The 57,671-nt window shown below is 62.7% G+C and carries 48 protein-coding genes and 2 tRNA genes (1 of these 50 running past the window's edge); 18 read left to right on the forward strand and 32 right to left on the reverse strand.

The window, feature by feature from the left end; translation table 11 throughout:
• Positions 1–59 precede the first annotated feature (59 nt).
• The 4 genes from prfA (at position 60) to A9976_RS13110 (ending at position 4,010) form a co-directional block, all read left to right on the forward strand.
• Complete coding sequence (prfA, locus tag A9976_RS13095; protein WP_183019371.1) at positions 60–1,142, forward strand: peptide chain release factor 1; 1,083 nt, start codon at positions 60–62, stop codon at positions 1,140–1,142.
• A 9-nt stretch (positions 1,143–1,151) separates the two neighbouring features.
• Positions 1,152–2,009, forward strand: coding sequence for a peptide chain release factor N(5)-glutamine methyltransferase (gene prmC, locus A9976_RS13100; protein WP_183019372.1), 858 nt, complete (start codon positions 1,152–1,154; stop codon positions 2,007–2,009).
• Between the two features lie 116 nt (positions 2,010–2,125).
• Positions 2,126–2,449, forward strand: coding sequence for a Grx4 family monothiol glutaredoxin (grxD, locus tag A9976_RS13105; protein WP_012207276.1), 324 nt, complete (start codon positions 2,126–2,128; stop codon positions 2,447–2,449).
• 187 nt (positions 2,450–2,636) lie between these two features.
• A complete protein-coding gene (locus tag A9976_RS13110) occupies positions 2,637–4,010 on the forward strand; it encodes a hemolysin family protein (protein ID WP_034396907.1) in 1,374 nt (457 codons plus the stop codon).
• Between the two features lie 54 nt (positions 4,011–4,064).
• On the opposite strand, the gene A9976_RS13115 is transcribed toward A9976_RS13110, so the two are convergent.
• Positions 4,065–4,718: a lytic transglycosylase domain-containing protein gene (locus A9976_RS13115; protein ID WP_183019373.1), complete on the reverse strand. Its 654-nt coding sequence runs from the start codon at positions 4,716–4,718 to the stop codon at positions 4,065–4,067.
• Entirely contained in the window at positions 4,715–6,460 is a 1,746-nt protein-coding gene (locus A9976_RS13120; RefSeq protein ID WP_183019374.1) for a proline--tRNA ligase, read from the reverse strand. Before A9976_RS13120 ends, A9976_RS13115 begins: the two co-directional genes overlap by 4 nt.
• Before the next feature lie 93 nt (positions 6,461–6,553).
• Here A9976_RS13120 and A9976_RS13125 point away from each other — a divergent pair, with 93 nt between their 5' ends.
• Positions 6,554–7,243, forward strand: coding sequence for an RNA pyrophosphohydrolase (locus A9976_RS13125; RefSeq protein WP_183019375.1), 690 nt, complete (start codon positions 6,554–6,556; stop codon positions 7,241–7,243).
• 66 nt (positions 7,244–7,309) lie between these two features.
• On the opposite strand, the gene proB is transcribed toward A9976_RS13125, so the two are convergent.
• The 4 genes from proB to rplU all read right to left on the reverse strand — a co-directional run bounded on the left by proB (position 7,310) and on the right by rplU (position 10,391).
• The gene (gene proB / locus A9976_RS13130) at positions 7,310–8,458 is read right to left on the reverse strand and encodes a glutamate 5-kinase (RefSeq protein ID WP_183019376.1); all 1,149 of its coding nucleotides are present in this window, start codon (positions 8,456–8,458) and stop codon (positions 7,310–7,312) included.
• Positions 8,459–8,541: 83 nt separating this feature from the next.
• Complete coding sequence (gene cgtA, locus A9976_RS13135) at positions 8,542–9,657, reverse strand: Obg family GTPase CgtA (protein WP_183019377.1); 1,116 nt, start codon at positions 9,655–9,657, stop codon at positions 8,542–8,544.
• Positions 9,658–9,806: 149 nt separating this feature from the next.
• The gene (rpmA, locus tag A9976_RS13140) at positions 9,807–10,064 is read right to left on the reverse strand and encodes a 50S ribosomal protein L27 (RefSeq protein WP_012207283.1); all 258 of its coding nucleotides are present in this window, start codon (positions 10,062–10,064) and stop codon (positions 9,807–9,809) included.
• Positions 10,065–10,079: 15 nt separating this feature from the next.
• The gene (rplU, locus tag A9976_RS13145) at positions 10,080–10,391 is read right to left on the reverse strand and encodes a 50S ribosomal protein L21 (protein ID WP_012207284.1); all 312 of its coding nucleotides are present in this window, start codon (positions 10,389–10,391) and stop codon (positions 10,080–10,082) included.
• Between the two features lie 230 nt (positions 10,392–10,621).
• Here rplU and A9976_RS13150 point away from each other — a divergent pair, with 230 nt between their 5' ends.
• The 8 genes from A9976_RS13150 to A9976_RS13185 all read left to right on the forward strand — a co-directional run bounded on the left by A9976_RS13150 (position 10,622) and on the right by A9976_RS13185 (position 17,427).
• Entirely contained in the window at positions 10,622–11,551 is a 930-nt protein-coding gene (locus A9976_RS13150) for a polyprenyl synthetase family protein (protein ID WP_034396917.1), read from the forward strand.
• 33 nt (positions 11,552–11,584) lie between these two features.
• Positions 11,585–11,661: transfer RNA gene (locus A9976_RS13155), tRNA-Pro, on the forward strand.
• Positions 11,662–11,792: 131 nt separating this feature from the next.
• Positions 11,793–13,535 (forward strand): type IV-A pilus assembly ATPase PilB, encoded by a 1,743-nt coding sequence (pilB, locus tag A9976_RS13160; RefSeq protein ID WP_183019688.1) that lies wholly within the window; start codon positions 11,793–11,795, stop codon positions 13,533–13,535.
• 38 nt (positions 13,536–13,573) lie between these two features.
• A complete protein-coding gene (locus tag A9976_RS13165; protein ID WP_183019378.1) occupies positions 13,574–14,791 on the forward strand; it encodes a type II secretion system F family protein in 1,218 nt (405 codons plus the stop codon).
• Positions 14,791–15,675: an A24 family peptidase gene (locus tag A9976_RS13170; protein ID WP_183019379.1), complete on the forward strand. Its 885-nt coding sequence runs from the start codon at positions 14,791–14,793 to the stop codon at positions 15,673–15,675. Before A9976_RS13165 ends, A9976_RS13170 begins: the two co-directional genes overlap by 1 nt.
• 14 nt (positions 15,676–15,689) lie before the next feature.
• Positions 15,690–16,334 (forward strand): dephospho-CoA kinase, encoded by a 645-nt coding sequence (coaE, locus tag A9976_RS13175; RefSeq protein ID WP_183019380.1) that lies wholly within the window; start codon positions 15,690–15,692, stop codon positions 16,332–16,334.
• A gap of 89 nt (positions 16,335–16,423) precedes the next feature.
• Entirely contained in the window at positions 16,424–17,179 is a 756-nt protein-coding gene (gene zapD, locus A9976_RS13180) for a cell division protein ZapD (RefSeq protein WP_183019381.1), read from the forward strand.
• A gap of 17 nt (positions 17,180–17,196) precedes the next feature.
• Positions 17,197–17,427 carry a DNA gyrase inhibitor YacG gene (locus tag A9976_RS13185; RefSeq protein WP_259649202.1) on the forward strand — a complete coding sequence of 77 codons (231 nt, stop codon included), beginning with the start codon at positions 17,197–17,199 and terminating at the stop codon, positions 17,425–17,427.
• Positions 17,428–17,437: 10 nt separating this feature from the next.
• On the opposite strand, the gene A9976_RS13190 is transcribed toward A9976_RS13185, so the two are convergent.
• The 4 genes from A9976_RS13190 to secA all read right to left on the reverse strand — a co-directional run bounded on the left by A9976_RS13190 (position 17,438) and on the right by secA (position 23,420).
• Positions 17,438–17,956: a (deoxy)nucleoside triphosphate pyrophosphohydrolase gene (locus tag A9976_RS13190; protein ID WP_183019382.1), complete on the reverse strand. Its 519-nt coding sequence runs from the start codon at positions 17,954–17,956 to the stop codon at positions 17,438–17,440.
• Positions 17,957–18,006: 50 nt separating this feature from the next.
• Positions 18,007–18,963: an ATP-binding protein gene (locus A9976_RS13195; RefSeq protein ID WP_012207293.1), complete on the reverse strand. Its 957-nt coding sequence runs from the start codon at positions 18,961–18,963 to the stop codon at positions 18,007–18,009.
• Between the two features lie 165 nt (positions 18,964–19,128).
• On the reverse strand, positions 19,129–20,361 hold the full coding sequence (argJ, locus tag A9976_RS13200; RefSeq protein WP_183019383.1) for a bifunctional glutamate N-acetyltransferase/amino-acid acetyltransferase ArgJ: 1,233 nt from the start codon (positions 20,359–20,361) through the stop codon (positions 19,129–19,131).
• A 311-nt stretch (positions 20,362–20,672) separates the two neighbouring features.
• Positions 20,673–23,420, reverse strand: coding sequence for a preprotein translocase subunit SecA (secA, locus tag A9976_RS13205; RefSeq protein WP_183019384.1), 2,748 nt, complete (start codon positions 23,418–23,420; stop codon positions 20,673–20,675).
• Between the two features lie 311 nt (positions 23,421–23,731).
• On the opposite strand from secA, the gene A9976_RS13210 reads away from it, so the two are divergent.
• Positions 23,732–24,037, forward strand: a complete 306-nt coding sequence (locus tag A9976_RS13210; protein WP_034396930.1) for a hypothetical protein — start codon at positions 23,732–23,734, stop codon at positions 24,035–24,037.
• Positions 24,038–24,106: 69 nt separating this feature from the next.
• Here the strand turns inward: A9976_RS13210 and A9976_RS13215 are convergent.
• From A9976_RS13215 to petA, 6 genes are all read right to left on the reverse strand, one after another.
• A tRNA-Thr gene (locus A9976_RS13215) sits at positions 24,107–24,182 on the reverse strand.
• Positions 24,183–24,280: 98 nt separating this feature from the next.
• Positions 24,281–24,811 carry a ClpXP protease specificity-enhancing factor gene (locus A9976_RS13220; RefSeq protein ID WP_043822309.1) on the reverse strand — a complete coding sequence of 177 codons (531 nt, stop codon included), beginning with the start codon at positions 24,809–24,811 and terminating at the stop codon, positions 24,281–24,283.
• 101 nt (positions 24,812–24,912) lie between these two features.
• Positions 24,913–25,524: a glutathione S-transferase N-terminal domain-containing protein gene (locus tag A9976_RS13225; protein WP_012207298.1), complete on the reverse strand. Its 612-nt coding sequence runs from the start codon at positions 25,522–25,524 to the stop codon at positions 24,913–24,915.
• Between the two features lie 103 nt (positions 25,525–25,627).
• A complete protein-coding gene (locus A9976_RS13230) occupies positions 25,628–26,383 on the reverse strand; it encodes a cytochrome c1 (RefSeq protein ID WP_183019385.1) in 756 nt (251 codons plus the stop codon).
• Positions 26,384–26,400: 17 nt separating this feature from the next.
• Positions 26,401–27,816 (reverse strand): cytochrome bc complex cytochrome b subunit, encoded by a 1,416-nt coding sequence (locus A9976_RS13235; protein WP_183019386.1) that lies wholly within the window; start codon positions 27,814–27,816, stop codon positions 26,401–26,403.
• Between the two features lie 14 nt (positions 27,817–27,830).
• Entirely contained in the window at positions 27,831–28,427 is a 597-nt protein-coding gene (gene petA / locus A9976_RS13240; protein ID WP_097201459.1) for a ubiquinol-cytochrome c reductase iron-sulfur subunit, read from the reverse strand.
• A gap of 149 nt (positions 28,428–28,576) precedes the next feature.
• Here petA and mscL point away from each other — a divergent pair, with 149 nt between their 5' ends.
• Positions 28,577–29,005: a large conductance mechanosensitive channel protein MscL gene (gene mscL, locus A9976_RS13245; protein WP_012207302.1), complete on the forward strand. Its 429-nt coding sequence runs from the start codon at positions 28,577–28,579 to the stop codon at positions 29,003–29,005.
• A gap of 92 nt (positions 29,006–29,097) precedes the next feature.
• Here mscL and pdxA read toward each other — a convergent pair whose 3' ends face one another.
• The 8 genes from pdxA to A9976_RS31735 all read right to left on the reverse strand — a co-directional run bounded on the left by pdxA (position 29,098) and on the right by A9976_RS31735 (position 43,134).
• The gene (gene pdxA / locus A9976_RS13250) at positions 29,098–30,159 is read right to left on the reverse strand and encodes a 4-hydroxythreonine-4-phosphate dehydrogenase PdxA (RefSeq protein ID WP_183019387.1); all 1,062 of its coding nucleotides are present in this window, start codon (positions 30,157–30,159) and stop codon (positions 29,098–29,100) included.
• Positions 30,160–30,260: 101 nt separating this feature from the next.
• Positions 30,261–31,013 (reverse strand): Nif3-like dinuclear metal center hexameric protein, encoded by a 753-nt coding sequence (locus tag A9976_RS13255; protein ID WP_183019388.1) that lies wholly within the window; start codon positions 31,011–31,013, stop codon positions 30,261–30,263.
• 74 nt (positions 31,014–31,087) lie between these two features.
• Positions 31,088–32,413 carry an MFS transporter gene (locus A9976_RS13260; protein ID WP_183019389.1) on the reverse strand — a complete coding sequence of 442 codons (1,326 nt, stop codon included), beginning with the start codon at positions 32,411–32,413 and terminating at the stop codon, positions 31,088–31,090.
• 813 nt (positions 32,414–33,226) lie between these two features.
• Positions 33,227–33,700: a hypothetical protein gene (locus A9976_RS13265; RefSeq protein ID WP_183019390.1), complete on the reverse strand. Its 474-nt coding sequence runs from the start codon at positions 33,698–33,700 to the stop codon at positions 33,227–33,229.
• The gene (locus A9976_RS13270) at positions 33,697–35,112 is read right to left on the reverse strand and encodes an RHS repeat domain-containing protein (protein ID WP_183019391.1); all 1,416 of its coding nucleotides are present in this window, start codon (positions 35,110–35,112) and stop codon (positions 33,697–33,699) included. Before A9976_RS13270 ends, A9976_RS13265 begins: the two co-directional genes overlap by 4 nt.
• Positions 35,113–35,500: 388 nt before the next feature.
• Complete coding sequence (locus A9976_RS13275) at positions 35,501–35,959, reverse strand: ankyrin repeat domain-containing protein (protein WP_183019392.1); 459 nt, start codon at positions 35,957–35,959, stop codon at positions 35,501–35,503.
• A gap of 66 nt (positions 35,960–36,025) precedes the next feature.
• Positions 36,026–40,237: an RHS repeat protein gene (locus tag A9976_RS13280; protein ID WP_183019393.1), complete on the reverse strand. Its 4,212-nt coding sequence runs from the start codon at positions 40,235–40,237 to the stop codon at positions 36,026–36,028.
• 107 nt (positions 40,238–40,344) lie between these two features.
• Positions 40,345–43,134, reverse strand: a complete 2,790-nt coding sequence (locus A9976_RS31735; RefSeq protein WP_183019394.1) for an Ig-like domain-containing protein — start codon at positions 43,132–43,134, stop codon at positions 40,345–40,347.
• Between the two features lie 264 nt (positions 43,135–43,398).
• Between A9976_RS31735 and A9976_RS13290 the strand changes: the two genes are divergently transcribed.
• On the forward strand, positions 43,399–43,653 hold the full coding sequence (locus tag A9976_RS13290; RefSeq protein WP_183019395.1) for a hypothetical protein: 255 nt from the start codon (positions 43,399–43,401) through the stop codon (positions 43,651–43,653).
• A 1,221-nt stretch (positions 43,654–44,874) separates the two neighbouring features.
• On the opposite strand, the gene A9976_RS13295 is transcribed toward A9976_RS13290, so the two are convergent.
• Together A9976_RS13295 and A9976_RS13300 are read right to left on the reverse strand one after the other, a co-directional pair.
• Positions 44,875–45,558 carry a hypothetical protein gene (locus tag A9976_RS13295; protein WP_183019396.1) on the reverse strand — a complete coding sequence of 228 codons (684 nt, stop codon included), beginning with the start codon at positions 45,556–45,558 and terminating at the stop codon, positions 44,875–44,877.
• Between the two features lie 263 nt (positions 45,559–45,821).
• On the reverse strand, positions 45,822–50,276 hold the full coding sequence (locus tag A9976_RS13300; RefSeq protein WP_183019397.1) for an IPTL-CTERM sorting domain-containing protein: 4,455 nt from the start codon (positions 50,274–50,276) through the stop codon (positions 45,822–45,824).
• A 376-nt stretch (positions 50,277–50,652) separates the two neighbouring features.
• Between A9976_RS13300 and A9976_RS13305 the strand changes: the two genes are divergently transcribed.
• Positions 50,653–51,804, forward strand: coding sequence for a S1C family serine protease (locus A9976_RS13305; protein WP_183019398.1), 1,152 nt, complete (start codon positions 50,653–50,655; stop codon positions 51,802–51,804).
• 70 nt (positions 51,805–51,874) lie between these two features.
• Here A9976_RS13305 and A9976_RS13310 read toward each other — a convergent pair whose 3' ends face one another.
• On the reverse strand, positions 51,875–52,777 hold the full coding sequence (locus A9976_RS13310; protein ID WP_183019399.1) for a D-hexose-6-phosphate mutarotase: 903 nt from the start codon (positions 52,775–52,777) through the stop codon (positions 51,875–51,877).
• Between the two features lie 84 nt (positions 52,778–52,861).
• Between A9976_RS13310 and A9976_RS13315 the strand changes: the two genes are divergently transcribed.
• Positions 52,862–54,043 carry a spherulation-specific family 4 protein gene (locus A9976_RS13315; RefSeq protein ID WP_183019690.1) on the forward strand — a complete coding sequence of 394 codons (1,182 nt, stop codon included), beginning with the start codon at positions 52,862–52,864 and terminating at the stop codon, positions 54,041–54,043.
• Positions 54,044–54,127: 84 nt separating this feature from the next.
• On the opposite strand, the gene hisA is transcribed toward A9976_RS13315, so the two are convergent.
• The 5 genes from hisA to A9976_RS13340 form a co-directional block, all read right to left on the reverse strand.
• Complete coding sequence (gene hisA / locus A9976_RS13320) at positions 54,128–54,868, reverse strand: 1-(5-phosphoribosyl)-5-[(5-phosphoribosylamino)methylideneamino]imidazole-4-carboxamide isomerase (protein WP_183019400.1); 741 nt, start codon at positions 54,866–54,868, stop codon at positions 54,128–54,130.
• 61 nt (positions 54,869–54,929) lie between these two features.
• Positions 54,930–55,598, reverse strand: coding sequence for an imidazole glycerol phosphate synthase subunit HisH (gene hisH, locus A9976_RS13325; protein WP_183019401.1), 669 nt, complete (start codon positions 55,596–55,598; stop codon positions 54,930–54,932).
• An 81-nt stretch (positions 55,599–55,679) separates the two neighbouring features.
• Positions 55,680–56,285 carry an imidazoleglycerol-phosphate dehydratase HisB gene (gene hisB / locus A9976_RS13330; protein WP_183019402.1) on the reverse strand — a complete coding sequence of 202 codons (606 nt, stop codon included), beginning with the start codon at positions 56,283–56,285 and terminating at the stop codon, positions 55,680–55,682.
• Positions 56,282–57,406 (reverse strand): histidinol-phosphate transaminase, encoded by a 1,125-nt coding sequence (hisC, locus tag A9976_RS13335; protein WP_183019403.1) that lies wholly within the window; start codon positions 57,404–57,406, stop codon positions 56,282–56,284. Before hisC ends, hisB begins: the two co-directional genes overlap by 4 nt.
• Positions 57,407–57,459: 53 nt before the next feature.
• Positions 57,460–57,671, reverse strand: the final stretch of a protein-coding gene (locus tag A9976_RS13340; protein ID WP_047217097.1) for a PIN domain-containing protein. Its footprint extends 226 nt past the window's final position; 212 of the gene's 438 nt are visible here — the last part of the coding sequence; its start codon lies off the right edge, out of view; its stop codon occupies positions 57,460–57,462.

Here is a 57,671-nt window from a genome sequence, read left to right on the forward strand (position 1 = left end):
CCCCCCCGTTTCCCGCCGCAGTGCTGCCCAAGCAGCCCTTCGCACCACCGCCTCACACCATGCAAGACTTTCTGCGCCAACAACTGGAGCGCTACGCCCAGCGCCTTGAAGAACTCAACTTCCTGCTTTCGCGCGAAGACATCATGGGCGACATGAAGCAGTACCGCGCCATCTCGCGCGAGCACGCGGACGTCACCGCCATTGCAGGCCGCTATGCGCGCCACCGCCAGCGCGAGGCCGATCTGGCCGCCGCGCGGGACATGCTCTCCGACCCCGACATGGCCGACATGGCGCAGGAGGAAATCGCCAGTGCCGAGGCCGAGCTGGTCCAGCTGGAGGACGAGCTGCAGCGCCTGCTCCTGCCCAAGGACCCCGATGACGCGCGCAACGCCTACGTCGAAATCCGCGCGGGCACGGGCGGCGACGAATCAGCCCTGTTCGCAGGCGACCTGGCCCGCATGTACACGCGCCACTGCGACGCCGTGGGCTGGAAGGTCGAGATCATGAGCGCCAACGAGAGCGAGCTGGGCGGCTACAAGGAAGTAGTGCTGCGCGTGGAAGGCACGGATGTCTACGGTCGCCTGCGCTTCGAATCCGGCGGCCACCGCGTGCAGCGCGTGCCGGCCACCGAGACCCAGGGCCGCATCCACACCAGCGCCTGCACCGTGGCCGTCATGCCCGAGCCGGACGAAACCCAGGCCATCACGCTCAACCCGGCCGACCTGCGCATCGACACCTTCCGTGCCAGCGGCGCGGGCGGCCAGCACATCAACAAGACCGACTCGGCCGTGCGTGTGGTCCACCTGCCCACGGGCATCGTCGCCGAGTGCCAGGACGGCCGCAGCCAGCACAGCAACAAGGCCAAGGCCCTGCAGGTGTTGCAGGCGCGCCTGCAGGAGAAGGAACGCAGCGAGCGCGAAGCCAAGGAGGCCGCACTGCGCAAGGGCCTGATCGGCAGCGGCGACCGCAGCGACCGCATCCGCACCTACAACTTCCCCCAGGGCCGGCTCACCGACCACCGCATCAACCTCACCATCTACAAGCTGCTGGCCGTGATGGAAGGCGACCTGGGTGACGTGCTCGACGCGCTGCAGGCCGCACGCGAGGCCGAACTGCTGGCCGAGCTGCAGGTCAACAACTGAGACCAGGGCATGGCCAATCCACCCATCGTCAAACAAGCGCTGCAGCAGGCCCAGGCCCTGGGGCTTGCGCGCATCGATGCGCAAATGCTGCTGCTGCATGTGCTCGGGCGCCAGTCTGGCGGCCGCGCCTGGCTGCTGACCCATGACGAGGACATGCTGACCGGCCCCCAGGCCGAGGCCTATGCCGCGCTGTGTGCACGCCGCCTTGGCGGGGAACCCGTTGCCTACCTGCTCGGCCACAAGGAGTTCTACGGGCTCGATCTGGCCGTGGACGCGCGTGTGCTCGACCCACGCCCCGATACCGAGACCCTGGTGGACTGGGCGCTGGAGCTCATGCCCATCCAGACCCAGGCAGGCCCCGCTTGCCGCGTGGTGGACCTGGGCACCGGCAGCGGCGCCATAGCCCTGGCCCTGCAAAGCCAGCGCCCCGGCGCCACGGTCTGGGCCGTGGATGCCAGCGCCGACGCACTGGCCGTTGCCAGCGCCAATGCCACGCGCCTGCAACTGGGCGTGCAGTTCGCGCATGGCAGCTGGCTCCAGCCGCTGGCAGGGCAGGCACCGTTCGACCTCATCGTCAGCAACCCGCCCTATATCCGCGACGACGATCCACACCTGCAGGCCTTGGCGCATGAGCCGCTGTCGGCACTGGCCAGCGGCGCCGATGGCCTGGCCGATATCCGCGCCATCATCGCCCAGGCGCCCGCAATGCTGGCCAGCGGCGGCTGGCTGCTGATGGAGCATGGCTGGGACCAGGCCGATGCCGCGGCCGCCCTGCTGTGCCAGGCCGGCTTTGGCCGCGTGCAGCATCGCCACGACCTGGGCGGCATTGCCCGCTGCACGGGCGGGCAATGGCAAGGGCAGGCCTGAGCTCCGGCCTGGGCGCAGCAATCCCGCATGCTTTCAAAGTCCGCGCCGAGAATGAAATAATCCCATCCATGCCGCCGCGCCTGCGGCGCCCACCACGACCCCGGAGCACCACACAGATGAGCGACACCCAGCAACGCATCGACCAACTGGTCAAGAGCAACAACATCCTGCTGTTCATGAAGGGCAGCGCCAGCTTTCCCATGTGCGGTTTCTCTGGCCGCGCCATCCAGATCCTCAAGGCCTGCGGCGTGGAAACCAAGGACATCTCCACCGTCAACGTGCTGGAAGACCAGGAAATCCGCCAGGGCATCAAGGACTACAGCAACTGGCCCACGATCCCCCAGCTCTACGTGCAGGGCGAGTTCATCGGCGGCTCGGACATCATGATGGAGATGTACGAGTCGGGCGAGCTGCAGCAGCTGCTGGCACCCAAGGCCTGAGCCTTCGCACGCCACGCGCCTTCGGCGCAGCATCGGGCCACCTTCGGGTGGCTTTTTTTCGCTTGTGCCGCGCTGCCGGCGGACTCCCCGGGCATGCCTCAGGGCCAGGGGCATGCGATGTGTGGTCGAATGGTCACATCTTTCACATCCGGAAAAGCGCGCCTGCGCCCGCTTCTCCGCCTTGCCTATGAGTCTGTCCCAAAGTCTGCTGTTGATCGTCGCGCTGATACTGACCAGTGCCTTCTTCTCCGTGGCCGAGATCTCGCTGGCCGCCTCGCGGCGCCTGCGACTGCGGCAGATGATGGAGGACGGCGAACCCCGCGCCGAACTGGTCATGAAGATGCAGGCCCAGCCGGGCGAATATTTCACGGTCACGCAGATTGGGCTGAACGCCGTCGCCATCCTGGGCGGCGTGGTAGGCGAAGGGGCATTGACCCCCTATCTGGCCGAGCTGCTGATGCTCTGGCTGCCCGACAGCCGTGCGCAGACCGTGGGCTTCCTGCTCTCGTTCGCCAGCGTCACCTCCCTGTTCATCCTGTTCGCCGACCTGCTGCCCAAGCGCCTGAGCATGGCCGAGCCCGAGGCCCTGGCCATCCGCGTGCTGCGCCCCATGCTCTGGTGCATGGCCGTGCTCAAGCCCCTGGTCTGGTGCTTCAACCATCTGGCCGACGCCGTTGCCAAGCTCTTCGGCCTGCCCACGGTGCGCGATGACCGCATCACGCACGAAGACATCCTGGCCATGACCGAAGCCGGCGCACGCGCAGGCGTGCTGGCCGCGAAGGAGCAGCAGGTGATCGCCAATCTGTTCGAGCTGGACTCGCGCACCATAGGCTCGGCCATGACGCAGCGCGACCGCATCGCCTACTTCCACCGCGACGACCCCGATGAACTGATCCGGGTCCGCATTGCCGAGGAACCTTTTTCCACCTACCCCGTCTGCGACGGCGACATCGACCATATCGTCGGCTATGTCGATGCCAAGGATCTGTTCCAGCGCGCGCTGAACAACCAGTCCCTGTCGCTCATGGACGATTCGCTGGTCCACAAGGTGCTGGTCGTGCCGGACCGCCTGACGCTGGCCGAGGTGCTGGAGCAGTTCCGCCAGGTGCATGAGGACTTTGCCGTCATCGTCAACGAATACAGCCTGGTGGTCGGCGTGGTCACGCTCAACGACGTGATGAGCACGGTGATGGGCGGCCTGGTCAGCCCCGGCGACGAGGAGCAGATCCTGCGCCGCGACGAGAACTCCTGGCTGATCGATGGCGTCACGCCGGTCGAGGATGTGATGCAGGCCCTGGAGCTCGACGAGTTGCCGCATTCCGAGGACTACGAAACCCTGGGGGGCTTCCTCATGGTCATGCTTCGGCGCATTCCCAGGCGCACGGACACCGTGCAATGGGGAGGCTACCGCTTCGAGGTCATGGACGTGGACAGCTACCGCATCGACCAGGTGCTGGTCACACGCATGTCCGGCAGCAGCCCGGCCGCCCCGCCCAACGCAGGCGACACGGCCGCCGCCGTGGCCAAGGTGTCCAGCATGTCGCCGGACACCTCGTCCTGAAAACACAGCAAGGCAGGCCTGCAGGACTGCCGCCAGGCGCCAGCCTGCGGCCCCTCAGGCCGAGCGCGAGGGCTCGATCTCCCAGCGGCGCTGCGCAGCGAACACCGCATTCGGGTATTGGGGCTGCCCCCGGCTGCCGTTGTAGCGGCCCAGCGCCATGTAGGCATCGCCGTTTTCGCGGTCCAGATAGTGGCGCAGGATGACGCAGCCAAAGCGCAGATTGGTCTGCATGTGGAACAGCTTGCCGATGTCGCCATCGCCGATCAGCCGCATCCAGAACGGCATGATCTGCATGTAGCCGCGCGCGCCCACGCTGGAGATGGCGAACTTGCGGAACGCGCTTTCCACCTGGACCAGGCCCATCACCAGCGAGACTTCCAGTCCGGCGCGCTTGGCCTCGTACCAGACGGTCTGCAGGAACTCCAGCCGTGTTGCAAGTTCGGGCTTGCGTGAACGCAGGCGCTCGCTGCTGGCCGTGAGCCAGCGCAGGTAGTCCATGCGGGCCTCGGTGGAGGCAAAGCGCAGCTCGGGCGGCGCCGATCCCGTGACGGCCGAACTCAGCGCAGTGCGCACCGAATCGGCCAGCGGCTCTTCCAGTTGCCCGCCGGCCCAGGCGGGCGCGGCCACCGCGCCCAGCAACGGTGCAGCACCCAGCGAAGCCGCCAGGCGCAGGCAGTCGCGGCGCGCCACCACGGGGGCCTGGCTCACAGTCCCAGCCTCTGCTTGAGATGGCCCATCACATCGGCGGCGGCCATCTTGGTCGCTTCCGTGTCGCGGCGATGCTGGTACTCGACCTGGCCTTCCTTCAGGCCCCGGTCGGACAGCACCACGCGGTGCGGCACGCCAATCAGTTCCCAGTCGGCAAACATGGCGCCCGGGCGTTCGCCGCGGTCGTCCAGGATCACGTCCACGCCCAGTGCCAGCAGCTCGGCATGCAGCTTCTCGGCGGCTTCCTTCACGGGCTCGCTACGGTCCATGCCGATGGGGCAGACCACCACGGTGAAGGGCGCAATCGCGTCGGGCCAGATGATGCCGCGCTCATCATGGTTCTGCTCGATGGCGGCAGCCGGCAGGCGTGTCACGCCAATGCCGTAGCAACCCATTTCAAACAGCGAGGGCTTGCCGTTCTCGGCCAGGAAGGTGGCGTTCATGGCCTGGGAGTACTTGGTGCCCAGGTAGAACACATGGCCCACTTCAATGCCGCGCTCAATGGCCAGCTCGCCTGCGCCATCCGGGGACTTGTCGCCGGCCACCACATTGCGCAGGTCGGCCACGGCATCAGGCTCGGGCAGGTCACGGCCAAAGTTCACGCCGGTGATGTGGAAGTCGGCCTCGTTCGCTCCGCAGACCCAATCGGCCATCACGGCGACCTCGCGGTCCACGACCAGCTTCACGGGCTTCTTCAGGCCGATGGGGCCCAGGTAGCCGGGCTGGCAACCGAAGTGCTCCTCGATCTCGGCCACGGTGGCAAAGCGGAAGCCCACGTCCAGGCCGGGCACCTTGGCCACCTTGATCTCGTTCATCTCATGGTCGCCGCGCAGCAGCAGCAGCCAGACCTGGCTTCCCGCCACATCGCCCTTGTCGTCGAGCTTGTCGGTGGCCAGCACCAGGGACTTCACCGTCTGCGACAGCGGCAGGCCCAGCTGGGCAGCCACGGACTCGCAGGTGCTGTTGCCCGGCGTCGCCACACGGGTCATGGCCTGGGCTGCAGCGGGACGGGGGCCGGCAGGCGCCAGGGCCTCGGCCTTCTCGATATTGGCGGCGTAGTCGCTGCTGGGGCAGTAGACGATGGCGTCTTCGCCCGTGGAGGCGATGACCTGGAATTCCTCGCTCAGATCACCGCCGATGGCGCCGCTGTCGGCACGCACGGCACGGTACTGCAGGCCGAAGCGATCGAAGATGCGCTTGTAGGCCGCGCGCATGGTCTGGTAGCTGATCTGGGCGGTATCGCGGTCCTTGTCGAAGGAATAGGCGTCCTTCATGATGAACTCGCGGCCACGCATCAGGCCAAAGCGCGGACGGCGCTCGTCGCGGAACTTGGTCTGGATCTGGTAGAAATTCTTGGGCAGCTGCTTGTAGCTCTTGAGCTCCTGGCGCGCAATGTCCGTCACCACCTCTTCGCTGGTGGGCTGGATCACGAAATCACGGCCATGGCGGTCCTTGATGCGCAGCAGCTCGGGGCCCATCTTCTCGAAGCGGCCTGTCTCTTCCCACATCTCGGCAGGCTGGACCACGGGCATGGTCACTTCGACGGCACCGGCACGGTTCATTTCCTCGCGCACGATGGCCTCGACCTTGCGGATCACGCGCAGCCCCATGGGCATGTAGTTATAGATGCCTGCGCCCAGCTTCTTGATCAGGCCGGCCCGCGTCATGAGCTTGTGGCTGACCACTTCGGCGTCGGCCGGAGCTTCCTTGAGGGTGGAGATGAAAAATTGGGAGGCTTTCATGGATCAGGGGCTTCGCGGGAATCGGGGCAGCGTGCTTGCCGCTGGCAAGGCACCGTGCATAATGGACACAATTCAGAAAATTGGGGTTCGATTATGCTTGACCGGGACGGATTTCGCCCGAACGTCGGCATCATCCTGCTCAACCAAAAGAACCAGGTGTTCTGGGGCAAGCGCATCCGCACCCACAGCTGGCAGTTTCCACAGGGCGGCATTGACCGGGGGGAGACACCCGAACAGGCCATGTTCCGGGAGCTGCATGAGGAAGTGGGGTTGATGCCCAACCACGTTCGCGTGGTCGCCCGCACCCGGGACTGGTTGCGCTACGAGGTGCCAGACCGGTACATCCGCCGCGATGCGCGCGGACACTACAAAGGCCAGAAGCAGATCTGGTATTTGCTGCAACTCATGGGTCACGACTGGGATTTGAACCTGCGTGCCACCGACCATCCCGAATTCGACGCCTGGCGCTGGAACGACTACTGGGTGCCACTGGATGTGGTGGTGGAGTTCAAACGCGGCGTCTACGAGATGGCCCTGACCGAGCTGGCACGCTTTCTGCCACGGGGCGAACAGCAGCGCAACCGCTATCTTCGCAGCGGAATGCGCCCCAGGGAAGCCCATGAAACAGGCCCCGATACCTATGGTGCTCCGGGCTTGCATCCGGCGCGCTCGGGCAGCTTTCGCATCAATCCCGGCATGGAGTTGCCGCCTGGCGCCTGTTTCGATCCTGATCCACAGTCAGGACAGCAGCAGATCTTGCACCCTGATCCAGGCAAGGCCTGAAGCCAAAGGCTCCATGCAAAAGCGCACCCGAAGGTGCGCTTTTTCCTTGCCCCGATTGCGCAGGCATCAGTGCCCGGCAATCACCATGTTGTCGCGGTGCACCATCTCAGGGCCTGCCGAATAGCCCAGCAAGCGTTCGATCTCCACCGAGCCTTTGCGGCACAGCAGGCGTGCCTCGGCACTTGCATAGTTGGCCAGACCGCGTGCCACCTCGATTCCCAGCGCATCGCGCACGGCGATCACATCGCCACGGGCGAATTCGCCATCCACATTCACCATGCCGATGGGCAGCAGGCTCTTGCCCTCGTCACGCAGCTTGGCCACGGCACCGGCATCCACGGACACGGAGCCGCGCAACTGCAGATGGTCGGCAATCCACTGCTTGCGCGCCTGGTTCTTGTGGGTCTGCGCCACGAGCAGCGTGCCGATGGACTCGCCTGCAGCCAGACGCACCAGCACATCCTGTTCACGGCCCCAGGCGATGACGGTTGAAGCACCCGACCCCGCCGCACGCTTGGCCGCGAGGATCTTGGTGATCATCCCGCCCTTGCCGATGGACGAGCCCGCGCCGCCCGCCATCTCCTCCAGCGCGGGATCGCCGGCATTTGCCACGTCGATGAAACGCGCATCGGGATTGCTGCGCGGATCGGCGCTGTAAAGGCCTCGCTGATCGGTCAGGATGACCAGGGCATCGGCTTCGATCAGGTTGGCCACCAAAGCACCCAGGGTGTCGTTGTCGCCGAACTTGATCTCGTCGTTGACCACGGTGTCGTTCTCGTTGATCACCGGCACGATGCCCAACTGCAGCAGCGTCAGCAAGGTGTTGCGCGCATTCAGATAGCGCTCGCGGTCCGCAAGATCGGCATGCGTGAGCAGCACCTGGGCACTGCCCATGCCCTGCTCGCGCAGCTTGGACTCGTACATCTGTATCAGCCCCATCTGGCCCACGGCTGCAGCGGCCTGCAGCTCATGGATCTCCTTGGGCCGCGCGGCCCAGCCCAGGCGCTTCATGCCTTCAGCCACCGCGCCGCTGGAGACCATGATCACCTCGCGCCGCTGGCCGCCATGGCTTTCATCGCCTCGAACCAGGGCCGCCAACTGGCGGCTCCACTCCTGGATGGCGGCTTCGTCAAGACCGCGACCTTCATTGGTCACCAGGCTCGAGCCGACCTTGACCACGATGCGATGGGCATCACGCAACAAGTTGGAAGACATGGATGGATAGTGATTCTTGCAGCGCAGGCCCAGGAAGGCCGCGCCGCTGTTGTGATCAAGGCGATGGGAGCGGCAGGCGGCTCTTACTCTGAATCGCGAGGGGCAAAGCGCGGATCTGTGAGATCCACGCCATCACCCTCGACTTCGACGAAGCGCGGATCGATTTCCTTGGGGCCCGACTCGATCTGCTGCTGCGCATGCACATGCTGGTAGATGGTGCGGATCAGCACTTCGCAGCCTTCGCGCGTCAGAGCCGAAATCTCGAAGACCGGCCCCTTCCACTTGAAGCGCTTGACGAAGTCCTTGACGCGTGCCGCGCGCTCCTCGGCCGGCACCATGTCCAGCTTGTTGAGCACCAGCCAGCGCGGCTTGTCGTACAGCTCGGCATCGTATTTCTGCAGCTCGCCCACGATGGCCTTGGCCTGAGCCACGGGGTCCACGCTGTCATCGAACGGCGCCAGATCCACCACATGCAGCAGCAGCCGGGTGCGCTGCAGATGGCGCAGGAACTGGTGACCCAGGCCCGCACCTTCCGAGGCACCTTCGATCAGGCCGGGGATGTCGGCCACCACAAAGCTCTGCTCGGCAGCGACGCGCACCACCCCCAGATTGGGATGCAGCGTGGTGAACGGGTAGTCGGCAATCTTGGGGCGCGCATTGGAGACCGCGGCAATGAAGGTGGACTTGCCCGCGTTGGGCATGCCCAGCAGGCCCACGTCGGCCAGCACCTTGAGCTCCAGCTTGAGATTCTTGCGCTCGCCAGGCCAGCCCGGCGTCTTTTGCCGAGGCGCACGGTTGATGGCGCTCTTGAAGCGCAGGTTGCCGTAGCCGCCATCGCCGCCCTTGGCAATGGTGACCACCTCGCCAGCTGTCAGCAGCTCGTAGAGCACCTCGCCGGTTTCGGCATCGCTGATGATGGTGCCGACCGGCATGCGCAGCGTGATGTCGTTGCCCGCCGCGCCGAACATGTCCGAGCCCTTGCCGTGCTCGCCGCGCGTGGCATCGTGGCGGCGCGAGAAGCGGTAGTCCACCAGCGTGTTGAGGTTGACATCGGCCACCGCGTAGACATGGCCGCCACGGCCACCGTCTCCACCATCGGGACCGCCAAATTCCTTGTATTTTTCGTGCCGGAATGACACGCAGCCATTGCCGCCGTCACCGGCGGAAATGTCGATATAAGCTTCGTCGACGAACTTCATGAGGCATCCAGTTTACAAAAAGCAGTGTGCACCAGACAGCCCCAGGCCACACCTCAGAGACGGAAAAGAGGGCGAAGGCACGATGCACAACCCTCCTGAAACGACAAAGCCCCGACAGGTCGGGGCTTCGAGCGTCGAAGTGACAGGGCTTAGGCAGCCGTCACATTGACCGTGTGCTTGGACAGTGCACCCTTGACAGCAAACGACACGTGGCCGTCCACCAGAGCGTACAGGGTGTGGTCCTTGCCCACGCCGACGTTGTCGCCGGGATGGAACTTGGTGCCACGTTGGCGCACGATGATCGAGCCGGCAGTGATCAGTTCACCACCGAAAGCCTTCACGCCGAGCATTTTGGGCTTGGAATCGCGCCCGTTTCGCGTAGAGCCGCCGCCTTTTTTCTGTGCCATGACTCAGCTCCTGAATTAAGCAGCGATCGCCACGATCTGCAGCTCTGTGAACTGCTGGCGATGGCCTTGGCGCTTCTGATAATGCTTACGACGGCGCATCTTGAAGATGTGCACTTTGTCGTGCTTGCCGTGAGCAACCACGGTTGCCTTGACAGACGCACCGGACACCAGAGGTGTGCCGACCTTGATTTCAGCGCCGTTGCCGACTGCCAGAACCTGATCGATCACAACTTCTTGGCCTACGTCCGCAGCAATCTGTTCTACCTTGATCTTTTCGCCGGCCGCAACGCGATACTGCTTGCCGCCGGTTTTTATGACTGCGTACATTTAAACCTCTTGAATTTGAGAGTTCCGCGAACGAATTTCCACGGAAGCCGGGGATTCTAGCACGCACTCACATTCTTTGCATGAAGCGTTCCCACCCCGCGCCCAAACAACCGCCACGGCGGGCCGCAGGCGGGATCGCCCTTCCTATAATTGCCGATCCACTTGGCGGCCACAGTACCTTGACCACAGCTCTCTCCACCCCCAATCCGCTTGCCCTGATCACTGACGACATGCGCGAGGTGGATCATGTGATCGCCCAGCGCCTGACGACCACCGTCCCGCTGATTGCCCAGATCTCCCAGTACATCATCGCTGCCGGTGGCAAGCGCCTTCGCCCGGCCCTGCTGCTCATGGTCTGCAATGCGCTGGGCTACGAAGGCAGGGACAGGCATGTCCTGGCGGCCGTGGTCGAGCTGATTCATACCGCCACCCTGCTGCACGACGACGTGGTGGACGAGTCCACCCTGCGCCGCGGCCGCCCGACGGCCAACGAGACCTTCGGCAATCCGGCAAGCGTGCTGGTCGGCGACTTCCTGCACTCGCGTTCCTTCCAGATGATGGTGGAAGTGGGCAGCATGCGTGTGCTCAAGATCCTGTCGGACGCCACCAACGTGATCGCCGAGGGCGAGGTTCAGCAGCTGATCAACACGCACGATGCCTCGCTGGATGAAGCCGGATACCTGCACGTCATCCGCTCCAAGACCGCCCAATTGTTCGAGGCCAGCGCCCAGTTGGGCGCCGTGCTGGCAGACGCCCCCCGCGAGATCGAACAGGCCTGCGCCATCTATGGCCAGGCCCTGGGCACCGCCTTCCAGATCATTGACGACGTGCTCGACTACACAGGCGACACCCAGGAAATGGGCAAGAACCTGGGCGACGACCTGCGCGAAGGCAAGTGCACCCTGCCGCTGATTGCCGCCATGCAGCGCGGCACCCCGGAGCAGGCAGCCATCGTGCGCAACGCCATCGAGCAGGGCTCAACCGAGCAGTTGTCTGCCGTGGTGGATATCGTGCGCAGCACAGGCGCGCTGGACGTGGCACGCGAAGCCGCCCATGCCGAAGCACGCCGCGCCATTGACGCAATAAATGTGCTCCCGAGCAATTTGCATACGGCAAGTTTGCTACAATTGGCGTCTCAGCTTTTGGAGCGACGCACCTGAATTCAGGCTGCATTGCTTTGTCTACAAAAGCAACGGGGTGTAGCTTAGCCTGGTAGAGCGCTACGTTCGGGACGTAGAGGCCGGAGGTTCGAATCCTCTCACCCCGACCATATTCTGGTCACTTCATCACCACTTCACTGTTGCGCCAGGTTCAAGAACTGGCTGCGCAACAGTGCGTCTGGCCTTTCAAGGCTTCAGGGATGATAGGATAAATGTCCTTTCCTCTCACACGTCTTGCTACATGGCTGTTGCTGACTCCTCGCTCAAGAATGCCTCCACTGTCGCATCGCTTCCTGGCATCGGGCGAGCCCTGATTTCAGCAGGCAAGGTGTCGCAGCAGGCGGCAGAAGCGGCGGCCAGCAAGGCAGCCGCCAATCGCACCTCGTTCATTGCAGAACTGAGCGTCGCCGGCACCCTCTCGGCCCTGGAAGTGGCGGAGACGGTTTCCACCATGTTCAGCGCGCCGCTGCTCGATCTTGATGCGGTCAACGCCATGCGCCTGCCGCAGGATCTGCTGGACGCCAAGATCATCAGCAGCTATCGCGTCCTCCCGCTGAGCAAGCGCGGCAATCGCCTCACGGTGGCTACCGCCGACCCGACGCAGCAGGAAGCCGCCGAGCAGATCAAGTTCACCACCCAACTGGGCGTGGACTGGATCATCGTCGAGGCCGACAAGCTGGAACGCCTGATAGCTCAGCAGAGCAAAAGCGCCAGCGAAACCATGGAGAGCTACACCGGAGGCGGCGATTTCGAGTTCGGCGACCTCAAGCCTGATGAGGTTGCAGAGGAAAAGGACAACTCGGCCGCAGCAGACGTTGAAGATGCGCCCATCGTCAAGTTCCTGCACAAAATGCTGCTCGACGCCTTCAACATGCGCGCGTCGGACCTGCATTTCGAACCCTACGAGCACCAGTACCGCGTACGCTTTCGCATCGACGGCGAGTTGCGTGAGATTGCATCACCGCCCATTGCCATCAAGGAGAAGCTGGCGTCGCGCATCAAGGTGATCTCGCGCATGGACATCTCGGAAAAGCGTGTCCCGCAGGATGGGCGCATGAAGCTCAAGGTCGGCCCGGACCGGGTCATCGACTTTCGCGTAAGCACACTGCCCACGCTCTTCGGCGAGAAGATCGTGATCCGTATCCTGGACCCGAGCTCGGCCAGGATGGGCATTGACGCCCTGGGCTATGAGCCCGAGGAGAAGGCGCGCCTGCTTGAAGCCATCGGACGCCCCTATGGAATGATTCTGGTCACAGGTCCTACCGGCTCGGGCAAGACAGTGTCGCTGTACACCTGCCTGAACCTGCTGAACAAGGCCGGCGTGAACATCGCCACGGCGGAAGATCCTTCGGAAATCAACCTGCCCGGCGTCAACCAGGTCAATGTGAACGAAAAAGCAGGCCTCACCTTTGCGACTGCGCTCAAGGCCTTTCTGCGCCAGGATCCCGACATCATCATGGTCGGCGAAATCCGCGATCTGGAAACTGCCGACATATCGATCAAGGCTGCGCAGACCGGCCACTTGGTGCTGTCCACGCTGCACACCAACGACGCACCGACCACGTTGACGCGCATGCGCAACATGGGCATTGCCCCCTTCAACATCGCATCGAGCGTGATTCTCATCACCGCCCAGCGACTGGCCCGGCGCCTGTGCCCCCAGTGCAAGGAGCCCGCGGACATTCCGCGGGAGGCGTTGATCGACGCAGGCTACAACGATGCGGACATCGATGGCAGCTGGGTCACCTACAGACCCGTCGGCTGCCCGGCCTGCAACAACGGCTACAAGGGCCGTGTCGGCATCTACCAGGTGATGCCGATCAGCGAGGAAATCCAGCGCATCATCCTGCAGGATGGCAGCGCGCTGGAGATCGCCGCACAGGCCAAGCGTGAAGGCGTACGGTCGCTGCGTGGATCGGGTTTGCACAAGGCCAGACAGGGACTGACCTCGCTCGAAGAAGTGCTGGCAGTCACCAATGAGTAAATAGCGCGGACAGCGCAGACAACAAACGAGGGAGCACGATGGCCACAGCCGCGTCCAAGGGAATCAAGGAATTTGTCTTCGAGTGGGAAGGCAAGGATCGCAACGGCAAGATCGTCCGTGGCGAAACCCGGGCCGGGGGCATCAACCAGGTCCAGGCCATGCTGCGCCGCCAGGGTGTGCTTCCCAGCAAGATCAAGAAGCGCCGTACGCGCGGTGGCAAAAGAATCAAACCCAAGGACATCGCGCTGTTCACGCGCCAGATGGCCACGATGATGAAGGCTGGCGTCCCGCTGCTGCAGGCCTTCGACATCGTCGGGCGCGGCAACACCAACCCCAGTGTGACGCGCCTGCTGGCCGATATCCGCTCCGATGTGGAGACAGGCACCTCGCTGAATGCGGCCTATCGCAAGCACCCCATGTACTTCGACAGCCTCTACTGCAATCTGGTGGAGGCCGGGGAGGCAGCCGGTATCCTGGAGGCCCTGCTCGATCGGCTGGCCACCTATATGGAAAAAACCGAGGCCATCAAGTCCAAGATCAAGTCTGCCTTGATGTATCCGATCTCGGTGATCGTCGTGGCCTTCATCGTCGTGACCATCATCATGATCTTCGTGATTCCCGCCTTCAAGGAAGTATTCAGCTCCTTCGGCGCGGATCTGCCGGCACCGACGCTGTTCGTGATGGGCATCAGCGATATCTTTGTCCAATGGTGGTGGTTGATCTTTGGCGTGATCGGTGGCGGCTTCTACTTCTTCATGCAGGCCTGGAAGCGCAACGAGGGCATGCAGCAATTCATGGACCGCACGCTACTGAAGGTGCCAGTCTTTGGTGTGTTGATCGAAAAGTCCTGCGTTGCACGCTGGACGCGCACGCTGTCGACCATGTTTGCTGCAGGCGTTCCGCTGGTCGAGGCACTGGATTCCGTCGGCGGCGCCTCCGGGAATGCCGTCTACGCCAATGCCACCGAGAAGATCCAGCAGGAAGTCTCCACCGGCACCAGCCTCACGGTGGCCATGACCAATGCCAACGTCTTTCCCTCCATGGTGCTGCAAATGTGCGCCATCGGCGAGGAATCCGGCTCCATCGACCATATGCTTGGCAAGGCGGCCGATTTCTACGAAGAGGAAGTCGATGACATGGTGGCCGGCCTGTCCAGCCTGATGGAGCCCATCATCATCGTTTTCCTGGGCACCCTGATCGGCGGCATCGTGGTTTCGATGTATCTGCCCATCTTCAAGCTGGGCCAGGTGGTTTGATGCTCTTGGATCCCTGGATGCAGGCCGCGCTGGGCGGCCTCCTTGGCCTGATGGTCGGCAGCTTTCTCAACGTGGTGGTGCATAGGCTGCCGCGCATGATGGAACAGCAATGGAACGCGGAATGCGCCCAATGGGCACAGGAGCAATCCGGCGCCGCGCCACCTTCTGCTGCGCCTGACCGGGCCGAGGTGCCCCTGAGTCTCAGCCGCCCTCGCTCGCGCTGCCCGCATTGCGGCCATGCCATCCACTGGTACGAGAACATTCCCGTGCTCAGCTATCTGGCACTGCGCGGCCGGTGCTCGGAATGCAAGGCATCGATCAGCATCCGCTACCCGCTGGTGGAACTGGCCTGCGCCGCGCTATTCGCCTACTGCACGATGCAATGGGGCATCACGCCCACGGGCGCCATCTGGTGCCTGTTCAGCGCCGCCTTGCTGAGCCTGGCATTGATCGACTGGGATACAACGCTGCTTCCCGACGACATCACCTTGCCCTTGCTGTGGGCCGGACTGCTTTCAGCGGCGCTGCACTGGACCGCAGTGCCTCTGGCCGACGCGGTCTGGGGCGCTGCAGCAGGCTATCTCTCGCTGTGGCTGGTCTACTGGGCCTTCAAGCTGGCCACCGGCAAGGAAGGCATGGGCTATGGCGACTTCAAGCTGTTTGCCGCGCTGGGAGCCTGGTTCGGCTGGCAGGCGCTCGTGCCCATCATCCTGATCTCGTCCGTGATTGGCGCCATCGTGGGCATTGCGCTGAAGATCAACAGCCGCCTGCGCGAAGGTGGCTACGTTCCCTTTGGCCCCTTTCTTGCGGGCGCCGGCTTTGCCGCCATGGTGTTCGGACCCCAGCAGATGCTGCAATCCCTGTTGGCGGCCATCGGTCTTTGATCCGACACTGCGGCATGGAATCCAGCAACGCCCCGCCACCACGTCCGCACCCGCGCCCTTTCCGACTGGGCCTGACCGGCGGCATCGGCAGCGGCAAGAGCACCGTGGCCGCCCAGCTTGCCTTGCGCGGAGCAAGCATCATCGACGCCGATCACATCTCGCGCAGCCTCACCGCCCCGTCAGGTGCCGCATTGCCCGAGATTGCGCGCAGCTTCGGGCCTGAACTGATCGATGCGAACGGTGCTCTGGACCGTGCGCGCATGCGCGAACTGGTCTTCCAGCAGCCTGCCGCACGCCAGCAGTTGGAAGCCATCATCCACCCCCTGGTGGCTCGGCAAACCGCCATTGAAGTCCAGCAGGCCACCGACGACGGATGCGCGCTCATCGTGCATGACATCCCGCTGCTCGTGGAGTCCGGCCGCTGGCCTGCCCTGCTCGATGCCGTGCTGGTTGTGGACTGCCGGACGGAAACACAGATCGCACGCGTCATGGCCCGCAACGGATTGCCCCGCGATGCCGTGCAAGCCATCATCACCGCCCAGGCCACCCGCGCGGCACGGCTGGCGGCGGCCGACTGGGTGATCTACAACGACGAGGCCATGACGATAGAGGCTTTGCGCGCATGCACCGATCGAATCTCTGCATGGTTCGGGCTATGATGCACGCCATGGCTTGGCCTGTGCGTGTAATTCAGCATGTGCACGACGTAGACAGCTGATTCCTGTGCACCCCGAGGAGCCCAGCAAGCGTGATCCTGTACGAATATCCTTTCAATGAGCGCCTGAGGACCTACCTCAGGCTGGAGCAGCTGTATCGCCGCCTGGGCGAGCTGCTGTCGCGCGCTCATTCCATCGATCACCATTTCGCGCTGGTCACCATCTTCGAGATCATGGACGTGGCAGCACGCACCGACCTGAAGACGGACGTGCTCAAGGACCTCGAACGCCACAAAAGCCTGCTCGACAGCCTGCGCGGCAACCCCGATATCGCCGAGCACATGCTCGACCAGGTGTCCCGCCATGTGGAGCAGTGCTTTGCCCAGCTCAATGCCCAGAACGGAAAGGCCGGCCAGTCCCTGACCGACAACGAATGGCTGATGGCCGTGCGCAGCCGCATCGGCATCCCTGGCGGCACCTGCGGTTTCGATTTGCCGGCCTATCACGCCTGGCAGTTCCATGACCCCCAGGTGCGCCTGCGTGATCTGGAGGACTGGGCCAGCACACTGACCCCGCTGGGTCAGTCGCTGCAGCTGCTGCTCAAGCTGCTGCGCGAAACCGGTGTGCCGCAATGGGTGGCCGCAGAAAAAGGCGTGTTCCAGCAGGCCATGCCACCCGGTCGCAGCTTTCAGCTGCTGCGCCTTCGCATAGACCCGGCGCTGAATCTTGTTCCGGAAATCAGCGGCAACCGCCTGCTGGTTTCGGTGCGCCTGCTTCGCCCCGAAAGCGGCGCCAAACCCCAGCCTTGCAGCGAAGATGCCTCGTTCGAGGTCACGCTTTGCAGCTGATGGAAAAGACTGCCGGCATGTCCACGAAAGCCACATCCTCTGCCGATGCATCATCCGCAGGGCCCACGGTGCGCTGCCCGACCTGCAGCGGCCCCAGCCTGTTCGCGCCGGCCAACCGCTTTCGGCCCTTTTGCAGCGAGCGCTGCTACCAGATCGACCTGGGAGCCTGGGCCAACGAGGAATTCCGCGTGCCGGCGCCCATGCCTCCCGAGGATTCGCCCTTCGGCGATCCTCGCACCGAACCCTGATCAGGCCTGTTCAGGCTTTCGGCTGGCCTGCCTCGTAGAAGCCGGCATCAAAAGGCAGCCCGCGTTCCTCGCTGAGCCATTGCAGCACCGGATAGGCGCCAGGCAGCACCGGCTGCACCTGCAGCGGAAGTTGCTGCCAGGCCATCTGCTGGCCTTCGCGCATCTCGAACTCCCCGCTCCAGCGCGTGATCTTGCACCAGTGCAGGCGCACCAGGGCATGCGGATAGTCATGCTCGGTCACCTTCCAGACGGGGGCGGCCGCAATCTCGACGCCCAGCTCTTCCTGAAGCTCGCGACGCAACGCCTGCTCCACGGTCTCGCCGGATTCGATCTTCCCACCAGGGAACTCCCAATAGCCGGCATAGGGCTTGCCAGGCGGCCGACTGGTGATCAGCAGCGCGCCATCGGACTCGCGCAGGAGCACGCCAACGGCGACTTCGGTGTGCTTGCGCTGGGCCGGCGCTTGAGACGGCGGTTGAGACTGGGCAGCATCGGCGCCGGTGTTCAGGGAGATTTCTTTTTCAGTCACTTGATCTTTCGCAAAAAACCGCCCGGCCCCAAGGCCAGGCAGCAGGCTTGTCAGAGTTCGGCCTCTTCGGCCAGCCCCTGGACATCGGCGATGCCGGTCTGGCGCTGGTTCGGGCGCTCGGCGCGGCCCGCATAGTCACGGGCGAACTGATGGGCCACACGGCCGCTGCGCGAGCCACGCTCCAGCGCCCAGACCAGGGCCTCAGGACGCGCGGCCTCGATCGTGGCCTGGTCCAGTCCCAGGGCCTCCAGCCATTGCGCCACCACGCGCAGGTACTCGTCCTGGCTGAAGGGATAGAAGCTCACCCACAGGCCGAAGCGCTCGGACAGCGAGATCTTTTCCTCAATCACCTCGCCGGGATGCAGCTCGCCATCCTCGCCACGCTGGTAGGTCAGATTCTCGGACTGGTACTCCGGCAGCAGATGGCGGCGATTGCTGGTCGCATAGACCAGCACGTTCGGGCTGGCGGCGCTGACCGATCCATCCAGAATGGACTTCAGTGCCTTGTAGCCGGGCTCGCCTTCCTCAAAGCTCAGATCGTCGCAGTAGATGATGAACTTCTCGGGCCGGCCGGCCACCACATCGACGATGTCGGGCAGGTCGGTCAGATCGGCCTTGTCCACCTCGATCAGGCGCAGGCCCTGCGAAGCAAAGGCATGCAGGCAGGCACGGATCAGCGAGGATTTGCCCGTGCCGCGCGCGCCGGTGAGCAGCACGTTGTTGGCCGTGCGGCCGGTCACGAACTGCTCGGTGTTGCGCGCGATCTTGTCCTTTTGCACATCGATATTCTGCAGGTCGGACAGTTGCATGGCGCCGACGTGGCGCACGGGCTCCAGCAGGCCGCAGCCGTTGGCGCGCTTGCGATAGCGCCAGGCGATCGCGGTATTCCAGTCCGCGGGGGATTGCAGCGGCTGGGGCAGGATGGCCTCGATGCGCTGCATCAGCTGCTCGGCGCGCTGCACGAGTTGCAGCAAGGGGGCGGCGACGGCTTCTGTGGGCAATGTCATGGATGTCTCTCGAATACGGATCTCACGGCCACCGACGCTGGATATGCCCGGGAATCGAGATGGATCTCATGCCAACGCCAGAGCTTTTGCGCGCCGGCCGCCCTTGAAAGCTGGCAGCAGCCAGGCACAAGGCCTGCGGCTGCCGGCGGCACGGTGGGTGGAGAGTCAGGAGCGGTAGTCGGCGTTGATGCTCACGTAGTCGTGGCTCAGATCGCAGGTCCACACGGTCTGCTCGGCCTCCCCTCGGCCCAGTAGCACGCGCACGATGATCTCCTGCTGCTTCATCACGCGCTGGCCGTCTTCCTCCTGATAGGCAGGGTTGCGGCCGCCATTGACTGCGACATGCACTTCGTTCAGGTACAGGTCGATCTTGGTCTGGTCCAGGTCGTCGATGCTAGCATAGCCAACCGCCGCGAGGATGCGGCCCAGGTTCGGGTCGCTGGCAAAGAACGCCGTCTTGACCAGGGGCGAATGCGCGATGGAGTAGGCCACCAGGCGGCACTCGGCCTCGGTCTTGCCTCCTTCCACCTTGATGGTGATGAACTTGGTGGCGCCTTCGCCATCGCGCACGATGGCCTGGGCCAGCAGGCGCGACACATCCAGCAATGCAGCCTTCAGGGCCTGGCCTTCGGCGCTGGTCAGCGAAGTGATCTGCGCATTGCCGGCCTTGTGCGTGGCCACCAGCACGAAGGAGTCGTTGGTCGATGTGTCGCCATCGATGGTCACGCGGTTGAACGAGCCGTCGGCCAGTTCCTTGACCAGGGGCTGCAGCAGCTCGGGAGCGATGGCCGCATCGGTGGCCAGAAAGCCCAGCATGGTCGCCATGTTGGGGCGGATCATGCCCGCGCCCTTGCTGATGCCGGTGATGCTCACACGCTTGCCGCCAATGTCCACGGCCCGGCTGAAGGCCTTGGGCAGGGTGTCGGTGGTCATGATGCCCTCGGCAGCCGTGCCCCAGTTGTCTGCCTTGGCTGCGGCAATGGCGGCCGGCAGGCCGGCTGCAATGCGGTCCACAGGCAGCTCTTCCATGATGACGCCAGTGGAGAACGGCAGGATCTGCTCGGGCTTGAGCTGCAGCAGCGTTGCCAGATCTGCGCAGGTACGGCGCGCACGTGCCAGGCCGTCGGCGCCAGTGCCTGCATTGGCATTGCCTGTGTTGATGACCATGGCACGGATGGCACCCGCTGTCTGAACCAGATGCTCGCGGCTGACCTGCACGGGCGCCGCGCAGAAACGGTTCTGCGTGAACACGCCAGCCACCGAAGCGCCCTCGTCGAGCAGGAACACGGACAGGTCCTTGCGGTTGGCCTTGCGCACACCGGCTTCGGTGACGCCGATGCGAACGCCGTCGATCGCCAACAGGTCGGCGTGCACGGGAGCGGAGAGATTCACAGGCATTGAGGGGCTTCCTACAGTGAAAGAAAAACGCGCTCCATTATCGGAACAAACCAGGGCCGTGCGTATTTCAGAGCATCACAAACACACCCCAATGCAAACACGGGCCGAAGCCCGTGTTGTCTATTGAAGCTTGCTGCGTGCAGTGAACCCCAAAAAAGCATGCCCCAGCTCAGGGACACCAAGGAAGGGCCTGGGCCGGCCGCGCCGCCCCGCACCGAGGGTGTCGCCGGTTGCCCGGACGCCCCCCTCCCGCGAAGCGAGAGAGGGCGCCGTGCACACGGGGGAAGGCGCGAAGCGACTCAGGGGGAGCTTTAGGAAAGCTTGCCGTGGCACTGCTTGTACTTCTTGCCGCTGCCGCAGGGGCAGGGATCATTGCGGCCCACGCGAGCGCCTTCGGGCAGCTCCAGCGGCTCGTCTTCGACGGAGCCGCCGATGTCGCCATCCGACGGAGCGCCATAGGTCATGTGCTCCAGGCTGTGGGCGCTGCGCTGCTCCAGGGCCTCGGTGGCCTGCTCCACCTGTTCGCGCGACTGCACCTGCACGGTCATCAGCACGCGCGTGACTTCGGTCTTGACCTGGTCGATGAGCTGGCGGAACAGCTCGAAGGCCTCGCGCTTGTATTCCTGCTTGGGCTGCTTTTGCGCATAGCCGCGCAGGTGGATGCCCTGGCGCAGATAGTCGAGTGCAGACAGGTGGTCACGCCAGTTGGTGTCGAAGCTTTGCAGCAGGACGGCGCGCTGGAACTGCGTGAAGTTCTCGCGGCCGATCAGCTCGACCTTGGCATCGAACACTTCACGGGCGGCCTGCAGCACCTTTTCGAGGATTTCCTCGTCGGTGATGGCGTGCGCGGACTGCACCTGCGACTGCAGCGGCAGCTGGATGCGCCATTCGCTTTCCAGCGCCTTTTCCAGGCCGGCCAGATCCCACTGCTCTTCCATGGACTCGGCGGGAACGTACTGGCGCACCAGATCGGACACCACGTCGTCGCGCATCACCGTGATCATCTCGTGCAGGTCCGAGGCGTCGAGGATCTCGTTGCGCTGCTGGTAGATCACCTTGCGCTGGTCGTTGGACACGTCGTCGTATTCGAGCAGCTGCTTGCGGATGTCGAAGTTGCGGGCCTCGACCTTGCGCTGCGCACCTTCGATGGAGCGGGTCACGATGCCGGCTTCGATGGCTTCGCCATCGGGCATCTTCAGGCGGTCCATGATGGCGCGCACGCGGTCGCCCGCGAAGATGCGCATCAGCGCATCGTCCAGGCTCAGGTAGAAACGCGAGGAGCCGGGGTCGCCCTGGCGGCCCGAACGGCCACGCAGCTGGTTGTCGATACGGCGCGATTCATGGCGCTCGGTGGCGATGATGCGCAGGCCACCCAGGGCCGAGACCTTGTCGTGCTCGATCTTCCAGTCGGCGCGCATTTGTTCGATGCGCTGCTGGCGTTCGGCTTCGGACAGGGATTCATCGGCCTCGACAGCAGCCACCTGCTTTTCGATGTTGCCACCCAGCACGATGTCGGTGCCGCGGCCGGCCATGTTGGTGGCGATGGTGATCATGCCGGGACGACCGGCCTGGGCCACGATGTCGGCCTCGCGCTCGTGCTGCTTGGCGTTGAGCACCTGGTGGGGCAGGTTTTCCTTGTTGAGCAGCTCGTCGATGATTTCGGAGTTCTCGATCGATGTCGTGCCCACCAGCACGGGCTGGCCGCGCTCATGGCATTCACGGATGTCGCGGATCGCCGCCTCGTACTTCTCGCGCGTGGTCTTGTAGACACGGTCGAGCTGGTCGTCGCGCTTGCTGGGACGGTTGGGCGGAATCACCATGGTCTCGAGGCCATAGATTTCCTGGAATTCGTAGGCCTCGGTATCGGCCGTGCCTGTCATGCCAGCCAGCTTGCCGTAGAGACGGAAGTAGTTCTGGAAGGTGATCGAGGCCATGGTCTGGTTCTCGGCCTGGATGGTCACGCCTTCCTTGGCCTCGACCGCCTGGTGCAGGCCATCGCTCCAGCGCCGGCCTGCCATCAGGCGGCCCGTGAACTCGTCGACGATGACGATCTCGCCGTTCTGCACCACATAGTGCTGGTCACGGTGGTAGAGGTTGTTGGCGCGCAGCGCCGCGTAGAGATGGTGGACCAGGGTGATGTTGGCCGGGTCGTACAGCGAGGCGCCCTCGGCAATCATGCCGGCATGGCCCAGCAGGCGCTCTGCGGCCTCGTAGCCCTGGTCGGTCAGGAACACCTGGTGGCTCTTCTCGTCCACGGTGAAGTCGCCGGGCTTGGTCACGCCTTCGCCGGTGCGCGGGTCGGCCTCGCCTTCCTGGCGCACCAGGTTGGGAACGATCTTGTTCATGGCCACGTACATGGCCGTGTGGTCTTCGGCCTGGCCGCTGATGATCAGCGGCGTGCGGGCCTCATCGATCAGGATGGAGTCCACCTCGTCGACGATGGCGTAGTTGAGCACGCGCTGAACGCGGTCGCCCGACTCGTAGACCATGTTGTCGCGCAGGTAGTCGAAGCCGTATTCGTTGTTGGTGCCGTAGGTGATGTCGCTGTTGTAGGCGGCCTGCTTTTCCTCGCGCGGCATGTTGGGCAGGTTGATGCCCACCGACAGTCCGAGGAAGTTGTACAGCTTGGCCATCCAGGTCGCATCGCGATTGGCCAGATAGTCGTTCACGGTCACCACGTGCACGCCGTTGCCCGACAGTGCGTTCAGGTAGACCGGCAGCGTGGCGGTCAGCGTCTTGCCTTCGCCGGTGCGCATTTCGGCGATCTTGCCGTAGTGCAGTGCCATGCCGCCCAGCAGCTGGACGTCGAAGTGGCGCATCTTCATGACGCGCTTGGAGCCCTCGCGCACAACGGCGAAGGCCTCGGGCAGCAGGTCGTCCAGCGACTCGCCCTTGGCCACACGTTCCTTGAACTCCTGCGTCTTTGCACGCAGAGCCTCGTCGCTGAGCTTCTCGTAGTCGGGCTCCATCGCATTGATGCGAACGACCGTCTTGCGGTATTGCTTGAGAAGCCGATCGTTTCGGCTGCCGAATAGTTTGGTGAGGAAGTTGGTGGCCATGCGAAAAAGACACACCGCCGCCCGCTGAAGCGGACTGCGGTGTGCCTGGAATCCCTAGATTGTTGGATTTCAGATGGGGCCGCTCCACCTGCCTGCAAGTGCCCTGCTGGAGAACACATGTGACCGGACGGAAGCGAGAACCGAACAATTGATTCTAACTGCCTCTGTCCAACCCTCTTTCAGGCAGGCCGACGCATGCAGCCGCACAGCCCCGAACCCGAATCCCCGGACCCGCGCCACCCCGCAGATGCTGCTATAACGACCCTGCGGGCCGGCGCATGCCAACGCTGCCAGTCCAGCCCTTCAAGCCCATGACCTTCACACGCCGCCACCACGCCGTCACCGCCCTGCACGCTGTCGAGAACTCGCCCACGCTGGCGCGGCTCGCACAGCTCACCCGGGACTCCAGCAATCGCCTGACAGCCATCCTGCCCCTGGTGCCGCCGCTGCTGCGCGCAAGCCTGCAGGCTGGCCCCATCGAGGGCAGCACCTGGTGCCTGCTGGTGCGAAACAACGCGGCAGCCGCCAAGATCCGCCAGCTGCTGCCGGCCATGGCCGCCCACCTGCGCACCAAGGGATGGGACGTGACCGAGATCCGCCTCAAGGTCCAGGCCTGATCGGCTGCCGACACAATCGCGGCCGGAAATGAAGAAAGCAATGAAAAAAGGCCTCCGAAGGAGACCTTTTGGTGCCGGTTGTCGGATTCGAACTGACGACCTACCGCTTACAAGGCGGGTGCTCTACCAACTGAGCTAAACCGGCGAAGCACGAATTCTAGCGCAGAAAAAGACCGCTTCAGCCGTTCCTGGCGCCTGCGAGCCCGCTTGCGCGCGTGATCACAGGCCCAGGGTACGAAAAACCTACTTCACCAGCTTCAGCGAGGGCCGTGTGCCCGAAGGCGGCGGCGTGCGCGGGGGCTCCTCATCGTCGCCCTCGTTCTGGATGCTCACCAGTTGCACCACGCGTTCGTCGGCAGCTGGCTCGGCCGGCACTTCAGCAACTGCGTCCTGCGACACAGGCTCATCGGATTCCTGCTCGACCGAAACTTCGTTGTCGGCGTCGGCATCCGACTCCGGCGCCGGGAAAGCCATGCCTTGGCCGGTCTCCCGTGCGTAGATGGCCATCACCTGCTCGACAGGCACCATGATTTCGCGTGGCTTGCCGCCAAAGCGGGCCGTGAAGCTGATGAAGTCATTGCCCATCTGCAGGCCGCTGGTGGCGTCGTAGCTGACGTTGAGCACGATCTCGCCGTCGCGCACGAACTCGCGCGGCACCTGCACGTTGCGATCCACGCGCACTGCGATGTGGGGTGTGAAGCCGTTGTCGGTGCACCACTCGTACAGGGCCCGGATCAGGTAGGGGCGGGTGGAAGTTGCTTCGGGGGCAGTCATGACGATCCCAGGAAAAGAGTGGTCGTAATACGAAAACGGGCAGGATGGCGACCGGTTGACCGCCTTCCCTGCCCGCGCAATCAGTCGTCAACCGATGCGAATTACTTGCGCATCACCTTCTCGGAAGGCGTCAGCGCTTCGATGTAGGCAGGGCGCGAGAAGATGCGCTCGGCGTACTTGAGCAGCGGGGCGGCGTTCTTGGACACCTCGATGCCGTAGTAGTCCAGGCGCCACAGCAGCGGGGCAATGGCCACGTCCAGCATGGAGAAGTTCTCGCCCAGCATGTACTTGTTCTTGAGGAACACGGGAGCCAGTTGCGTCAGGCGGTCGCGGATGTGGGCGCGCGCCTTTTCGATGGCCTTTTCGTTGCCCTTGACGTTGCGCTCCTCGAGCGTGCTCACGTGCACGAACAATTCCTTCTCGAAGTTCAGCAGGAACAGGCGCACGCGGGCACGGTCCACCGGGTCGCCGGGCATCAGCTGAGGATGCGGGAAGCGCTCGTCGATGTACTCGTTGATGATGTTCGATTCGTACAGGATCAGGTCGCGCTCGACCAGGATGGGCACCTGGCCGTACGGGTTCATCACGCTGATGTCTTCAGGCTTGCTGAACAGGTCCACATCGCGGATCTCGAAGTCCATGCCTTTTTCGAACAGGACGAAACGGCAACGGTGTGAAAAGGGGCAGGTCGTTCCCGAATAAAGCACCATCATGGTGGAGGCTCCTAAAAATCAAAAAGAGTGGGTCGCTCGCGGCGCCCACTCTGCACACAGTTCAGCCGCACAATGGCTTGCACGGCCTTCTGCAGTCACGGTTTTATTTGACGTCTTTCCAGAACGCGGCGTTGAGGCGCCATGCAATGAAGATGAAGACCGCCAGGAAAAGCAGCACACCCACGCCAATGCGGATGCGGCTGTTCTGTGCCGGCTCACCCATCCATTGCAGGTAGTTCACCAGATCGCCAACCGCCTGATCGTACTGCACTGCGCTCATGGAGCCGGGAGAGACCTGCTCCCACCCCTTGAAAACCTGGGTCTTCACGCCGTGCTCTTCGGCTTCCTCGAAGATGGCACGGCGCTCGCCCTGCAGTTGCCACAGTGCGTGGGGCATGCCCACGCTGGGGAAGGCCAGGTTGTTCCAGCCCGTGGCCTTGGTGTCATCGCGGTAGAAGGTGCGCAGGAAGGTGTAGAGGTAGTCGGCACCCGTGCCGTTGTGGCCTGCGCGCGAGCGCGCGATCACCGTCAGATCCGGCGGATTGGCGCCGAACCACTCCTTGGCTTCCTTCGGGTTGATGGCCGCCTTCATGGTCTCGCCTACCTTGTCGGTGGTGAACAGCAGGTTGTCCTTGATTTCCTGCTCGGTCAGCCCGATGTCCTGCAGCCGGTTGAAGCGCATGAATGCGGCCGAGTGGCAGCTCAGGCAGTAGTTGACGAACAGCTTGGCACCGTTTTGCAGCGATGCCGTGTCATTGGTCTTGCCCGGCGCCTTGTCCCAGGCGATGCCGCCTTCGGAAGCCTGTGCACCGGTCATGATGCCAAGGGCCGCGATCAACGTGAGAATCAGTTTCTTCATTGTTGTTCTCTCCAGCTTCAGTGCGGCTTGAACGTCACACGATCGGGAACGGGTTTGGTCTTGCCCAGGCGGCTCCACCAGGGCATCAGCAGGAAGAAGCCGAAGTAGAACAGCGTTCCGACCTGGGACACGCGCTCGCCGATGGGCGAAGGCGGCTGCACACCGAGATAGGCCAGGATCACGAAGTTGATCACGAAGATGCCGTAGAGGTACTTGTGCCAGCTCGGGCGGTAGCGGATGGACTTGACCGGGCTGCAATCGAGCCAGGGCAGCGCGAACAGGATGATCACGGCGCCACCCATCACCAGCACGCCCCAGAACTTGGCGTCGATGGACAGCATCATGGCGATGACGCCCAGGGCCACGATGGCGACCACGCCCTTGGCGGCGGCCGGCAGGCGCGACTTGAGCACGCCAAAGCCCGCACCCAGCAACACGCAGGCGATCAGCACATACATCATCTCGCTGGTGATGGCACGCAGCATCGAGTAGAACGGCGTGAAGTACCAGACCGGCGCAATGTGCGAAGGCGTCTTCAGCGGATCGGCCGGGATGAAGTTGTTGTACTCCAGGAAGTAGCCGCCGAACTCGGGCGCGAAGAACACCACGGCCGAGAACAGGAACAGGAACACCGTCACGCCGAAGATGTCGTGCACCGTGTAGTAGGGATGGAAGGGGATGCCGTCCAGCGGATGGCCCTTGGCGTCCTTGGGCGCGTTGGGGCCCTTGATCTCGATGCCGTCCGGGTTGTTGGAGCCCACGTCGTGCAGCGCCAGCAAGTGGGCCACGACCAGGCCCAACAGCACCAGGGGCACGGCGATCACGTGGAAGCTGAAGAAGCGGTTGAGCGTGGCATCGCCCACCACGTAGTCGCCACGGATCAGCAGCGCCAGGTCCGGACCGATGAAGGGGATCGCCGAGAACAGGTTCACGATCACCTGGGCGCCCCAGTACGACATCTGGCCCCAGGGCAGCAGGTAGCCCATGAAGGCCTCGGCCATCAGCACCAGGAAGATGGCGCAGCCGAAGATCCAGACCAGTTCGCGCGGCTTGCGGTACGAACCGTACAGAAGGCCGCGGAACATGTGCAGATAGACGACGACGAAGAAGGCCGACGCGCCCGTGGAGTGCATGTAGCGGATCAGCCAGCCCCAGGGCACATCGCGCATGATGTACTCGACCGAGGCGAACGCCTTCTCGGCGTCCGGCTTGTAGTGCATCACCAGGAAGATGCCGGTGACGATCTGGATCACCAGCACCAGCAGTGCCAGCGAGCCGAAGATGTACCAGAAGTTGAAATTCTTCGGAGCGTAGTACTCCGACATGTGCACACGGTAGGCGTCGAAAGCCGTTGGGAAACGGTTCTCGAACCAGTTCGTGAGCTTGGCGCCTGCGGGCGCGTTCGGATCGATGTCCTTGAATTCGTGGGCCATTGTTCTTGTCTCCCTCAAGCCTTGTCTTCACCGATGAGGAGCTTGGTCTCCGACAGGTACATGTGCGGTGGCACCTGCAGGTTGTCGGGGGCCGGCTTGTTCTTGAAGACACGGCCAGCCATGTCGAAGGTCGAGCCATGGCAGGGGCACAGGAAGCCGCCCTTCCAGTCATTGGGCAGCGAAGGCTGCGCGCCGGTCTGGAACTTGTCGGAAGGCGAGCAGCCCAGGTGCGTGCAGATGCCGACGACGACCAGCACTTCGGGCTTGATCGAGCGGGCCTCATTCATCGCGTAGGGCGGCGTGAACTCTTCAGGGTGGCGCTTGGACTGGGGATCGGCCAGCTGGCTGTCCAGCTCAGGCAGTTCCTTGATCTGTTCCGGCGTGCGCTTGATGATCCAGACTGGCTTGCCGCGCCACTCGACCGTGAGCTTCTCGCCGTCCTTGAGTGCGGAGATATCGACCTCCACTGCAGCCCCGGCGGCCTTGGCCTTCTCGGAGGGCTGGAAGGTGCTCACGAACGGGACGGCTGTCGCCACGCCGCCCACCGCGCCAGCACACGCCGACGTGATGATCCACGTCCGCTTGCTGGAGTCGATTGGAGTGTCACTCATGGGGTTCCTCGAACTACGTCGCTTGAGTTGGGGTCAACAATAAATTGTAGCGGGGCGAGTATGGTTATTCCATACCGACTCCGACATTGACAGGCTCCAAAGCCGCGCAATACTGCGCTATCTCAAACTCTTTCCAGATGGAGCCAGCCATGGGCATGATGCAGGAATTTCGTGAGTTCGCAGTTAAGGGAAACGTGGTAGATCTCGCCGTGGGCGTCATCATCGGCGGAGCATTTGGCAAAATCGTCGATTCCGTGGTAAACGACCTGATCATGCCGGTCGTTGGCCTGGTTTTCGGCAAGCTGGACTTCTCCAATCTGTTCGTCGTGCTGGGCAGCGTGCCGCCCGGAACAGCGATGACGCTCGATGCCCTCAAGAAGGCCGGCGTCCCCGTGTTTGCCTATGGGAACTTCATCACGGTGGCGGTGAACTTCATCATCCTGGCCTTCATCATTTTCATGATGGTCAAGCAGATCAACCGCCTGCGCCGCGAGGCCCCGGCCGCCCCCGCGCCGGCCCCCGTCACCCCCGAAGACATCGTGCTGCTGCGCGAGATTCGCGACAGCCTCAAGCGCTGAAATCCGTGTTTTGACGCATATCAAAACGCCCGTGGCATGGTTGCCACGGGCGTTTTCCATTACTGCAGATTCCCGATGCTTGGGCTAGCCATTCAAGCCGCCAATTTGCGCGCCATTCGCACGGACTCAATCAGGCTGCCCGCCTCCGCAAGGCCCTGCCCTGCGATATCAAAAGCCGTGCCGTGGTCCGGGCTGGTGCGCACCAGGGGCAGGCCCAATGTGACATTCACGCCCTTTTCCACACCCAGGTACTTCACGGGAATCAGGCCCTGGTCGTGGTACATGGCCAGCACCACGTCGAACTCACCGGGGTGGCCGGGCGCATTGCGGGCACGCATGAACACCGTATCGGGCGCAAAAGGTCCATGGGCGTCCAGGCCCTCGGCGCGCGCCTGGGCGATGGCCGGGGCGATGATCTCGACCTCCTCGCTGCCGAACAGCCCGCCTTCGCCCGCATGCGGATTGAGGCCCGCCACGCCGATCCTGGGGGCACGGCCCAGGCTGCGCGACAGCGCCTCGTGCGTGATGTGCAGCGTCTGCAGCAGATTGCCTGGCGTGACGGCATCTATCGCCTTGCGCAGCGAGGTATGGATGCTGACCAGCACCGTGCGCAACTCATCATTGGCCAGCATCATGCGCACCGGCATGCGGTCCAGGCACACACCCGCATGCTGCGCAGCCTCGAACTGCAGCAGCTCGGTATGGCCAGGAAAATCCACGCCCGCAGCATGCAGCGCCTCCTTGTGCAGAGGCGCCGTAACCAACGCCGCGATTTCGCCGCGCAAGGCAGCCCGCGCAGCCCAGACCACGCAACGCGCAGCCGCCTCGCCGGCGCTGGCATCCACCTGGCCCCAGGACGCAGGTCCGGGCAACCCAGGCAGCTCCAGCAGGGGAATGCAATTCGGCGGCACCTGCGACAGCTGGGCAGGCGAGTCAATGACGGCCACGGGCAGGGGAATGGCGTTTTCGCCATCGCGCGCTTGCGCCGCAACCGCCGCAGCCCGCCGCAGCGTCTGCAACTCGCCAACGACGAAGCAGCCCCGCATGTCCCCGGGCACTTCCATGAATGCCTTGGCGATGGTCTCTGGCCCTACGCCTGCTGAGTCGCCCTGGGTGATGGCAATCGCGGCTTGGGGATGTGTGGAATCAGGCATTTTCAGTATCCGGATCAGGCAAGCCGGTCATTCGCACCGTGCTTGCAGCACAAGGACTCGCCCCCTGGACGGGCCAATAGTGGGCCAACAACGGGCCAGCATCAGGCAGGATTGTCGATCTCGATGAAACGGTGCTCCAGCCCCAGCTCCGATGCCACCTGCCCCGCAAGGGCCGGCGCACCATAGCGCTCGGTCGCATGGTGGCCGGCAGCCAGGAAGGCCACGCCCGTCTCGCGCGCCAGGTGCGCCTGCGGCTCGGAAATCTCGCCCGTGATGAAGGCATCGGCCCCAGCGGCAATCGCGGCCTCGAAGAGGCCTTGCGCGCCGCCCGTGCACCAGGCAATGCGGCGAATGGGGCGCAGTCGCGATCCCCCCACGCAGACAGGCGTGCGCCCCAGCGCCTGCTCCACATGGCTGCCCAACGCCGCCGCATCGGCAAACTCCGCCGCAGCCATCCAGCCCAGGTTCTGCTCGCCAAACGCGGCCTGGCCCTCAAGCCCCAGCTGCACGCCCAGCTGCGCGTTGTTGCCCCATTGCGGATGGGCATCCAGCGGCAGGTGGTAGGCAAAGAGATTGATGTCATGGGCCAGCAACAGGCGGATGCGCTCCTTGAGCCAGCCCGTGATGCGGCCATCCATGCCGCGCCAGAAGAGGCCGTGGTGCACGAAGATGGCGTCGGCCTGCGCCTCGATGGCCGCCTCGATCAGCGCGCGGCTGGCCGTCACCCCGCTGACGATGCGGCGGATCTCGCCGCGCCCCTCCACCTGCAGGCCGTTGGGACCGTAGTCCTTGAAGCGCTCGGGCTGCAGCAATCCGTCGAAGTGGGCCAGGAGTTCTTGTCGCGTGGTGCTCATGAACGGATTGTCAGCGATCCATGCGGCGCCCAAGAAAAAGGGCAGCCATGCTGCCCTTCATCCCACTGCCAAGCTCAGCCGCGCCTGGGTTGCCAACCATGGCAGGCCAGGGGCCAGAAGCCGATGGCCGCGCCCAGGATGCCCATGGCCGCCACATAGTGGGCCGGCGCCATCACATCCACCTGCTGCCAAACGGACACCAGCATGGGCGTCATGCCGCCGAACACCGCATAGGCCATGTTGTAGGCAAAGGACAGGCCCGTGAAACGCACCTCGGCCGGGAAGGCGCGCACGCCCACCACCGGCAGCAGCGCAATGCTGCCCACGAAAAAGCCCACCAGCGCATAGCTCCACACCAGCGAGGACGCCGTGCCCGGCAGGTTCAGATAGAACGCATAGGCCGTCACCGTCATGCCCAGCCAGCCCGTGACCATGGCCACACGCGTGCCCATACGGTCGGACAGCCAGCCCCAGAACACGCAGCCCAGCGTCAGCGTCACCGTGGCCACGGCATTGGCCTTCATGGCCAGGGCCGCGTCGATGTGGAAGACCTTCTGCAGATAGGCCGGCGTGAACAGCACCACCACCACGATGGCCGTGGACAGCACCCAGGTCATCAGCGCCACCAGCACGCAGGCCTGGCGGTGGTCGCGCACGATGGTCTTGAGCGGCAGTTCGCGGTCGGCCTGCTTGCGAGCCATCAGCTCCTGGAAGATGGGTGTCTCATGCAGGAACTTGCGCAGATAGACCGACACCAGGCCGAACACGCCGCCCAGGATGAAGGGCATGCGCCAGGCCCAGTCGTGGATCTCCTCGGCGCTGTAGGTGCTGTTGAGCCAGACACCGATGATGGAGCCCAGGAAAATGCCGCCCGTGATGCCCGAAGTCAGCGAGCCGATGGCAAAGCCATAGTGGCGCGCCGGCGCATGCTCGGCCACGAAGACCCAGGCGCCCGGCATCTCGCCGCCAATGGCCGCGCCCTGCAGCACCCGCATGGCCAGCAGCAAAATCGGCGCGGCGATGCCGATGGAGGCGTAGGTGGGCAGCAGGCCGATCACCAGCGTGGGCACGGCCATCAGGAAGATGGACAGCGTGAACATCTTCTTGCGGCCCAGGATGTCGCCAAAGTGCGCAATCAGAATGCCGCCGATGGGCCGCGCCAGGTAGCCCGCCGCAAAAATGCCCAGCGTCTGCAGCTGGCGCAGCCAGTCCGGCATCTCGGCCGGGAAGAACAGCTTGCCGATGACATTGGCAAAGAAAACGAAAACGACGAAGTCGTAGAACTCCAGGGTGCCGCCCAGGGCCGACAGGCCCAGGGTCTTGTAGTCCTGTCGGTTGAGAGGACGTGCGGTCGCAACAGCAGGGGCCATGCCCGGCTGCGCTTGGTCAAGCGTAGTCATGGTTTTTTTCCAGGGATCGAACAGCAGGACGGCGCGGTGGATGCCACGGCAACGGATGAGCGTGCAGCGGCAGATCGTTCTGCAAGACTTCGGGATCAGAGGACTTGGTTCTCTCTTGGGGCCGGCTTGTGGGCCGGCGCAACAGCGAACGCGGCGTGGCGCAGTCGTCGGAGGATTCTAGGGTTTGTACTGTAGCTGTGTGGGGAGCGCGGCTTTGGCGCCCTTGGGCGCAGCATCACGGCGGACCGTCTACCCGCTCTGGCGTATGGGTCATGGGATGGCGGGCTTACCGGCAGGCGCGCAAACGCTCTTCAAAGGTGCAGCGCTTGCATCGCGCCAGCCCGATGGGATTGAGCGTTCACAACCCTTCTGAACAAAGTCATCCAAATCCCTTGTTCCATCAGGAATCCCAAATCCTCCTCCATGATCCCATCCGCAGCTATGGGCCAACTCATGGATCACAGCACAACCCCAACCCATAAAAGAGTTGGCATATTTATTTGCTTTCAAGCAAAAATTCGCAGTAGAGCTACCGGAAGAATTCCATCCACAAACTGAATCACCGAAATAATTTATTCTCCAGCCTCCTTGACCAGCAGGCCGGAATCGGCCTGCATCAAGAAGCCAATCCATTCAACAGGTACGGCTATGAGGGGCAGTTGCGGCTGTGAAGGCTTCGGACCCGCATGACCCCTTGGAGAGATTGGCAAGAAAACAAGTACTGGCCAAACCATACCTTGCAAATGCTTTGCCGATCAACCCGAACAACCGCGGATCAGATCAACGACTTTCGAGTTGTTCAGGGAGAACTCCCTAACAATCTGCTTCATGTGAATTTACTGTTATCTTTCTATTAAACACAATAGATCCATTTTTATCATGAAATTTCATCAACAAAATTCCTTTAAGAACTGGAGTTTTATTGAAATTGAAAATCTCAGAAGAAATTCTTATTTTTTCTCCGTTTTTTATGGATATAAATTTATCACCATATCCATCAAATGATCCAGGAAGAGGAAAAAAATAGTGCCTCCCATCATCTCCAAAAAATTCCCCTGACACACTTGGAGGATTTACAATCAATCTATTGTCCCTGTCCTTTTTGTTGAAGAAAAAATCAAATTCACCCCCACGATTCAATATATCAAACTTCACAACCAATGAATTATAGTTCTTCTTACTGCATACCACGGACGTAATATTTAGAACTTCGATCACGCCGGAAAACGCTGGTCGATAAAAAATAATCATAAAAACAAAAGACAAAAAATATATTCTTGATTTCATGGTCTTTGTCCTTTATCTCCACATGTATGCCGTCGACTTACATCGTGCGCCTGAATTGTTGAATTCAACACGTCCCCAAATGAACTTTGTAATGCTGATCTCATGGCAGAGGAATTTTCTAAAATGCAGGACTCAAGGCTTCCGAAGCTAATATTTTTTCTTGAATCCTCAACGCTTTGTGCCATTGCAGTCGACTTCTGCCTCACCCAATTCAGATAGTCAGAGATGTGATCCATTTCTGCACGGCGAATCCATGCCAAGTTACATTTGAAGTCCACGTAATTCTCTCTTAAATGAACAGCGAACGTTAAATTCACCATATATTGATCTAAGTGCCAAGCATCTGTCCCACAATCCTTTTTGCATGGAGCCCGGACCTCCATGCCGTCCATCACAGCGACTGCCAATGTTCTCGAGTCTTCAGGATATCTATGACAACCAGCACCAGGGAATGCCTCAATGCATTGATTTTCATTTAGATCTCTGAGCCAACGCGTATTCCAAGATATGGAGAGAGTTCCATAGTAGTCCGTATAAAATAATGGGTTTGCAAAACCATACACATAAAAATTAAGGCCCCCATTATTTCCAATTGGATCACTTTCGATATAGTGCCCCACTTCAGATTTATAATTTCTCTCGTAATTGTAAATCTCTCCAGATTCAACGTCGAAATACTTCCCTGGAAATCTCAAATTCATCTTCACTTGGCTTTGCTGCAATGCCCCTGTGGCGCCGAACGCCTCGGCTACCCCTTTCCACGTGATTTCTCCCTGCTTGTTTGTTCCTAGAGCCGGCGTCCCCAAGTGATCCGTGTGCAGATAGTGGATACTGGTGTTCCTGTTCGTCAATTGCGCTTCGTTGACCTCAGCCTGCCAGATCGGGCTTGTACTCCATTGTCCCTGCTGCGCCTTCTGAGGATCAAAAGCATCGGCTCTCGTCATCTTCCCCTGCTCACCGGTTTCGCCCAGTAGCCCCGTAACGCTGTAAAAGAAGTAGATGACCTTAGTGTTTTGGCCTTCTTTGACCTCTTTGGAGATACGCCGTCCCAAGGGGTCGTAGCGATAGTTGGCTTCGATGTTCGGAGTGCTGTGACCTGCGTCCGTGCTGGCGTAGCGGGTCAAGCGCTCTGCAGCGTTGTAGCCGTAAGTCTTTTCGCCTTTGTCACTGCTTTCTCTGGCCGTGTGGCCCTGAGGTGAGTACTCCACCTGCGTTTGCACGGGTTGCGCTGTTGCATCGAAGGGCTTGAGCCTGGGGTAGTTTGTGAGCTGGTTGTCCGCGTTGTAACTCCAGGTGCCCACCTGGTGACCGCTGAAGGTTCGGTTGTGCACGGCGTCGTACTGGTATTGCTCCGTGGGCAGGCCCAGGTCCTGCAGCTTTTGATCTGGCGCGGCCTTGGTCAAACGATCCAATGGGTCGTAGCCGTATTGCGTCTGGCCCAGGTCGCTGTCGATCTGGGGTGATGTTGCCTGCCTTGTCGTATTGGTAGTGACGACTGGCCAGCAGCTCAGCTGCGGCGTTCTTCACTTCGATGGACAGCGGCCTTTGCAGCGCATCCACGCTTATTGTCTTGGTGGCACCCGGTGTTTCTATGCGCGTGGCCGTGAGCCATTGGTAGTTTCCGTCACGGATCTGGCTCTGGTCGGGCAGGGTCACCAGGCTCAGGCGACCCTTGTCGTAGCGATATTGGCCTGCACTACCATCAGGATAGGTATGACTGACCAGTTGGCCATCGGTGTTGTAGCTTTGGCCTCGCGAAATACCGTATTTATAGCCGACGTACTTATCAAGTAATATCCATCATTCATTTTCTATATCAATTATTTTTTTCAATCCTTTTCTTTCGATGTATTCTGCTGGAGTCACCCCCATCGAACGAAAGTTTACATCAGCCCCTTTACGAATTAACGCCTTAGCCACCAAATAGTTACCTTCAACAAGGGCATCATATAAAGGTGTCGCCCCATCCTCATCAACATGATTTACATCAAATCCATTGGATAAAAGATAATTCAACAAATCCAACATCCCTGCTGCTGAAGCGTAGTTAATTAATGAAGAACCCCCAAGAAGAATTGTATCAACTGATGCCCCATGCTTTAATAAGGCTATTATGGCCCATTCCTTTTTTTGCTGCGTTGCATATATTAACAACTCCTTAATAAATTCGTCATTAACTTTCAATATATCTAATTTTTCCAAAAATGGATTTTTTCTATCAAAATATATACCTCCAAAAATCTCAAGATTTTCATTCATATTAACCACAACTTTTGCAGCATTTTGGAGAATTCAGCGTTCTTTCTATTGATTTAAGTCTATTACTTAAATCGTCATAGACTTGCTGATTATGTTTAACCCCCCACTTAACATCCCATTTTTTCTCATTTCCACACACTTATTGACCCTTTTTTTCTCCCACTCAGCCCAAGCACAAATATCAGATTCTTTATCATTTGGATTAGGCCATCGTTCACAAATATACTTATAACTCCTCCTTTCATCATTTTTCTCAGCAACCTGCTCATCTGTCAAAGAGTCCGAGCCGCTACTCAGCATCCAAATACCAACCGTAGTAACTGCAGCTGTGCAAGCTCCACCAATCAGCTTTGCCACTGAAATTACCAATCTACCGCAACCAACTGGATTTAACGCGCATGCTTGTGCAGCCCCTCCAAAATGATCTGTATATATTAACGAATTGTTTCTACCATATACATAAAAATTCTCATCACCCTCAAAGCTCATTGGATCCATACTCGTATATCGCCCAATCGTAGATCGATAATCTCTTTTTAAATTATAATGATCCCCTGTTTCTGCATCATAGTATTGACCAGGATATCTCTGATTTACTACTATTCTTGAAATTTTCATTATTCCAGTAGCACCAAAAGCCTCCGATACAGTGGACCAACTCAGGACGCCACGATTATCTGTCCCAATCAATGGAGTTCCTTGATGGTCTGTATGTAAATAATAGATGCTGGTGTCCTTATTGCTTAATTTTGCCTCACTGACCTCCGCCTGCCAGATTGGCGCTGTGCTCCATAGGCCCTGCTGCGCTTTCTGCGGATCGAAGGCATACGCCCTAGTCATCTGCCCCTGTTCGTCGGTCTCGCCCAGCAGTCCCGTGTCGCTGTAGAAGAAGTAGATGACCTTGGTAGCCTGGCCTTCCTTGACTTCTTTGGATATGCGCCGTCCCAAGGGGTCGTAGCGATAGCTGGCTTCAATGCTCGGCGTGTTATGGCCTGCCGCTGTGCTGGCATAGCGGATCAGACGTTCTGCCGCGTTGTAGCCGTAAGTCTTTTCGCCCTTGTCGCTGCTTTCCTTGGCCGTGTGGCCCTGAGGTGAGTACTCCACCTGCGTTTGCACGGGTTGCGCTGTTGCATCGAAGGGCTTGAGCCTGGGGTAGTTTGTGAGCTGGTTGTCCGCGTTGTAGCTCCACTGCCCCACCTGGTGGCCGCTAAAGGTGCGGTTGTGTACGGCGTCGTACTGGTATTGCTCGGTGGGCAGACCCAGGTCCTTGAGTGGCTGGTCTGGTGCAGCCTTGGTCAGCCTGTCCAGGTTGTCGTAGCCATACTCGGTGGTGCCCAGATCGCTGTCGATTTGGGTGATGTTGCCTGCCTTGTCGTATTGGTAGTGGCGGCTGGCCAGCAGTTCGGCTGCAGCGTTCTTCACTTCGATGGACAGCGGCCGTTGCAGCGCATCCACGCTGATTGTCTTGGTGGCACCCGGTGTTTCTATGCGTGTGGCCGTGAGCCATTGGTAGTTGCCGTAGCGAATCTGGCTCTGATCGGGCAGCGTGACCAGGCTCAGGCGGCCCCCCTTGTCGTAGCTGTATTGGCCTGCGCTGCCATCGGGGTAGCTGTGGCCGGCAAGTTGGCCGTCGGCGTTGTAGCTTTGACCCACCGTGAAGCTGAAGCTACCTGTGTTATCAACCTTGCCGTAAGTCACCTTGTTTTGCGTGGTGCGGCCTTGGGCGTCTTTGTCGTAGATCGCGCTGCTGATCAAGTTTTGCTGGCCGTCCTTTTGTTCGTAAGTCGTGAGCAGGCTGTCGGCGTCGTATTGGTAGGTGACGTGCTGGTCTGTTTCCTTCCCGCCCAGTTGGTGCTCTTCCTGCACCATACGGCCAGCCTTGTCATAGGCATAGCTGCGGGTGTTGCCGCCTGCATCGGTGCGTTGTGTCAGTTGGCCTGCGGCATCGTAGGCATACAGAATGGCGCCGCCCATGGGGCGGGTTTCCTTGATCAGGCGCCCTGCCTTGTCGTATTCGAAGCGGTGGGTGTTGCCCTTGGCGTCGGTCAAGCTGGTGAGCTGGTCATGGGCATTCCAGGTCTGCTTGGTGGCCTGGGCCATGGGGTCGATGGTTTTGACGAGGTGGCCCAGTCCGTCGTATTCATAGATGGTGGTGCGGCCTGCGGGGTCTATGGTGGCGACCCTCTGGCCCAGGCTGTCGTATTGCTGGTGCTGGGTGCGGGTTTGGTCCGGGGTCGAGGGGTTCGCTAGATGCTGGGTGACTGAGGTTTGCCGGCCGATTTGGTCGTATTGGTAGGTTTCCTTGTAGGTGGGGTACTGCGTGGCGGTGAGCAGGCCGGCCTGTGCTGTTTCGTCTTCCCCGTATTCGTAGGTGATGGCGTTGCCTGCCGCATCGATGCTGCTGGCGATGCGGCCCCGGTGGTCGTAGGTGGTCTGCGTGACAAGACCGCTGGGGCTTGTGGTACTCAGGGGCAGGCCCGTGTTGTCGTAGGTGATGCGCGTGCCTGCGCCTTGGGTCTGGCCCGGGGCAATGGTTTCTATGACTCGACCTTGCGGGTCGTAGCGGGTTTGCTTTGTTCGGCCTGCTGCACTGGTGCTCTTCGTCCTTCGCCCTCTGGCATCGTATTCGTGGCTTGTGGTCTGGTTCAGGGCATTGCTGGCCTGGGTCAGCCGGCCTGCTGCATCAAAGCCCAGCGTGGTGGTGTTGCCCAGGGCGTCGGTCTGCGTTGCAGGTAGACCCCTGGCGTCGTAGCTGGCCTGGCTGCTGTGGCCCAGCGGGTCCGTGGCTTCGATCAGGCTGCCGTTGTTGTCGTAGCGGTAGCTGATGGTTCTGCTGTCTTCGCCTGTACCGTCGCCCGCGCCGGTGCTGCGGCTGGTCAGTTGACCGTAGCTGTCGTACTGGTAGCGCGTGGTGCGCTGTTCGGGCCGACCCAGGGCTTGGGTCCAGATGGTGACGCGGCCCTTGTCGTCATGGCTCCAGGTGCTGGTGATGCCGCCCTGGTTGATGTGTTTGGTCTTCAGGCCGCGCACAGGCTCGTATTCGTATTGGTCGAGGCTGCCATCGGGGTGGGCGATGCGTAGCGGCTGGTAGTTGTAGTCGTAGCTGGTGGTGGTGGTCAGGCCCCGTGCATCGATGGCGCGGGTCTGGTAGTTGCCGTCCCACAGGGTTTTGGCTGCGGGTTTGCCGTTGAAGGTTCGCTCCAGTTCATTGCCTTCACGGTCGTAGAGATAGACGGTGGTGTTGCCCCGGCAGTCCAGGTAGGTGACGAGGAACTGGCGTTTTTCTCGCAGGTATTGGTTCTTGCCGGTGGAGGCGCAGCCCTGGGCATCGAGTTTGCCGACGCGGCCACCGCCCCAGAGGTTGGCGAGTTTGCTGGTGGTGCCGCTGGTGCCCGTGGGGTCCAGGACCTTGCCGGCGGCGCCCAGGGTGAGCAGCGGTGCGGGGGCGGGAATGCTTTGGCTGTACTGGACCGTGACCTGGGCGCCCAGGGGGTCGGTGCGGCTGGTGAGCTGGCCGTTGCCGTCGTAGGTGTAGCTCCAGCGCTGGCCCATGACGTCGGTGGCCTGGGTGAGCAGCTGGCCGCTCCATTGGTAGCTGACGCTGCGCCCGGCACGGTCTTCGATGCGGGTGATGAGGCCATTGGTCAGCGTGGCCGTGTAGACGGTGCCGCCGTGGTGGTCCAGGATGCGGGCCCGCGTGGCGCTGTCGTAGGCAAAGCGCACGCTGATGCCGTTGGTGTTGGCGTAGCCCAGGATGCGGCCCTGTGCGTCGTAGTCGATGCTGTTGCCCAGGCGGTCGTACCAGCGCCACTGTGCCAAGGGGTTCTGGGCACTGCCGCCTTCGGCCAGCCGCTTGATGAAGACGGGCGCGTTGTTCTTGCCCTTGGCGATGTAGAGGTCGGCCTGGCCGCTGCGCTCGTACAGGACACCCGCGCGCTCGATGAGCCGGGCGTCACGGCCCAGGGGATCGAGTTCAAAGTTCAAAGGCGCCCAGGCCGGGTTGAGCCACCAGCGGCCCTGGCTCCAGCTGCGCACGATGTCCAGCGGGCCGCCCAGGACCTGTACGCGCAGGTCGAGGTGGGTTTCGGTGTATTCGCCGTTGATCCAGCGCACCTGGGGTTCGCTGGCCTGGGTGGTGAGGGAGTAGCCGGGGTCGCCTGGGCGGGTGAAGGCGCTGGGGCCGGAATAGTCCTGCGCGTTGGCCATCGATGGCAGCAGGCTTGCTGCCGTCAGTACTGCGCACAGCCAGCCGTGGACAGCATGGTTTCTGTTTCTCATTTCTTTCCCTCTCGTCTCGCGAATCGTTTGCCTTGTTGAATGCATCTCTGGGGCCGACGTCCGGGCGATGCCCGGGCGCAGCTGATGTGTGATGAATGCTCTGCGCGTCAGCGGAAATCGCCTCCGCCCCCACCGGGGCCGGCGCCGCCGCCTGCGCAGCATTGGCCACGGCAGGTGGGTGTGCATTCGGGGGCCAGCGGCAGCGGGGTTCCGCCACTGCCACCGCCGCCTCCCCATCCGCCTGCACCGCCCGCACCTCCAATGCCTCCCCAGCCTCCGCCCGCTCCACCGGACGAGCCACCCGAGCCGCAGCTGCCCCCGACCAGCCGGCTGAAGGTGCTGGTGCTGGTGCGCGTCTCTTCCTCACCGTTGGCACAGACCCAGCTGCATTCCGTGGTGGCCCATTTCGCATAGGACGAGCAGCTTCCCGCATTGCGCGCATTCACCACGAGGCTCTGCACCGCCCCCATCTCCGCCGTGCGTGCCTGTGTGAAGCCCATGCTGCGCGGGTGCAGCTTGACGGCCGTGATGCGGTAGGGAATAACCACGCGCTGCTTGGCGGCCAGGGTCTTGGGGATGTCCGCCAGGAATTCGTAGCGGTAGTACTCGTCGGACTGCGGCGGCGTGAAGGCGACCTTGTCGGCCTGGATCAGGCCGTAGTTGGTCAGCGTCAGCTCGCCCGTGAATTCCTCGCCCACCTGCAGCTCGGGCAGGTTGATGGACAGGGGCTCCAGCAGCACCACGGGGGCCGGTACCTGGGTCTGGAAGGTGGCTTCCAGGGTGATCTGGTATTCGTCCTTGATGGTGGTTTCCGTCACGCTGAAGTCAATGCTGATGGTCTGGTACTGCAGGTGCACGCGCTCCGAGGTGGTGACGCCCGGGCGCACGAAGATGCGGCCCGACCTGTCGGCATGGCGCGGGCCGCTGGCCCGGTAGGTGTAGGTGCCGGGCGGCAGGTCGGTGAGCACGGCCTTGCCCTGCGCGTCCGTGGTGAGGGTGCGCAGATAGGTGAGCACGGCATCGTTTTGCAGGCGGATGCGCACGTTGGCCACGCCCGGTATGGGCTTGCCGCCCGCGTCCAGCGTTTCCGTGAACAGGTCGGTGGCATGGAAGCTCAGCCCGCCCTGCCCGCTTTGCGTGACGGCCACCGAGACGGGAATGGTGCCCGTACCCTGGTTGCTGGCCGTGATCTGCAGGCGGTAGGTGTAGATGCCATCGGCCACGTCCTTGCCCGGGCTGGCCGTGACCTGGATGGGCACCTGGGCGCCCACGTCCACGGCGCCGATATGGCTGGCGCTGGACAGGAAGATCCAGGAAGGCGCGGCCTTGCCATCCTTGTCCACCAGCTGGACCTTCACGTCCTGGGCCGCCACCAGGCCACGGTTGCCGATGGTGATGCTCTCGGTGACGGTCTTTTCCTGCTGCACGCCTGTTTCTATGTAGGTGGGCTTGGCAAACAGTTCGGGCAGGGCCTGCACCAGCCGGTAGTGGATGGTGAAGCTGCCCCGGGGCGTGTCCCCTGTCTCGCTGGCGTAGGCCGTGAGCACGACGGTGCCCGTCTCCCGGGCCGATGCACTGCCCGTGAAGCGGATGACCATGGGCACCGAGGCGCCTGCGGCCACATTGACCGGCGCACCCGGCTCCACGCTGATGCCCGGCGGCAGGCTGCCGCCGGGCTGCTGTGCGGGAATCACGGCCCAGCGCACGCCGGTGGCGCCCGTGCCCGCGCTGGCACGCGCATTGACCGTGATGCTGGCGGCAAAGCCGCGCGGCGCGGTGAGCTGGTAGCTGGCCAGGTCGAAGCTCAGGCGGTTGATGGTGAAGCGCCCCTGCTCTGTGGTGGCGGTTTCTTCCGGGTGGATGACGGAGACGATGTAGGTGCCGTTGTCATTGGCCGTGGGCACGAATTCGTAGCGGTACTGGCCGCTGTCGTCGGTGGCCATGCCTATGCGCCGCTTGAAGCCCGAGATGTCCAGCACCATGCGCAATGCCGCGTTGGGCATGGGCTGTCCGCTGGCGCGTGACACGGCGGCACCGGCAATGACGACGCGTTGCGCGCCGTACGAGACCGCCGGGCTGACGGAGCTGACCGTGCCCGTGTAGGGCGTCTTGGGCTGCTCTGGCTCGGGCGGCTTGTTGTTCACGGTGACGGAGCGCGTGGCTTCACCGGTCTTGCCTGCCTTGCTGGTGGCCACGGCCCTGAGCGTGAGGGCACCGTTGGCCACGCCCGACGTATCCCACTGCACGCTGTACGGAGCCTGCGTGGCCGAGCCGATCAGGCTGCCGTTGGCGAAGAAATCGACCTTGGCAATACCGCCAGGTGCCGAGGCGGCGACACCGACGGCCGTGCTGCCGACAACGGTTGCATCCTGGCCCGGCATGGTGAAGTTCACCGTCGGAGCCGCGATGGCATAGGTCACGGCAACCGCCGCGCTGCGGGGGCCGGTGCCGCGCGCATTGCTGGCCGTGGCCTCGATGCGGTGGGTGCCTTCGGCGGGCAGGGTCAGGGTGGTGGAGAAGCTGCCATTGGCTGGCACGGCCATCGGCGTGCCCACAGCCTGTCCGCCCAGATACAGCTGCACCTGCGAGCCCGCCATGGCCGTGCCGGAGACGGCCAGTTGCGGCGTGGACACCTGTGCGTTGTTGACGGGCTGCGCAATGACAGGGGCAGGCGGCGCGCTGAGGCTGAGCGTGAACGGTATGTCCAGCGCCGAGGAAACCCCGTCCACATCGGTGGCGGTGATGCCGAACCGGTGCGCGCCATTGGGCAGTTGCGCAAAGTCGATGAACTGTCTGTGGCTGAACGGGCTGATATTGCCGCCGCTGCGCTCGAAGACTTGCAGGCCGTTGATGGTGGCCTTGACGCTGGCAATGCCGATGGGGCTTTGCGCGGACACGGCCAATTCGCCTGGCTCGCGTATGGTCGCGCTTGGTTCCAGTGCTGCGTTGGCAAAGGTGGCACTGATCTGCGGAGGAGCAGGTATATAAGAGAATTTTGTACCCTGCCCAACCCCACTGGAACTATCGCCATTTCTCCCCACCGCAAAGATGTCATATTCGCCTCTTTGACTCAGACGGTGGGGTCCATAGGAAAATCTGCCATCCATGTCCACAGGAATATTGGATGTGATTTCCCTCCCATCCAGGAAGACGGAAACTGCTTGGCTGTTCTTGGCAACACCCGAGATCTGCAGCGCAGGCCCCTGGATTATGGAATTTTCAAGCGGCTGCAAAATAACTGGCTGAGACAGAACGTCGAACTCAATATCTACTTCCGCCAGATTCCCGGCTACATCAGAAAAAGCCAGCCTTGCGAATATCTTGCTTTTTTCTGGCGGAAACTCAAATACAAACTCTCTTTCACCAATGCCAACAGCCTGCTCCACTGCAGGATTGGCATGAGCAGCATCATGTGAAATCTTTACAGTTCCGCCCCTTAGAGCCGAACCAAGATCCACCACACTATAAGAAATCACTGATTTCCCGGCATCTTTCTGAATGATCCGTGCCGAAACTTCGGGAGGATCCAAGTCGATCTTGACCTGCTCAGAAAATCCAGACCACTCTTCCCATGTACCTCCGCCATTGATGCTACCCCGTACTCTCAGCCGGTATGCCTCCCCATTTACGATTTCTTCAGGCCATGAAAAATCCAGAGAATTTCCCACATCACCCGAATAAACCACTTCATTTCTTGAGTTTTGCACCTCCACCTCGTAGGTATTCATCAACCCCAAGGCATGCCAATACCATTTCGGCGATTTATTCGTAAAAACGGCCTCTACCGAAGGAGCTGTGAGTGTAAGCCCCGAGATATCCTGAAAATCATACTCGCTCTCCTTCAATAAAAACTTTCCATCATCATTCAGGACAAAGGAAAATCCCTGTCTTGGACGAATTGAATTTTCCTTGTTGCAGCCGACTTCGATTCTTTCGCTGTGTCGCCCCTGGATGCCTATCGTTGCAGATTTGCCATTACTCTCCGTACCCAGCAGATATCTGTATTGGAACTTTATTTCATTAGCTTCCTCATGTAGAACAACTTGGAAAGTACCCATAGGCAAATTCGTGCCATAGAAGTACATGTTCGTCCATTGAACCACCAATTTTCTCCTGGGTGCCTCGCCTTGCGTCAGATAATGAATCATTCCACCTGCCTGCCCCGAAACATCCGTACGAAGATCATCCCAATAGACAAAAATCGTATCACCCAGGGAAGTCTGGGAAAGACAGGTGTTTGCATATGCCGTAGTCTTGTTATCAAAACTGAGCAAGCCATTTGTCGTTACATAGAACTCAGTATATTTTCTACCGAAATATTCGAATTCAAAACCTATGGGAAACTTTCCTGCAGCGACATCGTCGCCGCGCAACCCCGTATCAATTCCTTGTCCAGCACTCCCCATGGAGGTGAAAATTGAAATCAGAAATAGAACCAATAGATTACGAAACACCGTGGTTGCACAAATAATTGGTCCAAGAATTTTCGAGATGACACCGCAGATCATCACCGCAAGGCACTCCATCAGTTTTCCCGCGACTACATGGACACCCAAAAAAACCCTCAACACCCAATAAGCAATGGCCATTTTTTTCTGCACCAACATCTGCCCCTCGCAATCTTGTAAATCTGGTTTTCAAAACCGCCCGCATGCCGCCTGAAGCCGGTGGCCTGCCGTTGCTGCGACGGCCTGCATGCTCGCCACCTGTGCTTGGTAGGCCTGCCAGCCACCCCGCAGCCAGTACACGGGCACTGCGTCAGGCCGGTGGCCCAAAGAGGCCTGTTGCGTTGCCAATCGGGCACGCAACTCAGGCTCCGTCGAAGCATCGGCTATGACCACCAAGGCCCGGGACGCGGAGATTCCTGGCTGGTCGCCGCGTGCCTTGCGGCTGGCTATGGCGTTCAGTTGGATAGCCAGATCGTGTGTGGCGACCAGCCGGTGCGTTTGTTGTTCATCAACGGGTGACTGCACAGCAGGTGATGCATCCAGGGCCTTGCTGAGGGACAGCACCGTCCACGCCAGACCCTGCCCCATACTGGCGATCCAGTCGCTGGCGGACAGGTCCTGCAAGCCGGTCGGAGCCATGGGAGGCAATACCGTCGCCGCGCCACCCAGCAAGGCCTTCACACCGACAAAGCCCTGGCTGCGCAATTGCCGGCATGCCGCGTCAAGGTCCGCATGGTCGAGCCCGGTGCCCAGCAGGATGACCTCCTCGGGCATCAGAAAGCGCTTGCCTTGCAACTCCTGCAAATCCATCTGCATGGCCTGCGTGACGGGCGATGCGCGCCTGTGCTGCGCCGGCCGCACGTCAACGAGCATGGCCACCTGCGGGCCGGGCGCAGCAAGGCGCCTGCGCCACTCGTCCGGACTCATCCAGCAGGAAGGGGTCAACGCCAGAGGCTGCGCCTGCCGGGGCCATGCCACGGGGGTATCGTCGGCCCTTGCTTGCCGTACGGCATGGGCATCTGCGCGACAGGACTGCGGCCCAGCATCGGTCTGCGCCTGCAATGGCGCAGCCGCCAGGACGGCTGTGCACACCGCCAGTGCATGCGCCAGGACGGCGCCCGGAAAACGGAGCAGCTTCATGCATCCATCCCCGCACCTGCACGGGCGGCGCGCCGGCGCTTGTGCTGCAGGCAGGCGCCGAAAGCCATGAGAGCGGACAACAAAGCCAGGCCCGCCGCCTCCAGCCCAGGAACCGCCGTCAACTGATCCCCAGGCAAGGGCCCGGACTGAATGACGGGGCCGCCCGGGTCCTTGATGACGCCATTGGCCTGCAGGTCGTCGTCGCCCAACTGGCCATCAGTGATGGTGTAGCTGATGCGGTTGCCGCTGATCGACAGGTTCCTGGGCGCATACCAGATGCTGCGGCCCCGCGAATGGGGCACAGGCCCGTACTTCAGGTAGCTGCTGATGCCGAACAGGTTGGGCCACTCGGTGGTGACGGTGACCGTGCTTCCGACGTCGCAACCGGTGAGTTCGTAGTCGAACACGCCATGCGGGAAGAACAGCACGTTGAACAGCGGCAGCCAGCCTTCGGGCTTGCGCACGGCCGTCTTGTCCGGGTTGAAGCGGCAGTTGGCGCCACCGCCCGCCACCGAGGCTTTCAGCGTGCCGGAGCCGCTGGGTGTAGGCAGGGCCACATCCTTGCCGCCCACAGGTGCGGCCTGGTTTTGCAGGGACACACGCAAGGCTTCGCCCGCACCGGCCGCCGTCACGCGCATCTCGAATGCGCCGACCAGTCCATTGGCTCGAAGAGCGGGCGACGCGGCAACGCCGCCCCCATCGGTGACGGCCTGCGCCGCGAGCGTGCCACCGTCAAACACGGCGCTCGCTCCGCTGTCCGGCAGCGCAAAGACCACGGCGTGGCCAGCCATGGCGGTGCCCTGCGCATCGGTGACCTGGACACGCACGGGTGCCGCATAGGCCGTCCCCACGGTGGCCGTCTGCCCATCCCCTGTCAGCTTGACAATGCGCAGCACGGGCGCCGTGCCGTCCAGGTTGTCCAGCGTGAAGCGCACGCCGCCAGGCAAGGCATCGACGCCGGCAGATACGGTGAAGCTGCCCGCAGCGCCAGTGGCGGTCAGCGCCGGGCTGCGTGCCAGGCCCTGTGCGTCGGTGAGCACACGCGCCTGGCGGCTGCCGCCGGCAAAGCGCGCGGAGGCCCCGCTGGCGGGTGCGTCGAACGTGACCTCCTGCCCCGCCACCGGGTTGCCACCCGCCGTCTGCAGGCGCACCTGCAGCGGCAGCGCAAAGGACTGCTCCAGCCGAGCCGACTGCAGATCGCCGGACACAATGGAAAGCGCCCAATCGCGCGCGGGCTCGTCTTGCCACTGAGCGGCGACCAGGCCTATCCACTGCGCCAGCGATTGCAGTGCCACATTCCGGGTGCCGTGGGATGGCAGCGCCCTCAGCAGGGGCTGGACTTGCACCAGGGCCGAGATGGCCTGGGCCGGCTTTTGCTGCTCCATGGCGACCCGGGCCTGGTCCAGCAATGCCTCGGCGGCCTGCCGCTGGTCTGCCGTGGCCTGCACCAGCGCAGCCACTGCGGCCCGGGTGTTAGCGGCGGCTTGCGTTTCCGCGATGACGACGACCGGCTGTGACCAGCGGTCCACCAGCGATTTGTCGCCGGATTTGCGCAACTGCGTCTCGACCGTGGTGGCCAGCGAGGTGCCTGGCAGATCCAGCCAGGCCTGCACACGCAGCTCGGCCTGGGAAGCAGGCTCCAGGGACCACCTGGCCTGATCACCATCGACCACGGCCTGCGGCGAGGACGAGCGCAGCTTCATGCCGCTGGCCAGGGTCATGGCCTGCTCCAGCGCAATGGCTTGTGTGCTGCGGTTGGCGATGCTGGTTCTGACGCGCACGGCGGATTGCGCCAGCATGGGCTCGGACACAGGCGGGACCAGGGCAGTGAAGCGGGTCTTGGTCCAGTCTTTCCACGAAACCGCAACCGCGCTTTGCGCCAGCGCATCGAAGCCGATCACCAGCACCTGGCCCTTGCCGTGGGCCACGCCCAATGCAGCGGTCTGCCCTGTGCCATAGCGGGCCAGTTCCGAGCCTGTACCCTCGTTCTGCAATGCCCAGGCCTGGCCTTGCAGCGCCAGCGCCGCATCGCCCAGGCCTGCATCGCCCAGGTGCACAGAGACGCCCGCAGGCAGTGGCTGGCCCGAACGGCTGCCGCCCCAGACGTCGGCCAGGCTGTCCGGCAACGCGCCCGGTGCGCCGTCGATGACCAGCGAGGCACCACGGTAGACGGCGGCCCGCACTTCCTCCATCTGGGAAGCGACCAGGTCGTCCACCGATCCATGGAGCCAGAGCGCGCTGAAGTCACCGGCACGCAAGGCCTTGCGGAACTCACCTGGCGTGACCGCCAACTGCACCGAACCCTCGGCTTGCGCCAGCAGATCCTGCAGGGCCAGGCGCTTGCCGTCCGTGCAAGCGGTGTCGGCGCCGCATGCGGCATAGGCCAGCACACGCAGGCCCTGGTCCAGGGTCTGCGAGGCTGCCACGGAGGCCTCCTGCTCGCGCATGAGCAGGGTACTGGCCGCGTTGTTGCCGGTGACGGGGTCACGGGTGGCCGCGCCGATGCGCGCGGCCAGCAGGAATTCCCTGGCCGTGGCGCCTGCCGCAGGACGCACCTGCAGCACCAGGGTGGGGGCGGAGTCCTTGGCCATGTCGCCCAGGGTCCAGCGGCCCTGCGAATAGCTGCCCGCCGATGCCGACTGGCTGGCGATCTCCAACTCCTGGGGCAGGTCCACATTAACGACGGTGGAGGCAGCAATGGCCGGCCCGGCATTGCGTGCCGTGATGGTGACCGTGGAGCCGCCGTCGCGGGCCATGGTGGCCGGTGCCGCCGTCACGCTGATGCCCGTGTCCGCTTCCGGTTCGGGATCTGGCCCGGTCGCCTTGGCGGAGCGCTTTGCAAACAGATAACCCGCAGCCGCCGTACCGGTGGCCAGATCAATGCCCGAAATGCGTCCCGGCGCGGACTGGCCGCCCGCCGTGCCCGCAAGGGCAGCGCCATCGACCAGCCCCTCGCTGACGGCAGCCGACAGCGCGTAGCTGCCCTGCAGCAGTCCATCGAATCGGAATTGGCCCTGGGCATCGGTGTGGGCCATGGCCAGCACCGACTCCCCGGTGCCTGCCCGGGTGCCGGTGAGCTTGATTTCGAGCACGGGGATGGCGGGCTCGCCGGCATCTCGCAATCCGTTGGCATTGCGGTCCTCGAAGGCTGTGCCGGCAATGCTGGCCTGTGCCTCGCCAGCGACCAGGCCGATGGTGTAGCGGCCCGTGGTGTTCACATCGAACAGGTTCAGGTGATAGCTCCAACTCAGGTCCTCGTTGCGCTGCCTGGAGAGCCAGACGTTTTCGCCAGGGACGACGTAGCCGTCGGAGCGGACCACCTGCCGGGGAAGACGGGTGCCCCTGGAGGGATCGGGCACGCGCGCATAGGCCATGCCATTCGCCACGGGATTGAACTGCAGGCTGGCGGTGGCACCGGAGGGCACGAATTGCGCGGATCGGCTTTGATCGCTGACCTCGGTATCCACGCCATCGGATTCATAGACGCGGTAGACATCTCCATCCAGGGCCAGAAAATCGCGGACCTTGTCGCGTCCTGGAAGATCGACACGCACATCCTGGACCAATTGATGGGTATTGACGGCCTTGATCAGGGACGTCAGATCACCGCCCAGCGAATCCGCATGGGTGAATCCGGCCGCGAATTCGACAAATTTGCCGGCCAGGCTGGACACCATGTTCCAGCGCCCATGCATGGACGATCCTGGCGCGATGTCGCCAAAGTCGAGCAGCAGGCTTTTGCCTGCTGGCGCATCGTTGACATAGCCGCTCAGAATCTGGAAATTGACCAGCAGCCCTTGTCGATTTTCGACAATGCGGGGCTGGGCCGTATCGATCTTGGTCTTGTGCGAAGTGCCGCCTCCGCTGTTCTTGATGCGCACGCCCAGCGTGAAGGGGTCGGAAGGCTCGACCTCGGGTGTGAAGGCATCGTCACCCGGAACATCACGGGGCAGGAAGTAGTCAAGCACCAGTTCAGGCTGGGGTCGCACGACGATGGACTCCGGCGCCACCTCCACGGTGTCGGTCTTGCCGTCCAGCGTGTAGGTGACCTTGGCGCCTATGTAGTAGACCGCCCCCTGGGGATCGCGGCCGCCCGTGCCGGCGGCGGGAATGATGAGCCACCGCACATTCGCCACGGCCTTGGGGGCGATGGTGCCGCCTTCCAGCGAACTGATGCCCTCGACCCCATCCGTGCGGTAGAAAAAGCGGGCTCCGGAGGCTGCGGAATCCGTGGTGGCGATCACCGTCTGGTTGTTCGCATCCAGGAACTGCAGCGTGATGCTGACGTTCTCCAGCTTCTGGTCCGCCAGGCCATTGGTGATCACCATCCTGGCGTCGAACGCCTGGCGCTCCAGCGAGAGTTTTTGCTCTATGACAATCTTGACTTCGGCACATACCGCATCCGCGGCCTGTGCAAAGGCAATGCCGATGGTTCCTGCAATGGTAAACACGGCGCCAACCAATAGCATCAGCCATCTGGGCGCAATCCTCCCCGAGTCTCTCCACTCCATATCCCCTCCCTCCCCGCTCTATTCATTGGTCCGCGATTGTATTGAGATCACTCATCCGCATCAAATCGTGACCTGAAAAAATAATTGGCAAGTCAATTTAAATAAGACTTGTCCTATTTCAAATGAAGCAACAAAGAGATTGAAACGGCTATTTGCGCTTCAGGGAAAGTCGAATGTCTACACATCCCGATATGGCAATGTCGATTGTTCGGTGATTCACCGGGCACCAGCACCCCAGCGAACGCGCCCACCGCCACCCTGTGTACGACATGCCTCACAATGAGGCCTTGTACTCCCGCACAGAACACCACACTTCATGAAACGCACCTGGCTGCTGTTTTCGCAGGCGGTCACCATCCTGGTGGCTGCCTATTTCGTCGTCGCCACGCTGCAGCCGGACTGGCTGCGCCGTGGAGCCGTGCGCAGCAACGCCGGCATTGCCTTGCTGGAAGCGCCGGCCACGCCGGTCGGGGAAGTCAGCCCCGGCAGCTTTGCGCCTGCCGCCAAGAAGGCTGCGCCGGCCGTGGTGAGCATCAACACGAGCAAGGCGGTGCGCCATCCGCGCAGCAACGATCCGTGGTTCCAGTTCTTCTTCGGCGACCAGGGCACGCAGGAGCAGGCAGGCCTGGGCAGCGGCGTGATCATCAGCACCGACGGCTACATCCTGACCAACAACCACGTGGTCGAGGGCGCGGACGACATCGAGGTCACGCTGACCGACAGCCGCCAGGCCAAGGCCCAGGTGATCGGCACCGATCCCGAAACCGACCTGGCCGTGCTCAAGATCGCCCTGGACAAGCTGCCCGTCATCGTTCTGGGCAATTCCGACCAGATCGACGTGGGCGACCGCGTGCTGGCCATCGGCAACCCCTTCGGTGTGGGCCAGACGGTGACCAGCGGCATCGTCAGCGCCCTGGGCCGCAGTCAGCTGGGCATCAATACCTTCGAGAACTTCATCCAGACCGACGCGGCCATCAATCCCGGCAATTCGGGCGGCGCACTGGTGGATGCCAGCGGCAATCTGCTGGGCATCAATACCGCCATCTATTCACGCTCCGGTGGCAGCATGGGCATTGGCTTTGCGATTCCCGTGTCCACGGCCAAGCTGGTGCTGGACGGCATCGTCAAGGATGGCCGCGTGGTGCGCGGCTGGATCGGCGTGGAGCCCAATGAACTGTCGCCGGAGCTGGCCGAGACCTTTGGCGTGAAGGCCGACTCCGGTGTGATCATCACCGGCGTGCTGCAGGCAGGCCCTGCGGCCCAGGCCGGCATGCGCCCGGGCGATGTGATCGTGCAGGTGGGCGAAAAGCCCATCCGAAACGTGTCCGAGCTGCTGACCGCCGTGGCCGCGCTCAAGCCCGGCGAGGCCGCGAAATTCGATGTGCGCCGGGGCGAAGGCCCCGTGGAGCTGCAGATCACCCCGGGCCTGCGTCCTGCGCAGTCGGCACAACGCATGCAGCGCCGCTGACCCGGCTTTCGAGCCCATGGAAAAGGCGCCGGTTCACAGGCGCCTTTTTCGTTCAAGAGCGGGTGCCGGACTACCGCTTGTGCAAACGCTGCGCCGCGCGCCAGTGCGCGCCGGGCGCCACATGCACGGGCGCATCGATGGCGGCGGCCTCCACGCACAGCATCTGCCGCCACCCTTGTGGCGGCATGTCGGCCAGGCGGGCACACAGCGAGGGGCCGGGGTTCCAGACCACGGTCTCGCTCCAGGCGGCATCCTGCGAGATGCGCAAGCCGCCGGCAGGCGCGGCCAGTTCCATGGTCTTCCCGGGGCGGGGGTAGACGCGATCGAGCTCTGCGCCAAAGCGCACCTCGCCTTGCTGCATGGGGTGGGTGTCAGCCACGGCGTCCCAGTAAGGCAGGCCATCGAGGCCTTGCAGCCGGCATTGCTCCACGTCCGCCACGCGCAGGTAGCTGTGCAAGGCGGCAGTGAAGGCCAAAGGCGTGTCGCCCCGGTTGTGCACCACCAGTTCCACGTCAAGCCGGCCGGGCAACAGCGTCACTTCCAGCCAGGTCTCGAAGGAATGCGGCCAGACGGCGCGTGTCTGCGGCGTGTCGGCAAGGCGCAGGCGCAGGAACAGGCCATCGCCCGCCAGCGTCTGTGCCTGCGCGGCCTCGGCCTGCCATGGCAGGGTGCGCGCAAAGCCGTGTTTGACCAGCGGGCCGCGTTGGTTGAATTGGGGAAAGCAGACCGGAATGCCGCCGCGTATGGGTGTGTGGCCGTCATGGGCGGCATGAGGGCTCAGGAACAGTTGCTCATCGCCACCTGCCTGCCAGGACAGCAGCTGCGCCCCTTGCAAGGCCACCAGGGCGGTATCGCCGCAGGCCAGGCGCAGGCGGATGGCAGGAAGGCCCTGCCATGCATCAGCGCAGGCACCGGGAGCTTGTGCGTCCGAAGGTAAAGCTGTTACCGCGGGAAAGGAAGATGTAACTTTCATGCTTGAATATAGCCCTTCCCTGCTCAGCCCTCCTCTGTCATGCAACGCTCCCCCGCCCCCTCTCCTCTTGTCCTGCGACTCGGCATGCTTGCCCTGGCCGCCTCTTTGGCCTCCTGTGGTGGAGGCGGCGGTGGTGACAGCAACGCTGGCGGTGGCACTGGCGGTGACGGCGGCACCGGCCAGCCTGGAGTGACGACGGTCACCGTGCAATGGACGGCCCCTGCCGCCAGGGATGTGGTGACTGCAGGCTCGGCACTGGCCCTGCGTGCAAGTGTTCTGGCCGATGGCGTGAATGCCGCCGATGGAACCGTGGTGAGCTTCAGCGCAGCCACAGGCGTCAGCACCTCGGCTTTGACCAGTTCCGGCGTGGCAACCGCCTCTCTGACCGGTGCCACGCCGGGCCGCCAGCAGGTGCAGGCCAGCGCCACCGTGGCAGGCCGCACGGGCAGCGCTTCCCAGACCTTCTATCTGCGCCCGGCACCAGCGCCGCTGCGGGTGCTGGTACCCACGTATTTCTATCCCACCGGCACGGGAGCCACGGCCTGGAATGCGCTGACGGCCAGCGCACAGGCGAATCCGACCGTGCAGATGACGGCCATCCTGAATCCGGCCAACGGCATTTTCAGTGGCCCGGACGCGAACATCACGCGCGCCGCCACCGCTTTTGCCAACGCCGGCGGGCAGTTGGTGGGCTATGTGAGCTCCAGCTATGGCACGGGCACGCGATCGCTGGCCAGCATCCAGGCCAATATCGACAACTATTTCACCCACTACGGCGCAGGCCTGGTCAAGGGCTTCTTCATTGACGAGATGGCCGCCACCACCAACCGGCTGGACTTCTACCGCACCATCTATCAGTACATCAAGGCCAAGAATCCCAACCTGATCGTGATCGGCAATCCAGGCCTCGTGCCCGTGGCCGGTTATGCCGATGTGGCCGATGTGCTGACCACGTTCGAGGGCAAGGGCTCCACCTATGCCACCTACGATCCGCGCACGACGAGTTTTGACTGGCTGTACGGGCTGCCCAACAGCCACCAGGCCTCGCTGGTGCACAACGTGTCGGGCTGCGCGGCCATGCAGACGGCCGTGCAGTCGGCCGCCTCGGCACGCTACCAGGCGGGATGGATCTATGTGACGCAGCTGGAGTTCGAGCCCAGCACCGGCGTGGGCAACCCCTGGGCCGGGCTGCCGAACTACTGGGATGCCTTTGTGCAGACCGTGCGCGCCACCAATGCCGGGCAGGCCATGCCTGCCTGCTCGTAAAGACCGCAGGCACCTTCGGCGCCGAATGCAGCGCGGGCGCCTGTCAGGACAGGCGCCCGCGAACAGGGCAGCAGCAAAAGCCGATCAGGCCCTGAGTTCGTCGGCGCGGGCCTGCGCAGCGGCGAAGTCGAGGTCGCCCGAGTAGATGGCGCGGCCACAGATCACGCCTTCGATGCCTTCGTCCTCGACCTTGCACAGCGCCTCGATGTCGGCCATGCCCGCCAGGCCGCCCGAGGCGATGACGGGAATCTTCAGCGATTGCGCGAGATTGACGGTGGCGTCGATGTTGATGCCCGTGAGCATGCCGTCGCGGCCGATGTCGGTGTAGATGATGGACTCCACGCCCCAGTCCTCGAAGCGCTTGGCCACCGAGTGCACATCCTGGCCCGTGAGCTTGCTCCAGCCGTCGATGGCCACCTTGCCGTCCTTGGCGTCCAGGCCGACGATCACATGGCCGCCGAAGGCGCTGCAGGCGTCCTGCAGAAAGCCCGGGTTCTTCACGGCGGCGGTGCCGATGATCACGTAGCTGATGCCGGCGTCTATGTATTTCTCGATGGTGTCCAGGTCACGGATGCCGCCGCCGAGCTGCACCGGAATCCTGCCATTCACCTCTTTGAGGATGGCCTTGATGGCCGCCAGGTTCTTGGGCTGGCCCGCAAACGCGCCATTGAGGTCCACCAGGTGCAGGCGGCGTGCGCCGGCGTCGAGCCAGCGGCGGGCGATGATGGCCGGGTCTTCGCCGAACGTGGTCGACTGGTCCATATCACCCTGGATGAGGCGTACGCAGTGGCCGTCCTTGAGGTCGATGGCAGGAATGAGCAGCATGATGGTTTGCGAGCAATGAAGGCCTGGGATGCAGCGGCCGGTGCGGGGAGGGAAAGAGGGTTCAGGGCTTCCAGCCCAGAAAGTTGCGGAACAGGGCCAGGCCCTGGTCTGCGCTCTTTTCGGGGTGAAACTGGGTGGCGAAAATATTATCGCGTGCGATGGCGCAGGCAAAGCGCCCGCCGTAGTCGGCCTGAGCAGCGCAATGCTGGGGCTGCTGCACCACGGCGTAGAAACTGTGCACGAAGTAGTAGAAGCTGTCTTCGGGAATTCCACGCCACAGCGGGTGGGGCTGCCCGGCATTGTGCGTCTGGTGCACGCGGTTCCAGCCCATTTGCGGCACCTTGAAGCGGCTGCCGTCGGCCTGGACGCGGCCCGCCAGATCGAACTTGCGTACATTGCCGGGGATCAGGCCCAGGCCAGGCACATCGCCCTCGTCGCTGTGGTCCAGCAGCATCTGCATGCCCACGCAGACGCCGAACAGGGGCTTGTTGGCAGCGGCGTGCAGCACGGCGTCCTGCAGGCCGGATTCGCGCAGCTCGCGCATGCAGTCGGGCATGGCGCCCTGGCCCGGCAGCACGACCCGGTTGGCGGCCAGGACCACCTCGGGATCTGCGGTGACCACGACCTGCCAGCCGGAGTCGGCGGCGGCCGTGCGCACGGCCTGGGAAACCGAGCGCAGATTGCCCATGCCGTAATCGACGACGGCGACGGTGTTGTCAGTCAAACTCATAGCGTGTGGCGCGTGTTCGGTCGGATTTTCGGCTGGATTGCCCGGTCAGATCAAGCTCTGGCCGGAGTCAATCGATTCTCTTTACAGAGCGCCCTTGGTCGAGGGAATGACGCCGGCCATGCGCTCGTCATGCTCCAGCGCAAAGCGCAGGGCGCGTGCGAAGGCCTTGAAGATGGTCTCGCACTGGTGGTGGGCGTTGAAGCCCTTGAGATTGTCGATGTGCAGGGTCACGCCCGCATGGTTGACGAAGCCCTGGAAGAATTCGTAGACCAGCTGGGTGTCGAGCTGGCCGATGCTGCCGGCCGTGAATTTCACGTCCATGTGCAGGCCCGGGCGGCCCGAGAAATCGATGACCACGCGGCTCAGGGCCTCGTCCAGCGGCACATAGGCATGGCCGTAGCGGCGGATGCCCTTCTTGTCGCCCACGGCCTTGGCAAAGGCCTGGCCCAGGGTGATGCCGATGTCCTCCACCGTGTGGTGGCCGTCGATGTGCAGGTCGCCCTCGCAGTCGATATCGAGGTCGATCAGGCCATGGCGCGCGATCTGGTCGAGCATGTGGTCCAGAAAACCGATGCCCGAGCGCAGGCTGGCCTTGCCCGTGCCGTCCAGGTTGATGGCGACCTTGATCCGGGTCTCGGCGGTATTGCGCTGCACCTCGGCGGTGCGTGCGGGAGCTGCATTGCTCATAGGGATTCCTTCAGGGCCGCCAGCATCTGGGCGTTTTCTTCGTGGGTGCCCACGGTCAGTCGCAGGCAGTTGGCCAGCAGCGGGTGCATGGCAGAGACATTCTTCACCAGCACGCCCCTGGCCTTCATCTCGGCCTGGGCGCGCGCGGCATCGCGCACGCGCAGCAAGACCATGTTGGCCTCGGACGGCCAGATCTTTTCCACGCCCGGCAACGCGGCAAGGGCATCGATCAGCGGCTGGCGCTCGGCGCGGATGGCCACGGCCTGCTGCGCATACAGTGCCTCGTGCTCCAGCGCGAAGATGGCCGTCTCGCAGTTGAGCACGCTGATGTTGTAGGGCGGGCGCACCTTGTCGATCTCGCCGACGATGGCGGCCGGGCCGATCAGATAGCCCAGGCGCGCACCGGCCAGGCCGAACTTGCTGAGCGTGCGCATCAGCAGCACGTGGGCGTTGCGGGCCGGGTCGGCGCGCATGTTCTCTGCCCAGCTGCGGCGGGCGAAGGGCTGGTAGGCCTCGTCCATGACGACCAGGCCGCCGATGGCGCCGACCGCGTCGATCACGGCCTGCACATCGGCCTCGGCCCAGAGCGTGGCCGTGGGATTGTTGGGATAGGCGATATAGGTGATGGCGGGGCGGTGCTCGGCAATGGCGGCGCGCATGGCGGGCACGTCCAGCTCGAAGTCGGCCGTCAGCTCGACCCCCACAAAGTCCAGGCCCTGCAGCCTGGCGCTCATGGGGTACATGACGAAGCCCGGCATGGGCGCCAGCATGGTGGCACGCCCCTCGGCATGGGGCTGGGCACACGCCAGGGCCAGCAGCGTGATGATCTCGTCCGAGCCATTGCCCAGCAGCACGGCACTGCCGGCCGGCGCCTGCGCGTAGCGGGCCAGCATGTCCTTGAGCACTTCCTGGCGCTCGCCAGGGTAGCGGTTGATCTCCAGCCGGCCCAGGCGCTCGCCCAGCGCAGCCTGCAATTCAGGGGGCAGGCGGAAGGGGTTCTCCATCGTGTCCATCTTGAGCAGGCCTTGCGAGGGCTGCACATGGTAGGCATGCATGGAGCGGACATCGGCGCGGATGCGCTCCAGGGCCAGGGCCTGAACCTGCGGAATGGAAGCTGTCATGGCATGCACACTTTCACGAGTCGGTGGGGGAGGAAATCCATCAGCGAAGCCGCTCAGGCCTGCTGCTGCAGCGGCGCCTGGTGCAGCGGATGCACCATGGCGACGCCGCCAAACTGGGCGCCGTGCGGCAGGTGCAGGGTCAGCATCTGCTCGCAGCCGCTGTGCTGGGCGCAGGCCACGGCCAGGCAGTCGCCAAAGGCCAGCTGGTGGCGGGACTGCACGGCCCAGGCGGTCTCCAGCGTGGCGGCATCGGTCTTCCAGGGCG

Origin of the sequence: Delftia sp. UME58 (assembly GCF_014170385.1) — a bacterium.
Taxonomy (GTDB): domain Bacteria; phylum Pseudomonadota; class Gammaproteobacteria; order Burkholderiales; family Burkholderiaceae_C; genus Comamonas; species Comamonas acidovorans.

Bases quoted from the DNA above. Each gene is read 5' to 3' on its own strand.
- prfA (WP_183019371.1), top strand. From the start codon at position 60: ATGCAAGACTTTCTGCGCCAACAACTGGAGCGCTACGCCCAGCGCCTT.
- prmC (WP_183019372.1), top strand. From the start codon at position 1,152: ATGGCCAATCCACCCATCGTCAAACAAGCGCTGCAGCAGGCCCAGGCC.
- grxD (WP_012207276.1), top strand. From the start codon at position 2,126: ATGAGCGACACCCAGCAACGCATCGACCAACTGGTCAAGAGCAACAAC.
- A9976_RS13110 (WP_034396907.1), top strand. From the start codon at position 2,637: ATGAGTCTGTCCCAAAGTCTGCTGTTGATCGTCGCGCTGATACTGACC.
- A9976_RS13120 (WP_183019374.1), bottom strand. From the start codon at position 6,460: ATGAAAGCCTCCCAATTTTTCATCTCCACCCTCAAGGAAGCTCCGGCC.
- A9976_RS13125 (WP_183019375.1), top strand. From the start codon at position 6,554: ATGCTTGACCGGGACGGATTTCGCCCGAACGTCGGCATCATCCTGCTC.
- proB (WP_183019376.1), bottom strand. From the start codon at position 8,458: ATGTCTTCCAACTTGTTGCGTGATGCCCATCGCATCGTGGTCAAGGTC.
- cgtA (WP_183019377.1), bottom strand. From the start codon at position 9,657: ATGAAGTTCGTCGACGAAGCTTATATCGACATTTCCGCCGGTGACGGC.
- rpmA (WP_012207283.1), bottom strand. From the start codon at position 10,064: ATGGCACAGAAAAAAGGCGGCGGCTCTACGCGAAACGGGCGCGATTCC.
- rplU (WP_012207284.1), bottom strand. From the start codon at position 10,391: ATGTACGCAGTCATAAAAACCGGCGGCAAGCAGTATCGCGTTGCGGCC.
- A9976_RS13150 (WP_034396917.1), top strand. From the start codon at position 10,622: ATGCGCGAGGTGGATCATGTGATCGCCCAGCGCCTGACGACCACCGTC.
- pilB (WP_183019688.1), top strand. From the start codon at position 11,793: ATGGCTGTTGCTGACTCCTCGCTCAAGAATGCCTCCACTGTCGCATCG.
- A9976_RS13165 (WP_183019378.1), top strand. From the start codon at position 13,574: ATGGCCACAGCCGCGTCCAAGGGAATCAAGGAATTTGTCTTCGAGTGG.
- A9976_RS13170 (WP_183019379.1), top strand. From the start codon at position 14,791: ATGCTCTTGGATCCCTGGATGCAGGCCGCGCTGGGCGGCCTCCTTGGC.
- coaE (WP_183019380.1), top strand. From the start codon at position 15,690: ATGGAATCCAGCAACGCCCCGCCACCACGTCCGCACCCGCGCCCTTTC.
- A9976_RS13185 (WP_259649202.1), top strand. From the start codon at position 17,197: ATGTCCACGAAAGCCACATCCTCTGCCGATGCATCATCCGCAGGGCCC.
- A9976_RS13195 (WP_012207293.1), bottom strand. From the start codon at position 18,963: ATGACATTGCCCACAGAAGCCGTCGCCGCCCCCTTGCTGCAACTCGTG.
- argJ (WP_183019383.1), bottom strand. From the start codon at position 20,361: ATGCCTGTGAATCTCTCCGCTCCCGTGCACGCCGACCTGTTGGCGATC.
- secA (WP_183019384.1), bottom strand. From the start codon at position 23,420: ATGGCCACCAACTTCCTCACCAAACTATTCGGCAGCCGAAACGATCGG.
- A9976_RS13210 (WP_034396930.1), top strand. From the start codon at position 23,732: ATGACCTTCACACGCCGCCACCACGCCGTCACCGCCCTGCACGCTGTC.
- A9976_RS13220 (WP_043822309.1), bottom strand. From the start codon at position 24,811: ATGACTGCCCCCGAAGCAACTTCCACCCGCCCCTACCTGATCCGGGCC.
- A9976_RS13225 (WP_012207298.1), bottom strand. From the start codon at position 25,524: ATGATGGTGCTTTATTCGGGAACGACCTGCCCCTTTTCACACCGTTGC.
- A9976_RS13230 (WP_183019385.1), bottom strand. From the start codon at position 26,383: ATGAAGAAACTGATTCTCACGTTGATCGCGGCCCTTGGCATCATGACC.
- A9976_RS13235 (WP_183019386.1), bottom strand. From the start codon at position 27,816: ATGGCCCACGAATTCAAGGACATCGATCCGAACGCGCCCGCAGGCGCC.
- petA (WP_097201459.1), bottom strand. From the start codon at position 28,427: ATGAGTGACACTCCAATCGACTCCAGCAAGCGGACGTGGATCATCACG.
- mscL (WP_012207302.1), top strand. From the start codon at position 28,577: ATGGGCATGATGCAGGAATTTCGTGAGTTCGCAGTTAAGGGAAACGTG.
- pdxA (WP_183019387.1), bottom strand. From the start codon at position 30,159: ATGCCTGATTCCACACATCCCCAAGCCGCGATTGCCATCACCCAGGGC.
- A9976_RS13255 (WP_183019388.1), bottom strand. From the start codon at position 31,013: ATGAGCACCACGCGACAAGAACTCCTGGCCCACTTCGACGGATTGCTG.
- A9976_RS13260 (WP_183019389.1), bottom strand. From the start codon at position 32,413: ATGACTACGCTTGACCAAGCGCAGCCGGGCATGGCCCCTGCTGTTGCG.
- A9976_RS13265 (WP_183019390.1), bottom strand. From the start codon at position 33,700: ATGAAATCAAGAATATATTTTTTGTCTTTTGTTTTTATGATTATTTTT.
- A9976_RS13275 (WP_183019392.1), bottom strand. From the start codon at position 35,959: ATGAATGAAAATCTTGAGATTTTTGGAGGTATATATTTTGATAGAAAA.
- A9976_RS13280 (WP_183019393.1), bottom strand. From the start codon at position 40,237: ATGAGAAACAGAAACCATGCTGTCCACGGCTGGCTGTGCGCAGTACTG.
- A9976_RS13295 (WP_183019396.1), bottom strand. From the start codon at position 45,558: ATGCTCGTTGACGTGCGGCCGGCGCAGCACAGGCGCGCATCGCCCGTC.
- A9976_RS13305 (WP_183019398.1), top strand. From the start codon at position 50,653: ATGAAACGCACCTGGCTGCTGTTTTCGCAGGCGGTCACCATCCTGGTG.
- A9976_RS13310 (WP_183019399.1), bottom strand. From the start codon at position 52,777: ATGAAAGTTACATCTTCCTTTCCCGCGGTAACAGCTTTACCTTCGGAC.
- A9976_RS13315 (WP_183019690.1), top strand. From the start codon at position 52,862: ATGCTTGCCCTGGCCGCCTCTTTGGCCTCCTGTGGTGGAGGCGGCGGT.
- hisA (WP_183019400.1), bottom strand. From the start codon at position 54,868: ATGCTGCTCATTCCTGCCATCGACCTCAAGGACGGCCACTGCGTACGC.
- hisH (WP_183019401.1), bottom strand. From the start codon at position 55,598: ATGAGTTTGACTGACAACACCGTCGCCGTCGTCGATTACGGCATGGGC.
- hisB (WP_183019402.1), bottom strand. From the start codon at position 56,285: ATGAGCAATGCAGCTCCCGCACGCACCGCCGAGGTGCAGCGCAATACC.
- hisC (WP_183019403.1), bottom strand. From the start codon at position 57,406: ATGACAGCTTCCATTCCGCAGGTTCAGGCCCTGGCCCTGGAGCGCATC.